54 protein-coding genes, 1 other RNA gene and 1 pseudogene (2 of these 56 cut by a window edge) are annotated in these 57671 nt (G+C 52.4%); 23 read left to right on the top strand and 33 right to left on the bottom strand.

What is annotated here, in order from left to right:
• The 3 genes from dnaX to AC6EMZ_RS00805 form a co-directional block, all read right to left on the bottom strand.
• Positions 1–584, bottom strand: partial view of a DNA polymerase III subunit gamma/tau gene (gene dnaX, locus AC6EMZ_RS00815; RefSeq protein WP_498400480.1) — the 5' end (the start) only. 1345 nt of this gene lie to the left of the window's left edge; the window shows 584 of its 1929 coding nt (coding positions 1–584); its start codon is at positions 582–584; its stop codon lies off the left edge, out of view.
• Positions 585–673: 89 nt separating this feature from the next.
• Positions 674–1225: an adenine phosphoribosyltransferase gene (apt, locus tag AC6EMZ_RS00810; protein ID WP_498400479.1), complete on the bottom strand. Its 552-nt coding sequence runs from the start codon at positions 1223–1225 to the stop codon at positions 674–676.
• A gap of 161 nt (positions 1226–1386) precedes the next feature.
• On the bottom strand, positions 1387–1755 hold the full coding sequence (locus AC6EMZ_RS00805; RefSeq protein WP_498400478.1) for a DUF454 family protein: 369 nt from the start codon (positions 1753–1755) through the stop codon (positions 1387–1389).
• 50 nt (positions 1756–1805) lie between these two features.
• Here AC6EMZ_RS00805 and priC point away from each other — a divergent pair, with 50 nt between their 5' ends.
• The gene (gene priC, locus AC6EMZ_RS00800; RefSeq protein WP_498400477.1) at positions 1806–2333 is read left to right on the top strand and encodes a primosomal replication protein N''; all 528 of its coding nucleotides are present in this window, start codon (positions 1806–1808) and stop codon (positions 2331–2333) included.
• 12 nt (positions 2334–2345) lie between these two features.
• Positions 2346–2540 (top strand): pleiotropic regulatory protein RsmS, encoded by a 195-nt coding sequence (gene rsmS / locus AC6EMZ_RS00795; protein WP_498400476.1) that lies wholly within the window; start codon positions 2346–2348, stop codon positions 2538–2540.
• A gap of 37 nt (positions 2541–2577) precedes the next feature.
• Here rsmS and mscK read toward each other — a convergent pair whose 3' ends face one another.
• A complete protein-coding gene (mscK, locus tag AC6EMZ_RS00790; protein ID WP_498400475.1) occupies positions 2578–5934 on the bottom strand; it encodes a mechanosensitive channel MscK in 3357 nt (1118 codons plus the stop codon).
• A gap of 109 nt (positions 5935–6043) precedes the next feature.
• Positions 6044–6691: a multidrug efflux transporter transcriptional repressor AcrR gene (gene acrR, locus AC6EMZ_RS00785; protein ID WP_498400474.1), complete on the bottom strand. Its 648-nt coding sequence runs from the start codon at positions 6689–6691 to the stop codon at positions 6044–6046.
• Positions 6692–6833: 142 nt separating this feature from the next.
• On the opposite strand from acrR, the gene acrA reads away from it, so the two are divergent.
• From acrA to AC6EMZ_RS00755, 6 genes are all read left to right on the top strand, one after another.
• Positions 6834–8027 carry a multidrug efflux RND transporter periplasmic adaptor subunit AcrA gene (gene acrA, locus AC6EMZ_RS00780; protein WP_498400473.1) on the top strand — a complete coding sequence of 398 codons (1194 nt, stop codon included), beginning with the start codon at positions 6834–6836 and terminating at the stop codon, positions 8025–8027.
• Positions 8028–8049: 22 nt separating this feature from the next.
• Positions 8050–11199, top strand: a complete 3150-nt coding sequence (gene acrB / locus AC6EMZ_RS00775) for a multidrug efflux RND transporter permease subunit AcrB (protein ID WP_498400472.1) — start codon at positions 8050–8052, stop codon at positions 11197–11199.
• 515 nt (positions 11200–11714) lie between these two features.
• Complete coding sequence (tomB, locus tag AC6EMZ_RS00770) at positions 11715–12089, top strand: Hha toxicity modulator TomB (RefSeq protein ID WP_498400471.1); 375 nt, start codon at positions 11715–11717, stop codon at positions 12087–12089.
• 27 nt (positions 12090–12116) lie between these two features.
• Positions 12117–12335, top strand: a complete 219-nt coding sequence (hha, locus tag AC6EMZ_RS00765; protein ID WP_154127670.1) for a hemolysin expression-modulating protein Hha — start codon at positions 12117–12119, stop codon at positions 12333–12335.
• A gap of 225 nt (positions 12336–12560) precedes the next feature.
• On the top strand, positions 12561–13112 hold the full coding sequence (maa, locus tag AC6EMZ_RS00760) for a maltose O-acetyltransferase (protein WP_498400470.1): 552 nt from the start codon (positions 12561–12563) through the stop codon (positions 13110–13112).
• Positions 13113–13230: 118 nt separating this feature from the next.
• Positions 13231–13698: a YlaC family protein gene (locus AC6EMZ_RS00755; RefSeq protein WP_498400469.1), complete on the top strand. Its 468-nt coding sequence runs from the start codon at positions 13231–13233 to the stop codon at positions 13696–13698.
• Here the strand turns inward: AC6EMZ_RS00755 and pdxR are convergent.
• Positions 13670–15130 (bottom strand): MocR-like pyridoxine biosynthesis transcription factor PdxR, encoded by a 1461-nt coding sequence (pdxR, locus tag AC6EMZ_RS00750; protein WP_498400468.1) that lies wholly within the window; start codon positions 15128–15130, stop codon positions 13670–13672. The genes AC6EMZ_RS00755 and pdxR overlap by 29 nt on opposite strands.
• Positions 15131–15230: 100 nt before the next feature.
• On the opposite strand from pdxR, the gene AC6EMZ_RS00745 reads away from it, so the two are divergent.
• On the top strand, positions 15231–15941 hold the full coding sequence (locus AC6EMZ_RS00745; RefSeq protein ID WP_498400467.1) for a GNAT family N-acetyltransferase: 711 nt from the start codon (positions 15231–15233) through the stop codon (positions 15939–15941).
• Here the strand turns inward: AC6EMZ_RS00745 and ykgO are convergent.
• From ykgO to AC6EMZ_RS00730, 3 genes are all read right to left on the bottom strand, one after another.
• Complete coding sequence (ykgO, locus tag AC6EMZ_RS00740) at positions 15938–16078, bottom strand: type B 50S ribosomal protein L36 (RefSeq protein WP_003859006.1); 141 nt, start codon at positions 16076–16078, stop codon at positions 15938–15940. The two genes, AC6EMZ_RS00745 and ykgO, sit on opposite strands and share 4 nt — an antisense overlap.
• Before the next feature lie 2 nt (positions 16079–16080).
• Positions 16081–16341, bottom strand: coding sequence for a type B 50S ribosomal protein L31 (locus AC6EMZ_RS00735; protein WP_498400466.1), 261 nt, complete (start codon positions 16339–16341; stop codon positions 16081–16083).
• 92 nt (positions 16342–16433) lie between these two features.
• Positions 16434–17810 carry a PTS transporter subunit EIIC gene (locus AC6EMZ_RS00730; protein WP_498400464.1) on the bottom strand — a complete coding sequence of 459 codons (1377 nt, stop codon included), beginning with the start codon at positions 17808–17810 and terminating at the stop codon, positions 16434–16436.
• A 279-nt stretch (positions 17811–18089) separates the two neighbouring features.
• Between AC6EMZ_RS00730 and AC6EMZ_RS00725 the strand changes: the two genes are divergently transcribed.
• Positions 18090–19289, top strand: a complete 1200-nt coding sequence (locus AC6EMZ_RS00725) for an enolase C-terminal domain-like protein (protein ID WP_498400462.1) — start codon at positions 18090–18092, stop codon at positions 19287–19289.
• On the opposite strand, the gene AC6EMZ_RS00720 is transcribed toward AC6EMZ_RS00725, so the two are convergent.
• Positions 19277–19996: a GntR family transcriptional regulator gene (locus AC6EMZ_RS00720; protein WP_498400460.1), complete on the bottom strand. Its 720-nt coding sequence runs from the start codon at positions 19994–19996 to the stop codon at positions 19277–19279. The genes AC6EMZ_RS00725 and AC6EMZ_RS00720 overlap by 13 nt on opposite strands.
• A gap of 94 nt (positions 19997–20090) precedes the next feature.
• Here AC6EMZ_RS00720 and pdeB point away from each other — a divergent pair, with 94 nt between their 5' ends.
• Positions 20091–21650, top strand: a complete 1560-nt coding sequence (pdeB, locus tag AC6EMZ_RS00715; protein WP_498400459.1) for a cyclic di-3',5'-guanosine monophosphate phosphodiesterase PdeB — start codon at positions 20091–20093, stop codon at positions 21648–21650.
• 33 nt (positions 21651–21683) lie between these two features.
• Here the strand turns inward: pdeB and AC6EMZ_RS00710 are convergent, their stop codons facing one another.
• From AC6EMZ_RS00710 to yczE, 4 genes are all read right to left on the bottom strand, one after another.
• On the bottom strand, positions 21684–22037 hold the full coding sequence (locus AC6EMZ_RS00710; protein ID WP_498400457.1) for a DUF1428 domain-containing protein: 354 nt from the start codon (positions 22035–22037) through the stop codon (positions 21684–21686).
• 60 nt (positions 22038–22097) lie between these two features.
• The gene (locus AC6EMZ_RS00705) at positions 22098–25184 is read right to left on the bottom strand and encodes a beta-galactosidase (RefSeq protein ID WP_498400456.1); all 3087 of its coding nucleotides are present in this window, start codon (positions 25182–25184) and stop codon (positions 22098–22100) included.
• Between the two features lie 103 nt (positions 25185–25287).
• Positions 25288–26355, bottom strand: a complete 1068-nt coding sequence (locus tag AC6EMZ_RS00700) for a LacI family DNA-binding transcriptional regulator (RefSeq protein ID WP_498400455.1) — start codon at positions 26353–26355, stop codon at positions 25288–25290.
• A 76-nt stretch (positions 26356–26431) separates the two neighbouring features.
• On the bottom strand, positions 26432–27043 hold the full coding sequence (gene yczE, locus AC6EMZ_RS00695) for a membrane protein YczE (RefSeq protein ID WP_498400454.1): 612 nt from the start codon (positions 27041–27043) through the stop codon (positions 26432–26434).
• Positions 27044–27127: 84 nt separating this feature from the next.
• Between yczE and yczR the strand changes: the two genes are divergently transcribed.
• Positions 27128–28549, top strand: a complete 1422-nt coding sequence (yczR, locus tag AC6EMZ_RS00690; RefSeq protein WP_498400453.1) for a MocR-like transcription factor YczR — start codon at positions 27128–27130, stop codon at positions 28547–28549.
• Positions 28550–28602: 53 nt separating this feature from the next.
• Here yczR and AC6EMZ_RS00685 read toward each other — a convergent pair whose 3' ends face one another.
• The 3 genes from AC6EMZ_RS00685 to ffs form a co-directional block, all read right to left on the bottom strand.
• A complete protein-coding gene (locus AC6EMZ_RS00685) occupies positions 28603–28818 on the bottom strand; it encodes a hypothetical protein (protein ID WP_498400451.1) in 216 nt (71 codons plus the stop codon).
• Positions 28815–29066, bottom strand: coding sequence for a hypothetical protein (locus AC6EMZ_RS00680; protein ID WP_498400450.1), 252 nt, complete (start codon positions 29064–29066; stop codon positions 28815–28817). The genes AC6EMZ_RS00685 and AC6EMZ_RS00680 overlap by 4 nt, the downstream gene beginning before the upstream one ends.
• 269 nt (positions 29067–29335) lie before the next feature.
• Positions 29336–29432: signal recognition particle sRNA small type (gene ffs, locus AC6EMZ_RS00675), an RNA gene on the bottom strand.
• A 398-nt stretch (positions 29433–29830) separates the two neighbouring features.
• On the opposite strand from ffs, the pseudogene AC6EMZ_RS00670 reads away from it, so the two are divergent.
• The 4 genes and pseudogenes from AC6EMZ_RS00670 to AC6EMZ_RS00655 all read left to right on the top strand — a co-directional run bounded on the left by AC6EMZ_RS00670 (position 29831) and on the right by AC6EMZ_RS00655 (position 31550).
• Positions 29831–30316, top strand: a pseudogene (locus AC6EMZ_RS00670) (Hcp family type VI secretion system effector).
• 6 nt (positions 30317–30322) lie between these two features.
• Positions 30323–30766 (top strand): STM2901 family protein, encoded by a 444-nt coding sequence (locus tag AC6EMZ_RS00665; RefSeq protein WP_498400449.1) that lies wholly within the window; start codon positions 30323–30325, stop codon positions 30764–30766.
• A 14-nt stretch (positions 30767–30780) separates the two neighbouring features.
• A complete protein-coding gene (locus AC6EMZ_RS00660) occupies positions 30781–31092 on the top strand; it encodes a DUF1493 family protein (RefSeq protein ID WP_498400448.1) in 312 nt (103 codons plus the stop codon).
• 146 nt (positions 31093–31238) lie between these two features.
• Entirely contained in the window at positions 31239–31550 is a 312-nt protein-coding gene (locus AC6EMZ_RS00655) for an MGMT family protein (RefSeq protein ID WP_498400447.1), read from the top strand.
• A 35-nt stretch (positions 31551–31585) separates the two neighbouring features.
• Here AC6EMZ_RS00655 and AC6EMZ_RS00650 read toward each other — a convergent pair whose 3' ends face one another.
• Complete coding sequence (locus AC6EMZ_RS00650) at positions 31586–32155, bottom strand: YbaY family lipoprotein (protein ID WP_498400446.1); 570 nt, start codon at positions 32153–32155, stop codon at positions 31586–31588.
• 206 nt (positions 32156–32361) lie between these two features.
• On the opposite strand from AC6EMZ_RS00650, the gene tesB reads away from it, so the two are divergent.
• Positions 32362–33222 (top strand): acyl-CoA thioesterase II, encoded by an 861-nt coding sequence (gene tesB, locus AC6EMZ_RS00645; RefSeq protein ID WP_498400445.1) that lies wholly within the window; start codon positions 32362–32364, stop codon positions 33220–33222.
• Between the two features lie 48 nt (positions 33223–33270).
• On the opposite strand, the gene amtB is transcribed toward tesB, so the two are convergent.
• From amtB to AC6EMZ_RS00620, 5 genes are all read right to left on the bottom strand, one after another.
• Positions 33271–34557, bottom strand: coding sequence for an ammonium transporter AmtB (gene amtB / locus AC6EMZ_RS00640; RefSeq protein WP_498400444.1), 1287 nt, complete (start codon positions 34555–34557; stop codon positions 33271–33273).
• 35 nt (positions 34558–34592) lie between these two features.
• Positions 34593–34931 (bottom strand): P-II family nitrogen regulator, encoded by a 339-nt coding sequence (glnK, locus tag AC6EMZ_RS00635; RefSeq protein ID WP_012016323.1) that lies wholly within the window; start codon positions 34929–34931, stop codon positions 34593–34595.
• Between the two features lie 222 nt (positions 34932–35153).
• Positions 35154–36935 carry a SmdB family multidrug efflux ABC transporter permease/ATP-binding protein gene (locus tag AC6EMZ_RS00630; RefSeq protein ID WP_498400443.1) on the bottom strand — a complete coding sequence of 594 codons (1782 nt, stop codon included), beginning with the start codon at positions 36933–36935 and terminating at the stop codon, positions 35154–35156.
• Entirely contained in the window at positions 36928–38700 is a 1773-nt protein-coding gene (locus AC6EMZ_RS00625; RefSeq protein ID WP_498400442.1) for a SmdA family multidrug ABC transporter permease/ATP-binding protein, read from the bottom strand. The genes AC6EMZ_RS00630 and AC6EMZ_RS00625 overlap by 8 nt, the downstream gene beginning before the upstream one ends.
• Before the next feature lie 42 nt (positions 38701–38742).
• Positions 38743–39201 (bottom strand): Lrp/AsnC family transcriptional regulator, encoded by a 459-nt coding sequence (locus AC6EMZ_RS00620; RefSeq protein ID WP_498400441.1) that lies wholly within the window; start codon positions 39199–39201, stop codon positions 38743–38745.
• Between the two features lie 116 nt (positions 39202–39317).
• Between AC6EMZ_RS00620 and AC6EMZ_RS00615 the strand changes: the two genes are divergently transcribed.
• A complete protein-coding gene (locus AC6EMZ_RS00615) occupies positions 39318–40364 on the top strand; it encodes a PLP-dependent cysteine synthase family protein (RefSeq protein ID WP_498400440.1) in 1047 nt (348 codons plus the stop codon).
• Between the two features lie 40 nt (positions 40365–40404).
• Here the strand turns inward: AC6EMZ_RS00615 and cof are convergent, their stop codons facing one another.
• Entirely contained in the window at positions 40405–41223 is an 819-nt protein-coding gene (gene cof, locus AC6EMZ_RS00610; protein ID WP_498400439.1) for an HMP-PP phosphatase, read from the bottom strand.
• Between the two features lie 101 nt (positions 41224–41324).
• Here cof and AC6EMZ_RS00605 point away from each other — a divergent pair, with 101 nt between their 5' ends.
• Together AC6EMZ_RS00605 and queC are read left to right on the top strand one after the other, a co-directional pair.
• Positions 41325–43025, top strand: coding sequence for an SgrR family transcriptional regulator (locus tag AC6EMZ_RS00605; protein WP_498400438.1), 1701 nt, complete (start codon positions 41325–41327; stop codon positions 43023–43025).
• A 66-nt stretch (positions 43026–43091) separates the two neighbouring features.
• Complete coding sequence (gene queC, locus AC6EMZ_RS00600; RefSeq protein WP_498400437.1) at positions 43092–43787, top strand: 7-cyano-7-deazaguanine synthase QueC; 696 nt, start codon at positions 43092–43094, stop codon at positions 43785–43787.
• A gap of 86 nt (positions 43788–43873) precedes the next feature.
• On the opposite strand, the gene AC6EMZ_RS00595 is transcribed toward queC, so the two are convergent.
• From AC6EMZ_RS00595 to bolA, 9 genes are all read right to left on the bottom strand, one after another.
• The gene (locus AC6EMZ_RS00595) at positions 43874–44272 is read right to left on the bottom strand and encodes a YbgC/FadM family acyl-CoA thioesterase (protein ID WP_498400436.1); all 399 of its coding nucleotides are present in this window, start codon (positions 44270–44272) and stop codon (positions 43874–43876) included.
• 97 nt (positions 44273–44369) lie between these two features.
• Complete coding sequence (locus tag AC6EMZ_RS00590; protein ID WP_498400435.1) at positions 44370–44750, bottom strand: helix-hairpin-helix domain-containing protein; 381 nt, start codon at positions 44748–44750, stop codon at positions 44370–44372.
• Between the two features lie 148 nt (positions 44751–44898).
• Positions 44899–46773 (bottom strand): peptidylprolyl isomerase, encoded by a 1875-nt coding sequence (gene ppiD / locus AC6EMZ_RS00585; RefSeq protein WP_498400434.1) that lies wholly within the window; start codon positions 46771–46773, stop codon positions 44899–44901.
• Positions 46774–46984: 211 nt separating this feature from the next.
• Positions 46985–47257: a nucleoid-associated protein HU-beta gene (gene hupB / locus AC6EMZ_RS00580; RefSeq protein ID WP_010428111.1), complete on the bottom strand. Its 273-nt coding sequence runs from the start codon at positions 47255–47257 to the stop codon at positions 46985–46987.
• 210 nt (positions 47258–47467) lie between these two features.
• Positions 47468–49822, bottom strand: a complete 2355-nt coding sequence (gene lon, locus AC6EMZ_RS00575) for an endopeptidase La (protein ID WP_498400433.1) — start codon at positions 49820–49822, stop codon at positions 47468–47470.
• Between the two features lie 183 nt (positions 49823–50005).
• Complete coding sequence (gene clpX / locus AC6EMZ_RS00570) at positions 50006–51280, bottom strand: ATP-dependent protease ATP-binding subunit ClpX (RefSeq protein WP_498400432.1); 1275 nt, start codon at positions 51278–51280, stop codon at positions 50006–50008.
• 127 nt (positions 51281–51407) lie between these two features.
• Positions 51408–52031, bottom strand: a complete 624-nt coding sequence (clpP, locus tag AC6EMZ_RS00565; protein WP_003021624.1) for an ATP-dependent Clp endopeptidase proteolytic subunit ClpP — start codon at positions 52029–52031, stop codon at positions 51408–51410.
• A gap of 258 nt (positions 52032–52289) precedes the next feature.
• Positions 52290–53588: a trigger factor gene (gene tig / locus AC6EMZ_RS00560; protein WP_498400431.1), complete on the bottom strand. Its 1299-nt coding sequence runs from the start codon at positions 53586–53588 to the stop codon at positions 52290–52292.
• A gap of 331 nt (positions 53589–53919) precedes the next feature.
• Positions 53920–54237: a transcriptional regulator BolA gene (gene bolA / locus AC6EMZ_RS00555; RefSeq protein ID WP_498400430.1), complete on the bottom strand. Its 318-nt coding sequence runs from the start codon at positions 54235–54237 to the stop codon at positions 53920–53922.
• Between the two features lie 306 nt (positions 54238–54543).
• Between bolA and AC6EMZ_RS00550 the strand changes: the two genes are divergently transcribed.
• From AC6EMZ_RS00550 to cyoA, 3 genes are all read left to right on the top strand, one after another.
• A complete protein-coding gene (locus AC6EMZ_RS00550) occupies positions 54544–55122 on the top strand; it encodes a lipoprotein (RefSeq protein WP_498400429.1) in 579 nt (192 codons plus the stop codon).
• Positions 55123–55167: 45 nt separating this feature from the next.
• A complete protein-coding gene (ampG, locus tag AC6EMZ_RS00545) occupies positions 55168–56643 on the top strand; it encodes a muropeptide MFS transporter AmpG (protein WP_498400428.1) in 1476 nt (491 codons plus the stop codon).
• Positions 56644–57120: 477 nt separating this feature from the next.
• Positions 57121–57671: the 5' portion of a cytochrome o ubiquinol oxidase subunit II gene (cyoA, locus tag AC6EMZ_RS00540; protein WP_498400426.1), read on the top strand. The gene runs 397 nt beyond the window's last position; the window shows 551 of its 948 coding nt (coding positions 1–551); it begins with the start codon at positions 57121–57123; the stop codon falls past the right edge of the window.

The raw sequence follows: 57671 nt of genomic DNA, 5'->3' as shown, positions 1-57671 counted from the left end.
TTTTCTTCATCAAGAATATGTTCGAGCTGCGCGCGGATCTGTTCGACGTCCAGCGCCTTAAGATGGAACTGCAAGCAGCGCGACAGAATCGTCACCGGCAGTTTTTGCGGATCGGTGGTCGCCAGCAGGAATTTCACATGCGAAGGCGGCTCTTCCAGCGTTTTGAGTAGCGCGTTAAAGCTGTGACGAGACAGCATGTGTACTTCATCGATCAGATAGACCTTGAAGCGGCCACGGGCTGGCGCGTACTGCACGTTATCCAGCAGATCGCGGGTATCTTCGACCTTGGTGCGCGACGCGGCATCGATCTCAATAAGATCGACAAAACGCCCCTGCTCGATTTCACGGCAGTTATCACACACGCCGCACGGCGTTGCGGTGATCCCAGCTTCGCAATTGAGGCCTTTAGCCAACAAACGGGCGATAGAGGTTTTACCGACGCCGCGTGTGCCGGAGAAAAGATACGCGTGATGGATGCGTCCTAGCGACAAACCGTTCGCCAGGGCGGTCAGCACATGTTCCTGGCCGACTACGTCAGCAAAGGTTTGGGGTCGCCACTTTCGGGCTAACACCTGATAACTCATGGGCAGGCTCTGCAACGCTGGAAGGTGGATATTCAGGGGGGTAATGCTAACACAACCTCACCTTTTGGGCGAGGTTGTGGGAAGAGGGATTAATGACCCGGGAAAGGCACCAGGCTGTAACTGGTGATGCCCTGTTTTTCCAGGCGCTGTTCGCCGCCGAGATCGAACAGATTGATAACGAAGGCCGCATCGGTGACTTCGCCACCCAGGCGACGGATCAGCTTCACGGTCGCTTCAATGGTGCCACCAGTTGCCAGAAGATCGTCTACGACCAGCACTTTGTCACCTGGCTTAATCGCATCCACGTGAATTTCCAGCTGATCGGTACCGTATTCCAGCTCATAGCTTTCGGCGATGGTTTCGCGCGGCAGTTTACGCGGTTTACGCACCGGCACAAAGCCAACGCCCATGGCCAGCGCGACCGGCGCGCCGAACAGGAAGCCACGTGCTTCCGTGCCTACGACTTTGGTGATTCCGGCGTTTTTATAACGCTCAACCAGCAGTTCAATGCTGAGGGCGTACGCTTTCGGATCTTCCAGCATGCTGGTGACATCACGAAAAAGAATGCCAGGCTTCGGATAATCCTGGATGCTTTTGATGCTGTTTTTCAGAAATTCAAGCTGCTGTGCAGTTGCGGTCATCGGTTTGTGCCTAAATAAAACAGTGTGACTCACAGCGCGCGAAAAGGATGGTTAAGGTAACAATTGATTAACCTTTAACCAGGCGCACCTGTGCTCGAAAACGGTCGAATTTACTGACTGTGGGAGTGAATTGCAACAGCCATCATGGTGCTTGAGTGCTTTTATTGCTTTTCATCAACGACAGGAATTCTCCACATAAAGAATAGCAGGCAACTCAGGATGACCAACAGCAGGATGCGTACCCACATCATTTTCACCAGCCATAATGAAATCGCGAAGGTAATCAGTATCATCGCAATCGCGCGCGGCTTTGCACCAGGCGGCATCGCCCGGTATTGTTGCCAGTGGCGCAGGTATCCGCCAAACCATGAGCGGTACAGCAACCACTGATGAAATCGTGGCGACGAGCGGGCAAAACACCAGGCCGCCAACAGGATAAAAGGCGTGGTCGGTAATAAAGGTAAAACCACGCCAAGCGTGCCAAGCACTACCGCAAGCCAGCCAATGATGATTAAAATAGTACGCTTCATAATGCGAATCGTTATCAAACAGAACAACTACTTTACCACCGGAGAGCGGATTGAAAACAGCCTTGCTTCTAGAGACCCTGCAAAATCAGCTGACGTTACTGCGTGCTACGGCCGCGCCGCTGATGCAGCATGCGACGCTGAAACCGCGCTTTAATAAACAACTGTTCCGCACTCGCAGCACGCTGATGAAAGATTATCTCGACGAAGCGCAGGTCAATCTTGAAGAGTTAAGGCAGGCCGTGAATAACGCCCAGCGCGAGCAGGTGGCGTGGCTGGCGGAACATCTGACGGAGCAAATGACCGCCCTGCACCGCGAGATTACCGCCTGGCCGCTACGAGCGTGGGACAGCGCATCGCCCGGCACCAGGAAATGGCAACGTAAACGACTGGAAAATCAGGAGTTTGAGCGCCGTTTGCTCGACATGAAGCAGGAGCGTGAGCGCAGACTGGAGGCTACCGAAACGCTGCAAGAGCAGCAGCTTTTAATGCGTGAAATCACCGCTCTCGAAGGGCGCATCATTCGCTGCCGTCAGGCGCTGGAAGAGATTGAACGCGTCATTGAACGCATGACTCGCTAAAAGGAATACAAGATGTCGCTGGAAAACGCCCCCGATGAGGTCAAGCTAGCCGTCGATTTGATCATGCTGCTGGAAAACCACGCCCTCCCGGCAGAAACCGTGCTGAAGGCGCTGGAAATGGTGCGAAAAGATTTCGAGGCGAAATTGCCCTCACCCCTCACCCCGGCCCTCCCCCCAAAGGGGCGAGGGGGAAAAACGGGTCAGTGACACTCATTCAGCCCGCACAAGACAGTACCTTCTCCCTTTAAGGGAGAGGGTTCGGATGAGGGTCATTGCCTTTCATCTCGCGCTTCACTTCCGTGTGCTCATCACCTTTTTCATTTCGCAGGTGAACTTCAAGCTGGTTGAAAGCGATATTGATGTCGTTTTCACGGCACAAACGATCGATGGTGCGGTTAAGTTCATCCACCGTGTAGCTACGATCGCGCAGTTCGCGTACGTACAGACGCAGTTCGTGGTCCAGGGTGCTCGGACCAAAGGTGGTGAAGAATACCGACGGCTCCGGATCGTGCATGACTTTCGGATGATCCATCGCGGCTTTCAGCAGGACCTTTTTCACTTTATCCAGATCGGAACCGTAGGCCACGCCGAGGCGGATCACCACGCGAGTGATAGTGTCCGAGAGCGACCAGTTGATCAGGCGCTCGGTCACAAACGCTTTGTTCGGGATGATCACTTCTTTACGATCGAAATCGGTAATCGTCGTCGCGCGGATACGGATCTTGCTAACCGTACCGGAGAAGGTCCCGATCGTCACCGTATCGCCGATGCGCACCGGGCGTTCGAACAGGATAATCAGGCCAGAGACGAAGTTCCCGAAAATCTCCTGCAAGCCAAAACCAAGACCGACCGACAGCGCGGCGGCGAGCCACTGCAATTTATCCCATGAAACCCCAAGGGACCCGAACACGGTCATGGCACCCGCCACCAGAATCACATAGTTCAGGATCGTCGTAATCGCATAGGACGCCCCCTGACGCATGTTCAGGCGAGAGAGCACCAGCACTTCCAGCAGACCTGGTAAGTTGCGGATGAGCGCCCAGGCGACCATCGCGCAAACCAGAGCAAACAGCAGACTCCCCATGGTCACGCTTTTCATCACTGCCGCACCCGCTTCGGTGCCGTTGTACTGCCACAGGGTAATACTGTCGAGATAAGCAAAAACGGTAATTAAATCGGACCAGATAGCCCAGAACATGACGCCGAACAGCGCCATCATCACCAGCATGGTGATACGCAACGTTTGCTGGTTGACCTGCTCCAGCGCCATCGTCGGCTCTTCCTGCGGTTCAGCGCCTTCCGCGCCCTCTTTCACCATGTTCTGTCGGCGTGCCAGCGCACGGCGATAGGCGATACGACGAGCCGCTACGCTCAGGCCGCGCAGCACCGTTTGATAGAGCAGGTTCCACAGGATCACCAGATAGACGGTTTCAATCCAGCGGCCAGACAAGCGCAGCGTGGTATAGAAATAGCCCGTTGCGGTCAGCACCATTAGCGCCAGTGGAATTATCGCCAGCACGGTGACGGTGATCAGCCGAATATTATGTGACCCTTTGTCGCGCCAGCTGTCGCGGCACATAGGCCACATCAGCACAGCAATCAGCAGCAGGTTCAGCATAATGACCAACTGACCCAGCACATCGTCCATCAGATGCAGCGGAGAAAGTTCTGCGACCACTGACCAGAAGTGCAGCGGCAACAGCGCCAGGCTCACGCGCACAATCTGGCGACGCCAGTGGCTGGTCAGCTGTTCAGGCATATTGAAATGACGAACCGCGACGCCGTCTTTTTCCAGCACCTTCCAGCACAGTCCGAATATCAGCCAGAAGAGCGCCAGTTTTTTACTGAACGCCCACAGCAGATCGCTAATATTTAACTGCATGGTCAGCAATATCAGACCCGTAGCCAGAATAAGCAGACAGACTGGCATGGCGCGGATGAGATCGATGAATATCGCTTTTGGCGTATGCAGTTGGCTATCGTTACGCAGTTGGCCCACTTCTGAAGCCAGCTTCGCCTGATATTTTTTCAGCCAGCGCAGACGCCAACGAATCAAACCGGCGATCAACAGCAACGGCAAGCCCGCCAGGAAAGCAATCATTACCGCGGGCCAGGCCTTTTCCCAGTTAACGGTAATTTTCATGCTCTTGATCTGCGATTTCAGCGTTTCCGGGAAGGACTTGATCCAGTCCCAGTCCATCGGTTTGTTGCTGTTCACCCAGAAGATTTGCTGCGTCAGGATCTCCTGTAAGCTTTTAGACACGCTCACCAGCTGCTGCTGGTTGATTTGCAGGTTAATCGCCATCATGAGCTGATTGCCGAGCTGCTTGTTGAGCTGATCGAGCAGTTCACGGCGCATATCAACGACCTGAGTCAGCGCGTCATGCACTTCTGCGTTAACTTCGCTGGCGTGTCCTTCTTCTATTTTTGCCACAACAGCATCGCTCTGGAAAAGGGCGTCGCGCTGCTGGTTAACGTCGAACTGTTCAAGACGCAAATCCGCAATGCGGTTGGTCATGTCTTCCAGTTCATCCGCTGAGGGCAGCGTTTGCTGTTGCTGGTAAAGAATACGCGAGAGCAGCAGACTGCCTTTTAACACCGCAATCTGCTCTTTGATGTTGCGTTCCGCCTGCAATGCACGGTCCAGCCAGTTTTTGACCCTGATGTTTTGTTGAACCAGCGTGCTGCCACTCTGCGTGGCCTGGATCAAGCGCTGGCTCAGCTGCTGGTTGATGTCCAGCTCCTGCTTCACCAGCGGATTAGACTGGATACGCGCGGTTTCGTCCGGCGATACCGCTTCCTGCGCCGTTTTCTCCGTGAGGATAAGACGCTTGCTGTTAACGGCTTCCTGCAACAGCTGAAGTTGATGTTCGAGGCGATTAATATTCGCCGTCACGTAATCGCGCTGCTTTTGCAGGGTATCTTGTAAAACCGTATTCCCTTCCAGGCTCTTACGTTGCTGTTCGATTTGCGCATTGAGCAACGTTTGCTGAGTCAGCAGCAGAGTTTGCTGAGTGGGACGCAGTGCCCCCTCTCCCGCCGCTGTTCCGTTCAGGTGATTACGAATTTGCTGTAGCTGCTGCGACGCGCTGTACATGGCGTTCTGCACACGCTCAGGCTGAGTTTGCAATGAAACCAGCTGGCTATTGTAGGTGGCGAGATCGTTTTGTGCGGTTTGTAAATCGTCAAGCAGTTGAGAGACGCGTAGCTCAAGCTGACGCAATGAGAGCGTCGACAGCGTTTTGCGCGTTTCTTCATCATTATCTACGTCGCTCAGCGCGCTCAGGGCATCAGTCGCCTTACGCATGTTTTCCGGTGCCTGAGCAACCTTCTGACGAAGCTGGGTCGTTTCTGCTTTGATGCGCTCAATTTTATCAATGGTTTCGAGCGTTTCCGTCAAATCCTGCTGAACGAGTTTGTCCTGAGGTGACAAGTCTTTCTGTTTATTCAGCGTATCCAGCTGCGCCTGAATATCAGCTCGGGTTGGCGTCTCATTGCTGTTGTCCGCGCGAGCAAAGGAGGCAGGGGCCGCGGCAAAAAAAAGCAGCATGGCAAAAATAATGGCGAAAACAGAGTTTTGCGAGCGAGAATAGTGCAACATAGTTATGAGTTTGCTGTGAGAAGATGACCGAAAATAGTCGGTGCAAAGAATATCACGCGAGTCACAAGCAGAATAGCGAGAACGCTAAGGTCCAGGAAGATTCCTGGTGTTATTCAGGTTGGGAGGTCGCGCGAAGCGTTGGACACAGCTGGCACATCTCAATGAGGATAGCGACATAGCTGCGCGCTTCTTGTTTCAGGTCGAACGACTGGGGCGCAAAAAGCCAGTTTTCCATGAGCCCGGAAACATAGCTGCGCATCAGGATCGCGGTTCGGCGCGTCAGCAAATCGGCAGGTAGCATGTTGGCCTGGATACAGAGATTGAGGGTATGCTCAATGCGGTCGTAGCTTTCAATACAAAGACTTCGCTGAGCCTGTTGCACAATCGCCATTTCGCCGACAAACTCACATTTATGGAAGATGATTTCCATCATTAAACGGCGGCGTTCCTCAATGACTGTCGCCTCAAGAACATATACCAAAATCTCTCTCAAAACTGAGAGTGGATCGTCTGGGAATTTTGCCCGATACTCAGTCTCAAGATCGCCAATGCTGGATTCTGATAGCTCCCAGATTTCACTGAACAATTCTGACTTATTTTTGAAATGCCAATAAATCGCTCCACGCGTAACACCAGCGGCCTGAGCAATTTGCGCCAGTGAGGTTGATGAAACCCCCTGCTGCGAAAATAAGCGCATCGCCACATCCAGGATGTGCTGACGTGTCTCAAGTGCTTGTTGTTTGGTTTTTCGTGCCATGTGTGGGTGAATTTACAGTAGTCAGATTTACATACATTTATGAATGTATGTAACATAGCACGACGATAATATAAACGCAGCAATGGGTTTGCGGACTTTTGATCCATTGATCAATTTGAAATCGGACACTCGAGGTTTACATATGAACAAAAACAGAGGGTTAACGCCTCTGGCGATCGTTCTGATGCTCTCAGGCGGCTTAGCGCTTACAGGATGTGATGATAAACAGGCTCAACAAGGAGCTCAGCAGGCGCCAGAAGTTGGTGTGGTGACGCTCAAGAGTGAACCTCTTCAAATCACGACAGAATTACCGGGACGTACAAGCGCTTATCGCATTGCAGAGGTTCGTCCTCAGGTGAGTGGCATTATCCTGAAACGTAACTTCACCGAGGGCGGTGATGTAAAAGCAGGTGAGTCTCTGTATCAAATTGATCCAGCAACCTATCAGGCTTCTTACGACAGTGCTAAGGGCGATCTGGCGAAAGCAGAAGCAGCAGCCAAAATTTCCCAATTGACGCTGAATCGCTATAAAAAACTGCTCGGCACGCAGTACATCAGCCAACAGGATTATGATACGGCGCTGGCAGATTCTCAGCAGACTAACGCAACAGTGATTGCCGCAAAAGCTGCAGTAGAAACCGCACGCATCAACCTGGCGTATACCAAAGTGACCTCCCCTATTAGTGGTCGTATTGGTAAATCTTCTGTGACCGAAGGCGCTCTGGTGCAAAGCGGCCAGGCAACCGCGCTGGCAACCGTGCAGCAACTTGATCCGATCTACGTTGACGTCACCCAGTCCAGCAACGACTTCCTGCGCCTGAAACAGGAGCTGGCTAACGGCTCGCTGAAACAGGAAAACGGCAAAGCGAAAGTTGAGCTGGTGACCAATGACGGTATCAAGTTCCCGCAGGCTGGCACACTGGAATTTTCCGATGTGACGGTCGATCAGACCACGGGTTCCATCACCTTACGTGCGATTTTCCCGAACCCTGACGAGAGCTTGTTGCCAGGGATGTTTGTTCGCGCCCGTCTGGAAGAAGGTATCAACCCAACCGCACTTCTGGTGCCACAGCAGGGCGTAACACGTACGCCTCGCGGTGATGCTAGTGCGCTGGTTGTCGGTGCTGATGACAAAGTCGAGACCCGTCAAATCACTGCTTCGCAGGCGATTGGCGATAAATGGCTGGTCACAAAAGGTTTGAAAGATGGCGATCGCGTAATTATTACTGGTTTGCAAAAAGTACGTCCTGGCGCGCAGGTGAAGGCACAGGAAGTCAAATCTGACGAGAAACAACAAGCCGCGGCCGGTGGCGAGTCAGAACAAACCAAGTCTTAACTTAAACAGGAGCCGTTAAGACATGCCTAATTTCTTTATCGATCGCCCCATATTCGCATGGGTGATCGCCATAATTATCATGCTCGCCGGGGGACTTGCGATCCTGAAGCTGCCAGTGGCGCAATATCCAACGATTGCGCCGCCAGCCGTTTCGATCACAGCCACCTACCCTGGGGCTGATGCGAAAACGGTGCAGGACACCGTGACGCAGGTTATCGAACAGAACATGAACGGTATCGATAACCTGATGTACATGTCCTCCAACAGTGACTCAACCGGTACGGTTCAGATCACGCTGACCTTTGAGTCTGGTACCGATGCGGATATCGCGCAGGTTCAGGTGCAGAACAAACTGCAGCTGGCCATGCCGTTGCTGCCGCAAGAAGTGCAGCAGCAGGGTGTGAGCGTTGAGAAGTCGTCCAGTAGCTTCCTGATGGTTGTCGGCGTTATCAACACCAATGGCACCATGCCGCAGGAGGATATTTCCGACTACGTGGGCGCCAACATGAAGGATGCGATCAGCCGTACTTCTGGTGTGGGTGACGTGCAGCTGTTTGGTTCACAGTACGCGATGCGTATCTGGATGGACCCGAACAAGCTGAACAACTTCCAGCTGACGCCGGTTGACGTTATTGCGGCGATTAAAGCGCAAAACGCCCAGGTAGCAGCAGGTCAGTTGGGCGGTACGCCGCCGGTGAAAGGCCAGCAGTTGAACGCCTCTATCATTGCGCAGACCCGTCTCACCTCTGCCGATGAGTTCAGCAAAATTCTGCTGAAAGTGAATCAGGACGGTTCACAGGTTCGCCTGCGCGACGTTGCGAAGGTCGAACTGGGCGGTGAAAACTACGACGTTATCGCGAAGTTTAACGGCCAGCCGGCATCCGGTCTTGGGATTAAACTGGCAACCGGTGCAAACGCCCTGGATACCGCGACGGCAATTCGTGCTGAACTGGCGAAGATGGAGCCGTTCTTCCCGTCAGGTCTGAAAATCGTTTACCCGTATGACACCACGCCGTTCGTGCAGATCTCTATTCACGAAGTGGTTAAAACGCTGGTAGAAGCGATTATTCTGGTCTTCCTGGTGATGTACCTGTTCCTGCAAAACTTCCGTGCGACGCTGATTCCTACTATCGCCGTACCGGTCGTGCTGCTGGGGACCTTTGCTATCCTCTCCATCTTCGGCTTCTCGATAAACACCCTAACGATGTTCGGTATGGTGCTTGCGATAGGCTTGCTCGTCGATGACGCCATCGTGGTGGTCGAAAACGTCGAGCGAGTCATGGCAGAAGAAGGGCTCCCGCCGAAGGAAGCGACGCGAAAATCGATGGGCCAGATTCAGGGCGCATTGGTCGGTATCGCGATGGTGCTGTCAGCGGTATTTATCCCGATGGCCTTCTTTGGAGGCTCCACCGGTGCGATTTACCGTCAGTTCTCCATCACCATTGTTTCGGCGATGGCACTGTCAGTACTCGTGGCATTGATCCTGACGCCAGCACTGTGCGCCACCATGCTGAAGCCGATCGCTAAAGGCGACCACGGCGAGAACAAGAAAGGGTTCTTCGGCTGGTTTAACCGCATGTTTGATAAGAGCACGCATCACTATACCGACAGCGTGGGCGGCATTTTGCGCAGCACCGGTCGTTACCTGTTGCTCTATATCATCATCGTGGTCGGCATGGCGTTCCTGTTTGTTCGTCTGCCAAGCTCGTTCCTGCCGGACGAAGACCAGGGCGTGTTCCTGACGATGGCACAGCTTCCAGCGGGTGCATCGCAAGAACGTACTCAGAAAGTGCTGGATGAAGTCACTGACTACTACCTCACCAAAGAAAAAGACAACGTTGAATCGGTGTTTGCGGTTAACGGCTTTGGCTTTGCAGGTCGTGGTCAGAACACCGGTATCGCCTTCGTTTCCCTGAAAGACTGGAGCCAACGTCCAGGTGAAGAGAATAAGGTTGAGGCGATTACGGGCCGTGCGATGGGTAAATTCTCGCAGATTAAAGATGCGATGGTCTTCGCCTTTAACCTGCCAGCGATTGTTGAACTGGGTACGGCTACCGGCTTCGACTTCCAGCTGATTGACCAGGGTGGTTTGGGTCACGAAAAACTGACGCAGGCACGTAATCAGCTGTTTGGCGAAGTGGCTAAACATCCTGACCTGCTGGTCGGCGTTCGTCCTAACGGCCTGGAAGATACCCCACAGTACAAGGTCGATATCGATCAGGAAAAAGCACAGGCACTGGGCGTTTCTATTAGCGACATCAATACCACACTGGGCGCGGCCTGGGGCGGTAGCTACGTCAACGACTTCATCGACCGTGGCCGTGTGAAGAAAGTGTACGTGATGTCCGAAGCCCAATACCGTATGTTGCCGAACGATATCAACAACTGGTTCGTGCGCGGTAGCGATGGTCAAATGGTACCGTTCTCTGCGTTCTCTACCTCGCATTGGGAATACGGTTCACCGCGTCTGGAACGCTACAACGGCTTGCCTTCGATGGAAATCCTGGGCCAGGCTGCGCCAGGCAGAAGTACCGGTGAAGCCATGAACCTAATGGAAGAGTTGGCGAGCAAGTTGCCTTCGGGTATTGGCTATGACTGGACGGGCATGTCCTACCAGGAACGTCTGTCCGGTAACCAGGCCCCTGCCCTGTATGCCATCTCGTTAATCGTGGTGTTCTTGTGTCTGGCAGCGTTGTACGAGAGCTGGTCGATTCCGTTCTCCGTTATGCTGGTGGTACCGTTGGGTGTTATCGGGGCGCTGGTTGCCGCGACATTCCGTGGACTCACAAACGACGTTTACTTCCAGGTGGGCCTGCTGACAACCATTGGCTTGTCGGCGAAGAACGCGATACTTATCGTGGAATTCGCCAAAGATCTGATGGATAAAGAAGGCAAAGGCCTGATTGAGGCAACGCTGGAAGCGGTACGTATGCGTCTGCGTCCAATCCTGATGACCTCCCTGGCATTTATCCTCGGTGTTATGCCGCTGGTCATCAGCTCTGGCGCAGGCTCCGGTGCTCAGAACGCCGTGGGTACAGGCGTAATGGGCGGGATGGTGACCGCGACCGTACTGGCTATCTTCTTCGTTCCGGTGTTCTTCGTGGTGGTTCGCCGCCGCTTTAGCCGCAAGAATGAAGATGTTGAGCACAGCCACTCGGTTGACCATCACTGATACCGGTTCCTACCGATAAAAAGGCCGCGCTAGCGGCCTTTTTTTCTGCCTGAAAATCATAATTTACACTTATTGTTATTTCATTTATTTTCTGCCATCGTAATTAGGCATACCATATTTAATGGCTTTCTTAATCGATGAACTTACGGTTTTTTTAATTTCATTTCGCCTCATTAATTATTAGGACTATTCCTGGTAGTTTACCTTAGCCATTAACACGTCGGTTTCTGGATTTCATTTGAAGCTAAAAGCTAAGATGATGAATCCTAAGGAAGCTCTGAAAAAACAAGTCTTGAAACAGATAAAAATGGACCCTGGAAGAATGGTCATTTGCGTAAAGCTTCGCAGATAAGTCTTTTAATTGTAATTTTTCGTAATAGCGCGATGAAATCTTGATCAGAGTGTCTTATAGTTAAAGACATCAGGAAAACAGCACCCGTTGCGGCTAAGTATGTTGTATCCATCCCGACATTTGATGTTCGGTGAGTAAGAAATCACTCAAAAGGGGATGCACTATGGACGAGTACTCGCCAAAAAGGCATGATATTGCACAGTTGAAATTTCTCTGCGAATCCCTGTACCATGACTGCCTTGCCAATCTTGATGAAAGCAATCATGGCTGGGTGAACGATCCGACCTCTTCAATCAACTTACAGTTAAATGAGCTGGTAGAGCATATAGCGACCTTCGCACTTAATTATAAAATTAAGTACAATGAAGATAATAAACTGATTGAGCAGATTGATGAATATCTGGACGACACCTTTATGTTGTTCAGCAGCTACGGCATTAACACGCAGGATTTGCAAAAATGGCGTAAATCTGGAAACCGGCTATTCCGTTGTTTCGTCAACGTCAGCAGAGCCAATCCAGTGAGTCATTCCTGTTAAAACTATTACAATTACTTAGGTGAATTTATGTCTGATAAACCATTAACAAAGACAGATTATTTGATGCGCTTGCGACGCTGTCAGTCGCTCGACACGTTAGAAAGAGTTATTGAAAAAAATAAATACGAGCTTCCGGATCACGAGTTGGCGGTATTTTATTCAGCGGCCGACCATCGCCTCGCCGAGTTAACCATGAATAAGTTGTATGACAAAATCCCAACATCTGTATGGAAGTTTGTTCGATAATTACGAGTGATTTGTTTTAGAGGTTGTCACGTCATCTTCCTATTATGCTGAATTCACCTTTTAATTTACGATCCTTGAGCAACAGGCAGACTCACCGTTTCATACGCGCGGGTAGGCAATAATGTTGTGAGCTTCATCACGCCAACTCACCGGGAACGTTCCCTTTTTGAATGGGCTTCTTTACGCTAACGTGTATCGAATGAACCCTCTCAATAAGGCAATCTCATGAGTGAAGAAAAACAAAAGATGATCGCAGGTGAGCTTTATCGCCCTTCGGACGAAACGTTACGGGCAGAACGCCTGCGCGCACGTCACCTCGTTCACCGTTATAACCACACTGGCCCCGATGCAAAAGCAGAACGTCAGAGCCTGCTGGCCGAATTGTTGGGGCAAAGCGAAGGGGCGTATATCGAGCCAAGCTTCCGCTGCGACTACGGTTATAATATTTTCCTCGGAAAAGAATTTTACGCAAACTTCGATTGTGTGATGCTGGATGTCTGCCCTATTCATATCGGCGATAATTGCATGCTCGCGCCGGGGGTTCATATTTACACGGCCACCCATCCGTTGGATGCAACCGAGCGTAATAGCGGAGCAGAACTGGGCAAGCCTGTGACTATCGGTAATAATGTGTGGATTGGTGGACGCGCGGTCATTAACCCCGGCGTCACGATTGGGGACAATGTGGTCGTTGCTTCTGGCGCGGTCGTGACAAAAGACGTTCCTGCCAATGTGGTTGTTGGTGGTAATCCCGCAAAGATCATCAAAACGCTCTAATCCGTGATTAAGTAACTGTTATGGTTTTTCCCCCTCTAACTGTTACTTTTTTCCACCCGATCGCTCCCCTAAAATAGTCAGATCCCCCTGTATTTTGCAGAATTCATGAAGGCAATAAATGACAGAGATACAGCGCCTGCTTACTCAAACCATCGACGATCTTAACTCCCGCGAAAAGCGTGACAATCGCCCGCGCTTTAGCATCAGCTTTATCCGTAAACACCCGGGCTTATTTTTAGCCATGTATGCCGCTTTACTGGCGACGCTGGCCGTGATGCTGCTGTCCGAAACCCTTGTTGATTCAGTATGGCTGCTGGTGGTTTTGTTTGTCGTCTTTAACGTGTTCTTCTTCTTTGACGTTAATCCTCGCTATCGCTACGAAGATATCGACGTGCTTGATTTTCGCGTCTGCTATAACGGCGAATGGTACAACACACGCTATGTACCAGAGGAATTACTGAAAAACATTCTGCACTCTCCGAATGTCGAAGAAGAACAAAAGGCAAAACTGCAGAAAATGATCGCCACTAAAGGCGAACTGTCGTTCTACGACGTCTTCACCCTTTCGCGCCCCGCAGCTGCATAATAATACTCTGCAAGCGCCTGATAGCAGGCGCAAATTGCGACGCAGAGGTATTACCGTAGCCCAGAACCAGCCCCGACTGCCCCTGCGATACGTCAAGGTAATAGCCACTTAACGCCGCAGGTGCCAGCTGAAAGAATTTGCTCTGCTGCACCACGGCTTTGTCATCTATACCGTCTATCGCCACCGTCAGGTGCATTCCGCCTTCCCCGGCCAAAACGCGGTGCGCAACGTGAAGCTCGGCGTTAAGAACTTCCCGCAACTGTTTGTAGCGCTTGCGATACAGACGGCGCATGGCCGCAAGATGTCGCGCGTAATGTCCCTCCTCAATAAACAGCGCCAGCGTACGCTGTTCAGCACGATGCCCACCGCGAAGCAGCGACCCTATCGCAGGTTTCACGACAGAGGCTAATGCCGGTGGCAGGACCATAAATCCGGTACGCAATGCTGGAAATAATGTTTTGCTGAAGGTGCCTACATAGACGACCGGCGCATTTTTCATCATCCCCAACATGGCGGGAATCGGTTCGCCGCTGTAGCGAAACTCACTGTCATAATCATCTTCGATTATCCACGCACCCTGCGTGCGGGCAAATTCCAGCAGCGCAAGTCGTCGGCTGGCGCTTAACACGCTTCCGTAAGGAAACTGGTGCGACGGAGAGGTAAATATCAGTGTCGGTGAGCACTCACCTTGCCCATCCCAGCGCATTCCCTCGCCGTCAATCGGCATGCCGACCATGGATAAGCCCGCTTTGGTGAATGCACTTTTCGCTCCGGCATAGCCGGGATCTTCTATCCAGGCGATATTCCCCGGCTCACTGAGTAAGAGCGTGCATAAACTCAACCCTTCCAGCGCGCCTTCGGTGATGATGATTTGGCTGGCATCGCAGTCAATTCCACGCGATAGCGCCAGATGACGGGCGATTGCCTCGCGCAGACTTATTTCTCCAGCCGGATCGCCATAGCCTAACAGCGCACTTCCTTCTTCGCGCAACACGCGATCGTACAGGCGTCGCCATAAGGGCAATGGGAAATAGTTAATCGCCGGGGTCCCCGGCGTGAAAGCAGGAACCGGTGTCCCTCTTGGTGTTGGCGCGGGAAGTTTTGCGACACGTTGCGCTAACGTTACCCCGGGTGCATACGATGACTGCGCAATATCACGATGGGCAAGCTGCGCGACACGCGTTCCCTGGCGGCTACGCAGTAGATAACCTTCGAGGGTGAGTTGCTCTAGCGCCGCGTTGACGGTATTACGCGACATCGTCAACTGTTGCGCTATGACGCGGGATCCCGGCAGACGACTATCTGCCTGTATTCTGCCGTTAAGCACCGCATCGCGCAGCGCGTGATAAAGCGTGCGCTGCAGCGTCTCTTCGCCGCGTTTTTGCAGCGCTTCATTCAGTAATGCATAAAACTCATCGCCTGGAATATTCATGCCTGCCTCCGTGGTACCACCACAACATCATACAGTGGCTCTTTTTAAGGAACCATAATTTCCTTAATCTGGAGTTCTCATCACAGCGACGGAAAACAAAATGAGTCAAATCAATCAGTTTGGACAACACATCGGCGATGCACTTGTAGACTGGCAACCGTGCCAGCATCCTGAGCGAGTGACGCTAAAAGGTCGCACCTGCTCGCTTGAACCCCTGCGGGTAGAGCACGCCAACGCGCTTTTTAGCGCCTACCAGCAGGCGGAAGATACCCGGAGCTGGACATGGTTACTGCGTGAACCAGATGCGAGCAGTGAAGAGTTTACCGCATGGGTCGCCAGCGTCAGCGCGCTTGCCGATCCTATTCACTTCGCGGTTATCGACAATAAAACTCACGCCCCGGTGGGCACGCTCGCGCTGATGCGAATTGATGCCAAAAATGGCGTGGTGGAAGTCGGTCATGTTCACTTTTCACCGCGACTCAGCCGCACGCCGATGTCTACAGAAGCACAGTACCTGCTGATGCGTTACGTGTTTGAGACGCTCGGATACCGTCGATACGAATGGAAATGCAACAGCCTGAATGAGCCTTCCCGCCGCGCGGCGCTGCGTTTAGGTTTTCAGTATGAAGGCCGCTTTCGTCAGGCGCTGGTCATCAAAGGGCATAACCGCGACACCGACTGGTTTTCGATTATTGACAGTGAATGGCAAGGGATAGCGCGCGCATTGCAGAACTGGCTCGCCGCCGACAATTTTACCGATGACGGCGAGCAGAAAAAATCCCTGGAAAGGTGGCGCAAAGCGATTGATTAACGTCTTTTCTTACGGCCCTGGACGGCCTTAAAACGGGGGTTGGATTTACAAATCACGTAAAGCCGCCCCTTGCGTTTGACAATCTGGCAGTCCGGATGACGTTGTTTGGCACTGCGCAGTGAGTTAAGTACCTGCATGGTTAACCTCGTTTCGCATTCAGGAAACCAGCAAACCGCTGGCGGAAGCGCGCAGTGCTGCCTTCATTAGAGAAGGTTTTCTGCTTGCCGGTGTAATACGGATGCGATTTCGACGAGACATCAAGGGTGATGTACGGATAAGACACGCCGTCGAGTTCAATCTCGCGGTCGGTTTTAATCGTCGAACCCACCTTGAAGAATTCATTAACGCTGGTGTCGTGAAAAACGACGGTACGGTAGTGCGGATGGATATCAGGTTTCATCTTAGGCTCGATATGTTTTGTTATAACATAACAAAAGTCTATCCGAGTCACTGAACAAAAACAACCCCCCATCCAGGTGGACGGGGGCGAGATTATTTTTCTGCCGCCTGCTCTTTGCCCACCAGCATGGTGGTTAAGACAAATGACAGCACCAGCGCCATCACCACGCCTGCCAGCGCAAAGATGAAATAAGGTCCGATATACGCAGGTAAACTAAAGATGCTTGAGAGAATGTAGCCGTACAGCCGGACACCAAAGAAGGCGATAAACGCCGACGCCAGCGAGCTCGCAACCGTGGCCGCAATAAACGCTTTTTTGTAGCGGGTCAGTACGCCAAACAGCGCCGGTTCCGTAATGCCCAGCAGCGCGGAAATAGCCGCCGAGAGCGTGACCGTTTTATCCTGGCGATCTTTACTTAAGCGCCAGATAGCAAAAGTTGCGCCGGCAATCGCCATATTTGCCATAAACATCATTGGCATCAGCATGTCGTATCCGCGATCGCTAAAGTTTTGCAACGCAATCGGCGTCATCGCATGATGCATCCCCGTTAGGATTGCCACCGGGCGAATCGCCCCCACCACCAGCCCGGCGAAACTTGCCGACACGCTGAACAGCCCTTCGATAAACAGCGCCAACCCTTTACCCAACCAGATACCGATAGGGCCGATCACCACCAGCGCAGCCAGTGCGCCGATAAACAGCGTGAGCGTTGGCGTAAATACCGTTTTCAACACGTCCGGCATAATGCTATCGACCCAGCGGTGGATGTAGCTCAACGCCAAAATAGAGAAGATCACCGGGATCACGCTGGCGGAGTAGTTAAACACCGATACCGGAATAGCATTCAGTAGCCACAGCGCGCTGACGGCTCCTTCCTGATGCGTCGCCAGCGCTTTAGCAGCGTCAATCAATGACGGGTACATCAGACAAGCGGCGACGGCTGCCGCCAGATATTCGTTGGTTTTAAAAATTTTCGCAGCCGACACGGCCAGGAAAAAGGGCAGGAAATAAAAAACGCCGCTGGCAATAAGGTCGATAACCATCACGGTATCGCTTTTCGCTGAAACGACTTTCAGAGCAATCAGTCCGGCCAGTAGGCCTTTGATCATCCCTGCTCCCGCAATCGCCGGGACTATCGGGCCAAAAACACCCGAAACGGTATCCATAAATAGTGATACCAGACTCTTACGCCCTTTGGCGGCGGCAGGCGCTGCGGATTCGTTATCACCCAGAACATTGAGCATTTGCTCGTACCAGCTGTTCACTTTTGGTCCAATAATAACCTGGAACTGATCGCTCTGTAGCTGCGCGCCCAACACGCCCGGCAGTTTTTTTATCTCGTTCTGATCGACTTTATCATCGTCGATAAGATCAAACCGTAGTCGCGTCATGCAGTGCCAGACTTTATTGATATTCCCCTGACCGCCAACCAGACGAATAATATTGTTGATGGCTTCTTGCGTCCCCATAAAAACTCCTGCCGGATGTTGTTGTCGTTTTAATGTAGCTATGAAGGATAATTAAACGCACATAACAAAACAAACCAATAAAACTTGATACCGCTCACACTTACCCACGATAAAGGACTAAAAATCTTTAATCAGGTCAAATTGGTCTGGTTTTTAATTGTTTTACCAGAGAATACCTGACCAAAATAAATATCATAAAAAACGGTTTACCCACCCACATTTTTAGAGCGATGATATTCGCCATAACGTATTCCCACAGCGCAGCAAAGGAGTTATTTCGTGACGCCTGTGATTATCAAAAATATCGCGTGTTTTATTACCCGTCCCGACCGGCACAACCTGGTCACCGTACGAGTGACCACCGAACAAGGCATCACTGGCCACGGCTGCGCGACCTTTCAGCAGCGCCCGCTGGCAGTCAAAACGCTGGTTGATGAGTATCTGAAGCCTCTGCTCATTGGGCGTGATGCCAGCAATATCGAAGATTTGTGGCAGATGATGAACGTTAACGCCTACTGGCGAAACGGTCCGGCGATGAATAACGCTATCTCCGGCGTGGACATGGCCCTGTGGGATATTAAAGGCCAGATGGCCAACATGCCGCTGTATCAACTGTTTGGCGGTAAATCCCGCGACGCGATCCCGGCATACAGCCACGCCAGCGGAGAAACGCTGAAAGATCTGTTTTCCTCCGTCGATGCGCTGCTGGCGCAAGGATATCGTCATATTCGCTGCCAGTTGGGGTTTTACGGCGGCACGCCTTCGGATCTTCACTCTCCTGAAAACCCTACGCCTGGTGCCTGGTTCGATCAGCACGAATACATGGCTAACACCGTCGAGATGTTCCGTGCCTTGCGCGAAAAATACGGCTGGAAGCTGCATTTGCTGCACGATGTCCATGAGCGACTGTTCCCGCAGCAGGCCGTACAACTGGCGAAGCAGCTCGAACCTTTCCAGCCCTACTTCATCGAAGATATCCTGCCGCCGCAGCAAAGCGCCTGGCTGGAGCAGGTACGCCAGCATAGCTGCGTTCCGCTGGCGATGGGCGAATTGTTCAATAACCCTGCCGAGTGGCACGACCTGATTGTGAATCGTCGTATCGATTTTATTCGCTGCCACGTTTCGCAAATTGGGGGCATCACTCCGGCGCTCAAGCTGGCACACCTTTGTCAGGCCTTTGGCGTGCGTCTTGCCTGGCATGGTCCTGGCGATATGACGCCGATTGGCGTGGCGGTGAATACCCATTTGAATATTCATCTGCATAACGCGGCGATTCAGGAGTTCATTCCCCGCTCGGCGACAACCGATAACGTCTTCCCTGGCGCACCTGAGGTAAAAGAGGGCTTTGTTTACCCGCCACAGGCAGCAGGAATTGGTGTGGGGTTTAACGAGCAGCTCGCGCTGGCGCATCCTGTTATTTATCGTCCACACGAGTGGACGCAAAGCCGCCTGCCGGATGGCGCGATTCACACGCCCTGATTTTGCCGCCAGGTTAAATTATCGCGGTTATAAGGGATAACGTAGGTGCAGGTGTAGTTGATGTCGATGATATCGCTCACCTCAAATACGCGCCCGCCATCAAGGATCCCGCGATTATTGATATGCATCGCTGGGCTGCCTTTTTTGCAGCCCAGCATCGTCGCCTGTTCACGACTGACGCTCATGGCGCGATAGGTAGTGAGCATGTGAGAGATAACCATTCCCTTGCTCAGGACATACTGCTGGATTGAGCGTTCTATCGCCTGTTGATTGAGATCGGGAAAATCAGCCACCGGCATACTGGAGATTTCGAGCTGAACTGGCACCTCGTCGACATAGCGCAGCCGACAAAAATGCCAGATAAAACTCTCTTCATCGATGCCAAATATTTGCTGCGCCGCACGATCGGGCCGCTTTTTATGCAGACTAATCATGCGGTAACGTATCTGATCGAAGCGCTTTTCCGTGATCGAGTTATAAACCAGAGGATTATTACGCGCTTGCTCGTTGATCCAGATCCCCGAACCTTGCACAATCCGCACCACGCCAATACTGACTAATTTTTCCAGCGCCTGACGGATCGTAAACCGTGACACGCCGTACTCTTCTGCCAGTTGCCTTTCCGGCGACAGTTTTCGCGGTCCTGGCGTCGTGTCCTGGTAAATTTTGCTGAGCAGATCTTGCGTCACAAATTCTTTTTTTTTCATTGCGCTTACCTGAATGAAATCAATCGCCACGGCATGTTGTAAGATTATCATTTCAGGGCGATGTGTTTCAGCACTTCAGCAAGGAATCCGTAGCATGACAACCCGACATTTAGTCAGCCTGGTGACTGGAATACTGATATTTTCCGTGCTGATCCCTATCTGCCTGAGCGTCTGGCTTGCGCATCGGCAGGCGGAAGAAAAGTTTGTCCAGGATCTGGACCGCTATTCTTCGCGCGTGCTGATTCGCACCAACAGAGTGGTCAGTCAGGCCAAAGAAGCCTTAACGCAATTACAGGCTTTTAAAGGCGAACCCTGTAGCCACGAACACCTGCTCGAAATGCGCAGAGTGGCCTTCTCCTGGCGCTACGTCCAGGAAGTGATGTACATCGATAATCTGAAGCCTGTTTGCTCGTCATTGGAGCAGGTCAGCAAAGCGCCCGCCTTCCCTCCGCCCATGAGAGTCACCCCAGATGGATACGACGCGTGGCTAACGCGACAGAACGATTTAGGCATTAATCGTTATATGGCGGTGCTAGGAACAAAACAGTACGTCGTGATGATCGACCCGTCGTCGCTGATCGACGTGATCCCCTTCGGTGCCTGGCCAATTGAAGCCGCTCTGGTCGGCAATGACAGTAATCTGATCTTTGCCAGCAGCAGCCCGCTGGAACAGCGCATCTGGGAGCAATTGCAGCATCAAAATCTTACTCCTTTGCAGTCCCGAGGGTCGATATATGTGGTGAAAGAAGTCCCCGATCTGCGCTTCTCTGTGGTGGCCTGGGCATCATTGAATCCACTTAAAGAAAGCTGGCATCAGCAGCTGTTGTTCTGGCTACCTTTCGGCAGCCTGGTGAGTCTGCTGGCAGCGATTTTCGTGCTGCGTATTTTGCGCCGCCTGCAATCGCCACGTAACCGCCTTATGGATGCCATTAATGCCCGCGAATTCGTCGTTCATTATCAGCCGATCGTGGCACTAGACAGCGGCAAAATCACCGGAGCCGAAGCCCTCACTCGCTGGCCGCAAACCGACGGCAGCCTTCTGTCGCCGGATATTTTCGTGCCGCTGGCCGAGCAAACGGGGCTGACGTCCCGATTAACCAAACTGGTCATTGAAAAAGTATTCGAAGATATGGGTGAATGGCTGCACCATCATCCAGACCAACATATCTCTGTTAATCTCGCGCCCGCCGATTTGGTGTCCGCCGAGCTGCCGCCTTTGCTGGGCCGCCTGCTAAATCTTTGGCAAATTCCCCCAAAGCAAATCGCTCTGGAGCTTACCGAACGAGGCTTTGCCGACCCGAAAATCAGCGTACCGGCCATCGCTCGATTCCGCCGTTCCGGCCATCCGGTCTATATCGACGATTTTGGAACGGGCTATTCAAGCCTCAGTTATCTTCAGGATTTGGATGTCGATACGCTGAAAATTGATAAGTCGTTTGTGGATGCGCTTGAGTATAAAAACGTGACCCCGCATATCATTGAAATGGCGAAATCGCTGAATCTGGACATGGTCGCAGAGGGCATTGAAACCGAAGGACAGCTGGAATGGTTGCGACGTCACGGCGTTCAGTATGGGCAAGGATGGTTGTACAGCAAGGCTCTGCCAAAAGCGGAGTTTATTCTCTGGGCTGAACATAATTTAGAGCAAGAGTGAGAAGTCGCCCGGCGCGCAGCCGGGCGCGAGCGATCACTCGTCCAGTAACGGCGCGAATCCGCCGTAAATCATTCTCTTGCCGTCAAACGGCATCGACTCGCCAAATTCTTTCATCCGTGGGTCAGACATCAACTTCTTGTTCGCTTCATCGCGCACCGCTTTCGACGGATATTCAATCCAGCTAAAGACAATCTCTTCACCGTCTTCCGCTTTTACCGCCATGCGAAAATCGGTGACGTTGCCGTCCGGAACATCATCGGCCCAGCACTCCACAACCCGCGTGGCGCCGAACTCCTTAAACAGCGGTGCCGCCTTTGCCGCCATCGCGCGATAGGCCTCCTTATTTTCCGCAGGAACGGCAACCACAAAACCATCGACATACTTCATGAGACAAACCTCCGAAGTGAGCGGGCGGCCACCAGGCGTGACCGCCACAGACGATTAAGTTTAGTCCTGTCGCCAGCTAAACGCGTAACGTAGCGAACTTTGTGGCAGGAGATATTCAGGTGAAACGCTGGGACTCCAGGAATCATCACCGCCCACGCCCATGTGGAACGCGTCGATGTTCAACCAACAGCCAGGCTCCTCTTTCAGCAGGTGATGATGCGAGACGTCACGCAACTGCTGCTGGCTGTAGCGGCTAAGCGAGAAGTGAAACGCCCCCTTCAACTGATGCCCGCCAAAGAGCAGTTCACGAGTATCACAGCGCAGTCCATTTTCCGTTGGGAAGATATACGGCGTGTGCAGATCGCAGAGCGGTAACGTCCAGCGTCCCTGCTGCGCTGCCAGCTTTCTGTCCGGATAGTTCTCATGTGGCCCGAGCCCCAACCAGCTTGCCGATTCCGGGGCTTGCTTGAGCTGAACGCTCAGCCCGATTCGCGCAGGTTCAGGGATATCGGATGCCGCCTGCACCTGTACGTCACCGTGCAATACGCCGTTGCCATCGACTCGCCAGACCTTTCGGCTCAGGAATAGCGGCTTACCCTCATACTCCCACGCGTGCAGAGTCGTGATAATCACGCTGCCCGCCAACGGTTCGCCTTCACAGTGCAGCAGACGCGGCACCAGACCGTACATGCCCGCCGCTTTCCAGCGTTCGACCCAGGCATTCGGGTCGATCCGGGTGGCTTCGCTCACGCCAATATCGTTGTCGAGCGGCGCGCGGGTAAAATTATCGACCAGCGGAGCCAGCAGCGTTTCAACCCCCGTATTCCACCACTGTTCCAGATTTCCGCTTTCACGGCTGAATACCCATCGTTGCTTCTGATGCACAACTTCCAGAGTCGTTTCCTGGAGGATCAATTCTGGTTTTTCGGTAGCGGAAACCGGTGAAGCGATAAACAGCGGAGTGGGAAGTTGCCACTGATCCCAGGCGCAACGATGATGCGCTGGCGACCACGGCGTGGCTTCTGTCTGGACGATATCCACATTCAGCCATACTTCGCCTTGTCCTGCGGTCATTTCTGGCAGTGCTACTTCCACTCGCTGCGTTCCCTGCGGCGCAATATTCAGCGCGACCTCGCCACTTGCCAGCACATCGCCATCGCGGGCAACACTCCAGAGTAGAGTCTCATTGTCGCTGTGGCGGAAGAGATAATCGCTTTGCACCTCAATCACCAGCGGCGATGCACTCACCTGCGTAAAGGTGAAAAATTGCTGCGCACGCTGCGCTTCAAACAGCGCCGGATGCGGCGTGCGATCCGGGAAAACCAACCCGTTCAGGCAAAACTGACGGTCGTTAGGCGTATCACCAAAATCACCGCCGTATGCCCAAAATAGCTTGCCGTCGTCATCTTTTTTGCTCAGCGCCTGATCGACCCAATCCCAGACAAAACCGCCCTGCAGGCGCGGATGTTTGCGGAATGCATCCCAGTATTTTGCAAAACCGCCGAAGCTATTTCCCATAGCATGAGCATACTCGCAGAGGATCAGCGGACGGGTTTCATCCGGCATGCCGATCCACTTTTTGATCGACCATTTTGGCACGGCCGGGAAAGGTTGATCCTGATCGACGCGAGCATACATCGGGCACACAATATCGGTCGCCGCCGTGTTTGCTCCCCCGCCTTCATATTGCACTGGACGCGTAGGATCGGTGGCTTTAATCCAGCGATACAGCGCGTCGTGATTTGCCCCATGACCAGACTCATTGCCCAGCGACCAGATGATAATGGACGGATGGTTGCGATCGCGTTGCACCATGCGCGTCACCCGTTCGCTCATGGCGGGCAGCCAGCGGGGATCGTCAGCCAGACGACTCATCGGCACCATGCCGTGAGTTTCAATATTGGCCTCATCGACCACATACAGGCCGTAGCGATCGCAGAGCGTGTACCACAGCGGATGGTTCGGATAGTGGGAACAGCGTACGGCGTTAAAGTTATGCTGCTTCATCAGTTCAATATCACGACGCATGGTGGCTTCATCCATCACCTGTCCATGCTCGGGATGATGCTCGTGACGGTTAACGCCGCGAATGAGTAAAGGCTTACCGTTTACTTTCAGCAGCCCGTTGCTGATTTCTACACGGCGAAAACCAACATCGCAGGCCTCCACCTCCTGTACCCTTCCCTGCCCGTCGCGCAGGGCGATGGTCAGGCGATACAGCACGGGCGTTTCAGCACTCCACAGCGCCGGGTTAGCCACGGGTAGAGAAACGTTGAGTCTTTCAGCCCAGCCTCCTCGCTCGTCAACTATCGCCGAGCCGGGTTTTGCTGTGGCCGTCGCCACGGATTCGCCGTCACGCCATAGCGTTAATGCCACTTCGCCATCGGCAAACTCTCGTCCAGCGAGAGCCACTTCAACCTGCAATTTGGCGCGATCGTAATCGGCGTTCAGTTCGGTGACGACGTGATAGTCGGCGATATGCGTTTCGGGTTTATGCAGCAGCGAGACGTCACGGAAAATACCGCTCATGCGCCACATATCCTGATCTTCAAGATAGCTTCCGTCGCACCAGCGTAGCACCAGCACTGCCAGACGGTTGCTACCGGGGCGCAGCACAGCGCTGAGATCAAATTCAGCGGGCAGACGACTATCTTGCGAATAGCCGATCCATTCGCCGTTGCACCACAGGTAAAATGCCGAGTTTACGCCGTCAAAGACCACGCGCGTTTGCCCATTCTCCAGCCAGTGCGCATCCACATCAAATGTGAGCGAGTAACAACCGGTGGGGTTTTCCTCAGGGACAAACGGTGGATTCACGGCAATGGGATAGGTCACGTTGGTATAAATGGGCGTATCGAAGCCCTGCATCTGCCAGTTTGATGGCACCGGCGTGACTACCGCATTAGCACAGTCTTCCGTTATCCAGCCGTCGGGAACCTGCTCGGGCGCAGCGAAATAGCTAAACGTCCAGTCGCCGTTCAGTGAACGCTTACGCAAGGATCCTGCGTCATCTTTTGCGGATGCTTCATCACGCCAGCTATGAAAAGGCGCATGGGCCGCCAGGCGATGCCACTGGGTGACGCCTGGGTTTTCCCAGTCACGACGGGCTAACAGTTGACGAAGAGAAGGTGTGGGTTTGGCGAACATATTGACCTCTTTGCGAAGCGCTCACAATTTTAGATACCATGCCCTGATTATAAAGGTCGGTAAAGGATCGAAAGGCGGCAAAGCGAGTCAGATCACAAAAGGTTTAGCGTCGCGCCAACTGCTCGGCAATAAGTGCCAGTGATTTTAGCTGCCGCGCGAGATCCTCTCGATCGGCCTGCTGCGGCGAATGCTGCGCGCTGGAGTGACGCTCCACCAGCGTAACGGGAAGCTGCACCTGCCAAAGCGAGTCCTCCGAAGGAGAAAGTAACCACTCGACGCTGCGCTCTCCGGCGTCACGAAAGGCCTGGCGGATCGTTGTTAACGGCGGAGAAAACCAGGCGCTGTCGGTGGTATCATCGAAACCGACCACCGAAATCTGTCCCGGAATCGACACGCCTTTCTCGGCACAGGCGCGCATCACGCCAAGCGCCATCTGGTCGTTAGCAACGAGAATGGCGTGTGGAAGCGTCGCCCCCGCCAGCAACTGATGTCCTTTTTCGTAGCCAGAAGCCGCGCTCCAGTCGCCATGAGCCATTGCGCAAGGCGACATATTGGCCTGCGCCAGACGCGCCTGCCAGCCCGCGAGACGAGCACGAGAAGAGACCGAGCTTTCTGGCCCGCTGAGTAAAGCAATGCGCTGATGCCCGAGCGCCAGAAGGTGTTCTACCCCCAACGCTGCGCCCTGCCCGGCGTTAAATGCCAGGCTGTGAACGTCTGCACAAGGAGAAACATCGAGGAACAGAACGGGAACCGGTGCGGCCAGCCGACGAATTCGTTCGGCATCAGCATCGTCAAGCGGGACGTTGACCAGCAAACCCTCGACGCGCTGCGCCAGCAACTCCTGAAGAGCCGCCTCGCAAAACGTCGGGTGTTCCACCATTGAGATAAGCACGCCAGCCCCGCGCTCACCAGCACGAGACTTGACCGCCGACGCAATTTGCGACGGTGCATGCAGCGCCAGATCGGTGGTTATCAATCCTAGCGTTCGGGTGCGTTTACCCGCCAGCTGCTGCGCCCCTCGGTTGGGCACATAATGCAGTTCGGCCATCGCCTGTTGCACCTTTTCTCGTGTGCGATCGGAGACATGCTCAGCATCGTTTATCACGCGTGAAACGGTTTGATAGGAAACGCCCGCCAGGCGGGCGACGTCATAGAGCGTTATCGCTTTCATACTTTAGACATCAGTTGGGCAGAGCCCGCCATTCTGGCACAGTGTCGCGGCTAAAGCATGTGAGCGCTTCGCAAAATCAAACAACGCTTTCGGGCTGTGGCGTTATGCTCATTTTCGGCTTCTGACGAAACCACGGCAGGCAAATCTGGATGAGTGGGCCGATGGCGAGCGCATACAGCACCGTTCCCACCCCAAACGTTCCACCCAGCGCGCAGCCAATCAGCAACACGGATATTTCGATGGCAGTACGAACGCTGCGAACGGACCAGCCTGTGCGGGCGTTGATACCGGTCATCAGCCCGTCACGCGGTCCGGATCCAAATCCTGCGCCAATGTACATCCCGGTCGCCAGCGCATTGACCACTACCGCAGCACCCAGCAGAACGCTGCGCGCTACCAGCGAACTCATCTCAGGGAGTACAGCGAGTGCGGCGTCGGCAGCTAGCCCAATAACGATAACGTTACTGATCGTCCCAAGCCCAGGCCGCTGGCGCAGTGGGATCCAGAACAACAATACCAGCGCACCGGTCAGGATCATCACCGTACCAATATCCATCGCCAGCAGCTTTGCTACGCCAAGATGGAACACGTTCCACGGATCGGCACCAAGATCGGCCCGGACGAACATCGCGGTGGATAATCCGTAAAATCCCAGTCCGATGTAAAGTTGCAGTAAGCGACGCAGCATGGTTTTTCTCCTGAAGTTTATGCTTTCATCTTCGCTCGAATTGGTCCTATGATTAATGTCCAGTTTTCAAATAGTGGACTACATATGTCATCTCGTCGCTTTGGTAGTCAGTCTCTGGTGCGTCTTATGGGGCACTGGCAGCAAGCCTCTTCCCGCACTCCGCTCTGGCGTCAGCTGGCGGATGCGCTGCGTCTGCTGATCCTTGATGGCAGGCTGGCGTTAGATACCCGCCTGCCCGGCGAACGAGAGCTGGCAACGGCTTTAGATGTCAGCCGCACCACCGTCGGTAGCGCGTTAGCTCATCTGCGTGAAGCGGGTTATCTGGAAAGTCGACACGGCAGCGGCTCGCGGGTGATATTGCCGGATAGCCGTACGATCCCGACCGGTGCGGTTGCCAGTGCCGCGCTGGATCTCTCTACCGCCGCCCTTAGCGCTGGGCCTGAAATTCACCAGGCCTACACTCACGCGCTGACCGCAATAACGCACCATTTGTCCCATACTGGCTATGATCAGTTAGGTTTGCTATCGCTGCGCGAGGCGATTGCCGCCCGCTACACCGAGCGCGGATTACCGACCCGCGCCGACGAGGTGATGGTCGTTAACGGTGCGGTCAGCGGTTTTGCTCTGGTTTTACGGATGTTAACGGGACCGGGCGATCGCGTGGTGGTTGATCATCCGACCTACCCGCTGGCCATCGCCGCTATTCAGGGCGCGTCCTGCCGACCCGTTGGCGTATCCCTCCCCGAATCAGGATGGGACACCGACGGCTTTGCGGCTACGCTGGCGCAAACTGCACCACGTCTGGCATACCTGATGCCCGATTTCCATAATCCCACCGGGCGCTGCATGGATACCGCCACCCGCCGTGCAATAACCGATATTGCGGCACAAACGCGCACCACGCTGGTCGTCGATGAGACGATGGTGGACCTGTGGTTTGATGCCCCACCACCTTTGCCATTAGCCGCATTTAACCCAAAAGCCACGGTAATTACCCTGGGTTCAGCGGGAAAGAGTTTTTGGGGAGGATTACGCCTGGGATGGATTCGTGCCTCTTCGCGCACCATTGCCACGCTTGCTCAGACGCGCGACACGCTTGATCTGGGTTCCCCGTTGTTAGAACAGCTGGCGACCCAGTGGTTGATTGAGCACTCTGCTACTTTCCTGCCCACGCGTCGGCAAATGCTTAAGGAACGCCGGGATCGCTGTAGTGCGCTGATGCGCGAGCATTTTCCAGAATGGCATTTTCATGAGCCAGAAGGCGGGCTGTCGTACTGGGTCGAACTCCCCGGCATGGTCGCTTCCCAGCTTGCCGCCAGGGCACAAACCCAGGGAATTCATCTGGGGACCGGCACACGCTTTGGTCTTTCTGGAGCCTTCGACCGTTATCTGCGTATGCCTTTCTCGCTGGATCCCATCGAACTTGAGCGTGCATTTTTGCAAATCAAACCGCTGTGGGGAACGTTAAATCAAACGGAAGGCGTATTGAAGCGAGGTTTTATTTAAAATAAAAACTGCTGGCTGCAACGAATGCAGTCAGCAGTTTTCACAGGTTTGCATCAGTGCTGAGGAGGAATGGGAAAACCTTTGATAGAAATAATAAAATCCTCACCCTCTTTCTTTATTTTTGCGCCCGTATCACACCAGTCAGACGCAATGCGAAAGAACTCATCACTTCCTACATTCCAGCCAAGACGCACGTGTTTAACGTAACCTGAACGAAGCATGTCACAGGCTTCGTTGTAGTCATTGGCGGTAGACAGTTGTTGTTTCATTTTCTCTTCTTCAGAATTTTGCGTAGTGCCTTGATTTCTTTAGGAGTAAATGGAGTTACATTCTCTTCTTCCGTATGCTGATTATCGATATCCTCTTCCGATACTCCCGCCTCAGCCGCTGCTTCGAAAGCCAACAACAGCAGTTTTTCTGTGGTCACGCTTAAATTCTCGTTATTAACTTCTGCGTAATGGCGAAGTCTTTCTTTTAGCGCTTCATCGATTTTTACGTTTAATACCGCAGTGGTCATGTTTGCGACTTCCCTCAGGAATAAGTTCTTTATTTAATACACGAAGTTAACAGCGTAATCCAGAGTTATATTTTTTGCTTATGACAGTAAAAAGAACAGCCAATATTAATTTGCCAGTCTATTATTACAGGTTTATGACAATAATATTTCAGTGTGATGAAGGATATATTTCAAAGCCATACAAAAGAAATGGATTTAAGAAAAATTATCGGCTGCAAGGGACAAGAAGCGGAATGCGGAAGTATGAGGAAGGCACAAATGGGTGGGGGCCCTGCCAGCTACATCCCGGCACACGCGTCATCTGCTTTGGCTGCTTCCTTCCGGATCTGACCTGGTAAACAGAGTAGCGTTGCGGGAGAACCAACAGAGCCCCCATTGAGAGCGTTGATAGTCGATAACCAACGCGCAGGCGCATTATCCCTGCTCAGTACCCTAATTGCAAGGCGGTGGCGTTTAGATGATGCTTTATTGCGCAAAGGACATGAGTGGGGTTTTGAGGTCGGTTTCTTCAATTAACTAACAGCGACTGCAACGACCAATATGGACACAGGCCAGTTAAGCCAAGGCCGCGCCAAAATGATGTCCCGCCAGAAGGTTTTAATAGACTATCCAGCGATGAGTTCGATCGATTACTTCTGATTCACAGCCTCACTGAATAAAAAATTATCCTTTATTAAACAATCACTTAAATAGAATCACTAATTTACCCATCAGGACTAAATGTTTAGACTCCTCCAAATTAACCACACAAAAAAGGAGAAAATATGGCAATTCCCTCTTATCTTTGGCTTAAGGATGATGGCGGAGCTCTCATCAAAGGTTCTGTAGATGTACAGGATCGCGAGCACTCCATAGAAATCACATCATTTAGCCATAACCTTTACATTCCAACAGATGGTAATACCGGCAAACTAACAGGGACACGTGTGCATGGCGCTCTTATGTTTGAGAAGGAGTTTGATAGTTCCTCCCCTTACCTAATGAAAGCTGTAGCCACGGGACAAATACTTCAAAGTGCGGAGTTTTAATGGTACCGGATTAATGATGCAGGTCAGGAAGTCGAGTACTACAACATGTTGCTGAAAGCGGTGAAAATTGTCTCAGTCACGCCCATGATGCATGACACAAAGACGGTGATAAATACCGGCCATCTTGAGCAAGTGCAATTACGCTACGCTAAAATTACATGGACGTTCAAGGACGGCAACATTCAATATGCCGACGCATGGGCGGAGCGTGTAACGGGATAACTCAACATGGATACAGTTGAAGAACTTAACGGAACATACTTCTACAGGGGATTTTACAACCTTTCCGCTGGTGAGTTGCTCTTCTGGATTTTCCTTGATGAGACTGCTGAACAGTTCGAAACAGGTGATCTGCTGACAGTCGGGTTAATTCTGCTTGGTCAACCTGAGATAGCAACGAGGGGTAAGCCAGGGGGAACAACACCGGGAACATCACCACTCAGTTCACAGCTACGTCATTGGCTAAACATTGAAACCAGACGCTTACCCACACTGACCAACTCCAGTATTAGAAGAATGAAATTTACTTACGTTACCAATCTTGGTGCATTTGTGGGGCGATGGATTCCTATCATTGGTATTGTCGTTATTGCTGCTGATGTCTCTACCATCGCTTACAAGGCAACAACGAAATTCAATACCATAGCCAGAGGAAACGATAAGTTATGGTGACTGATAAGGAGGTCATGACCTGGTATAGCGAAAGATTTAACAAACCAGCTCTTTTCACCAATAAGAAGTGGCCAGTCACAATTGATACAAGTCTCAGCACTGGCAACTACGTTTGGGCTAGTGAGACAGGGGCAGATATCATGAGTGAGTATTTCGAACGCTTTGATGTTAATCCTTCTGGCTTCAATTTTTACAGATATTGGCCTGAAGAGACATTTATCCTTTACTCACTTTTTACTAGCGGGAAGGATGACGATGAACCTGAACCGCTAACGCTTCGTATGCTAGCCGAGTCAGCAAAAGTGGGAAGATGGTTGTATGACTAAAAAAAGATATGGGACGATTGAACCTCTTTGATTGATAGCTTTTGATAGCAATAAAATCTTGAATTTTCGCGCTCTTGCAGGGAACAAACCAAAACTAGATCCTTGTTTAAATTGTCTTTTTTGGCCTATCACAAGGGAGAACAGCATTGGACCAACATGATTCTTTCCCGCAGCGAGTCTGGCAAATTGTGGCCTCTATTCCAGAAGGTTACGTCACGACTTACGGCGACGTTGCCCGGCTGGCGGGTTCACCGCGTGCTGCGCGGCAGGTTGGCGGCGTGCTGAAGCGTCTGCCGGAAGGCAGCACTCTGCCCTGGTATCGCGTCGTAAATCGACATGGCGAGATTTCACTGACCGGCCCGGATCTACAGCGGCAACGTCAGGCGCTGTTATCTGAAGGTGTGCAGGTGTCGGGAAAGGGGGAAATTGATATGCAGAAGTATCGCTGGGTGTATTAAAGCCCTCTCATAAATGAGAGGGCAAAGGGAACCGCTTAGTACTGGGTTGGCGCAGGCACCGCCGAAGACGGGTTCACCTGCGTTGGCGACGTTGACGGAACCGTCGTCGCTGCACCACCGCCTTGCTGCATTGGAACCGCAGTCTGCTGCACCGGTACCAGCGTCAGATCGGCTTTAGTGCCGCCCTGGTTGATCACCGGCTGTACCGTATCGGTGATGAAGACCAGCTTGTCATTCACGGTCACCGCCGCGCTCAGCAAGATTCGCGCATTTGGCTGGATGTCTGCCGGGTTAAACGGCAGCACAAAACTGAACGGCGACTGCTTACCTTCTGTGCGAACCGCTTTTTGCGACAAGACTTTCGATGGCGCGTCGGCCAGTGAAGCATCGGACAGCGTCACTGTCAGAACCGCATCAGGTGGTAAAGCCACTTTCTGACGGATCCAAACCGTACCTGAAACATTTGGCTGCTGCATAGTTGGCTGCGTAGTCGCACCCGCTGCATTTGGGTTTGGCGCTGGTGTCTGGATGTCCGCACTTTTATCCGCACAGGCAGACAGGGCAACCACTACCGCTAAACCACTTAACATGTGCACGAGTTTCATTGAGTTCTCCTTATCATCAATGCACCGACGGGATCGATACCGCCAGATAGTCGTTAACAGAAACATAACGTGACTAAGTGTGGCACATATCACTTATTTCCGCCTGGTTTTGCCTCGTTATTCAGATTATTGCACCCATCGGACCACTTCCGTTTCTGCGTTATAATCAGCTTATCTTTCGCTGTGGCGTATTATTGAGGACAACTATGAGTCAAGCACTGAACAATCTGCTGACATTACTGAATCTGGAAAAAATTGAGGAAGGACTCTTCCGCGGACAGAGCGAAGATCTCGGCTTGCGCCAGGTCTTTGGTGGTCAGGTCGTGGGACAGGCGCTTTATGCAGCCAAAGAGACCGTGCCCGCAGACCGTCTGGTGCATTCATTCCACAGCTATTTTTTACGTCCGGGCGATAGCGCAAAGCCTATCGTTTATGACGTCGAAGTGCTGCGCGATGGCAACAGTTTTAGCGCCCGTAGAGTTGCCGCTGTGCAGAATGGCAAACCGATTTTTTATATGACCGCTTCATTCCAGGCTCCTGAACCTGGCTATGAGCATCAAAAAACGATGCCGCCCGCTCCCGCCCCGGATGAACTGAAATCAGAAACCGATATCGCCCGCGCGCTGGCGCATCTCCTGCCCCCGCAGGTTAAGGAGAAATTCCTGTGCGATAAACCACTGGAGATTCGCCCGGTTGAATTTCATAACCCGATGAAGGGCCATGCCGCAGAGCCGAAACGCCAGGTATGGATGCGCGCCAACGGAACGGTGCCTGCGGATCTTCGCGTACATCAGTATCTGCTGGGCTATGCGTCGGACTTTAACTTCCTGCCGGTCGCTTTGCAGCCCCACGGCGTCGGATTCCTGGAAAAAGGAATGCAGGTGGCGACTATCGATCATTCCATGTGGTTCCACCGTCCGTTCGATATGAACAACTGGCTGCTGTATAGTGTAGAAAGTACCTCGGCATCCAGTGCACGCGGGTTTGTGCGCGGTGAGTTTTATACTCAGGACGGCGTGCTGGTCGCCTCTACGGTGCAGGAAGGGGTGATGCGAAATCGAGGCTGAGGGAACAAACACTAAAAACGGCAACTTGCGTTGCCGTTTTGCTTTTACCTAGGCGTTATACGCATTCTCGCCGTGGCTGTTGACGTCCAGACCTTCGCGTTCCTGCTCTTCCGGTACGCGCAACCCAACCGTCATATCCGCAAGTTTGTAGGCGATAAAGGCAACCACACCTGACCAGACAATGGTGATGCCGATGCTTTCCAGCTGTACCAGAAGCTGATGGACCATAGTCACACCTTCTGCATAACCCACACCGCCCAGAGACGTTGATGCAAAGATACCGGTCATGATGCAGCCGACGATGCCGCACACACCGTGTACGCCAAACACGTCGCAAGGGTCGTCAACGCGCAGAATACGTTTCAGCGCCGTCACACCCCACATACCCGCAAGACCCGCGACCAGACCCACAATCAGCGCCCCGCCGACACCCACAAATCCGCAGGCTGGAGTGATACCGACCAGACCCGCAATGGCACCAGAACACGCACCCAGCAGAGACGGTTTACCGCGTACGACCCACTCACCAAAGACCCATGACAGGATAGCGCCCGCCGTGGCGACAACGGTGTTCACGAAGGCCAGGGCTGCAATTTCGTTAGCCGCACTTGCAGAACCTGCGTTGAAGCCGAACCAGCCGAAGTACAGAATCGCAGTACCCGTAAAGACCATCGGCAGATTGTGCGGTTTAAACGCTTCTTTGCCAAAGCCCACGCGTTTGCCAACCAGATACGCTCCGACCAGACCGGCAACCGCCGCGTTAATATGGACGACAGTACCGCCTGCGAAGTCCAACGCGCCGTGCGCCGCCAGCAAGCCACCACCCCAAACCATGTGCGCAATCGGCACATAGGAGAGCGTCAGCCACACCACGACGAAGATCAACACCGCTGAGAAGCGAATACGTTCAGCCAGCGCACCAACAATCAGGCCAACGGTAATCGCCGCGAACGAGCCCTGGAAAGCAACGTGGATATACTGATAGAAGCTGCCCATTAATGCGGTCAGTTCGATATTTTTTAGCATCACCCAGTTGAAGTTGCCAAAGAAGGCGTTACCTTCGCCAAACGCCAGCGAGTAGCCGTAAACCACCCACAGCACGCAGACCAGCGCAAAAGTCACCGCAACCTGAGTGAGCATAGATAAAACGTTTTTCCCGCGGATCAAGCCGCCGTAAAACAGGGCAATGCCCGGAATCGTCATGAACAGCACCAACGCGGTGCAGATCATCATAAAGGCGTTATCGGCTTTGTCTGCCACCGCAGGAGCAGCCATCGCCAGGCCCGGCAGCAGTGCCAGAGTCCCCAGAGCTGTTTTGATTGTTGCTATCTTCATTTTCTCGATCCCTATCACTGTGTGCCAGGAGTTACTTACAGTGCGGCTTCGTCAGCTTCGCCCGTACGGATGCGAATGACGCGCTGCAATTCGGCAACGAAAATTTTGCCGTCGCCAATTTTGCCGGTGTAGGCCGCTTTGCTCACGACATCGATCACTTCATCGAGCTGATCGTCAGCAATCGCCACATCAATCTTCACCTTAGGCAGGAAGTTGACGCTATATTCTGCTCCGCGATAAAGCTCCGCATGTCCCTTCTGACGACCAAAGCCTTTCACTTCGGTGACCGTCAGCCCCTGAATACCCATTGAAGACAACGCTTCACGAACGTCTTCGAGTTTGAATGGTTTGATGACAACCGTAACCAGCTTCATAGATCCTCTCCAGTCAGAATTCGATAATGGCGGCAGCTAATACACATGAGATATTGCAAGCGCTGTGCCAGAGTTGAAAAAACGGAAGAAAGGCGGCGTAACTGGCGAAGAGAGAAGAGAAAGGGGATGACAGAAAAGAAAAACGCACCACGATAGTGCAGGGTGCGTTTCTTTTTTGCACCAACAAAAAATCCTGTTAGTGACGTGCTTAATTTTGGTGCATCAGGCGCTGAGTGATTCTTCCTCTCGAGCACTGGCCGCAAGCTCTTCGCCTGCCAGCTGCAGCTGATACATTTGCCAGTAACGTCCTTTCGCTTCCAGCAACTCGCGATGATTGCCACGCTCTACCGCTTGTCCACGATGCAAAACCAGAATGGTATCCGCATCAACAATCGTAGAAAGGCGATGTGCAATCACCACCAGCGTCGTATGCTCACGCACCACCGCCAGCGCCTGCTGGATGGCTTGCTCAGTACCCGAATCGATGCTGGCAGTCGCTTCATCAAGAATCAGGATTTGCGGGGTATCGATTAGCACGCGCGCCAGTGCCAGCAGCTGTTTTTGCCCAACGGACAGGTTATTGCCCTGCTCGCCCAGCGTAGTAAAAATGCCGTCATTCAAGCCACGCGCCAGCTCCGCCAACTGAACCTTTTCCAGCACATCCCACACCTGCTGTTCCGTAAACGGGCGGCCCAGCGTGACGTTAGCGAAGAAAGAGTCTGCCATGACGACCGGGTCCTGCTGCACCATCGCAATCCCTTTGCGCAGTACCCCGTGGCTCAGAGAGGACAACGGGCGACCATCAAGGCGAATTTCGCCCTGAGTCAGCGGGTAGTAGCCCATAAGCAGGCTGGCGAGCGTACTCTTACCGCTGCCTGTGTGCCCGACGAGCGCGACAAAGCTACGCGACGGAATATCCAGGTTGATATCCTGTAAAACCAGTCGGTCATCGCGATAAGCAAAGGAGACGTTCTCGACCGCAATAGAACCGCTTTGCAGTTCACGCTCGTCATCACCATAGGTTTGACGCGGTCTGTCCATGAGTTCAAATACGCGTTCACCCGCTACCACGGCCTGTTGCAGTATCGATTGCTGCGTCGTCAATTCGATCAACGGCTCGTTTAAGCGCCCAAGATAGCTAATAAAAGCATACAGCACGCCAACTTCAATGGTGCCGCCAGAACCAAACCCGAACAGCATCAGCAGGCCACATAGCACCAGGGCCGAAAACAGGCTTAGCAACGGACGCAGCAAGAAGCCATCGAGACGCAACGTCTGCATACGCGCCATATAGTGCGAACGGCTGGCCTCACCCATTCGTTCGCCAAAGCGCCCCTGCTGACGGAACTGCTGGATAACGCTCATGCCGTTAATGACTTCATTGAAGCCGTCATTGATATCGGCAAGGTACGCACGTAGCCGACGCACAATCGGCGTGCTGTAGCGCTGATAAATGACCATCACGATCATCACGGCAGGGAAAATGGTGATCGCCACCAGCGCCATGCGCCAGTCAAGGCTGAACATTGCTACCAGCATCGCCCCGACGAGCGCAGCACTGCGCAGCACCGTCGCCACCACCGTGACGTACAGATCGCGGATCACTTCGGTGTCGTTGGTCACGCGTGAAATCACCTGCCCGACGGGCTGAGTGTCAAACTCGCTCAACGGCTGGCGCAGCGCCGCGTCCATGACATCGGTGCGTAACTGTTGCACGACGCCGACCGCCGCCTGATTAAAGAGCAGCGATTGCGCATAATGTAATGAGGCCGCCAGCAGTTGAAGGCCAATGTATGCAACGCCTAGCCCTACCACCAGCCCTAGCGGCATATTACTTTTGGCGACCATATTATCGATGAAATAGCTAATAAGCAGCGGGCCGCTCACCTCCGCAATCGCCGCGACCCACAGCATCACCACGGCGATAGAAAGCGGTTTGCGCCATGGCGAACCGTAAGCCAGCAGGCGTTTTAGCGTGGGCCACAGCTGTCCAAACTTATGCATCCGCGGCCTCCTCGCGCTGTTCAGGTGCGTCATTCAACGCGGCTTCCAGCTGCTGATAGCGATACATATCGCGATACCATCCTGGCTGCTCAGCCAGCCGCTCGTGCTCCCCGCGCTGGGCGATATGCCCGTGCTGCATGACCAGAATTTCATTCGCCTCGGTCAATGCCGATAAGCGGTGAGCGCTAATGATCACCGTGCGGCCTTCGCCCCACTGCCGCAAATTATGCAGAATCTGGTGCTCCGTACGCCCATCGACAGCCGAAAGCGCATCGTCGAGGATCAGGATTTCCGCATTCAGCAGCAGCGCGCGAGCAATCGAAATACGCTGTTTTTGCCCCCCTGAGAGCATCACGCCACGCTCGCCGACTTCGGTTTCGTATCCCTGCGGCAGACGCAGAATATCGTCATGGACGCTGGCGAGCTTCGCCACCTGTTCAATTTCTTCCTGCGTGGCATTGGGATGGCCCAGCGCAATATTATTGGCTACCGTATCGGAGAACAAAAACGGTGTCTGGCTGACGACCGCCAGACGACTGCGCCAGTCATCCAGTTGCAGGCGGGTAAGCGGAATATCGTGAAAACGAATCTCCCCCTGCGTGACATCAAAGTGACGCTGAATCAGTGACAGCACGGTGCTTTTACCTGCCCCCGTCGGCCCACAAATCCCCAGCATCTGCCCGGGACGGAGGGCGAAATGCACGTTATCCAGAACCCGATGGTCTGTTTGCGGATAAATAAAAGTATCAATGGCGACATCCAGCGCCCCGCGCCCTTTTGGCACGGCTTCGCTGCCATCGTTAACGACCGGTGCTTCGGCAAGCATCGCGCGAATACGGCTATACGCCGCGCTACCGCGCTCAACGATGTTAAACATCCACGCAAGTGCCAGCATTGGCCAAATCATCAACCCGAGATACATGACAAAGCTGGTCAATTGACCCAGCGTCATTGAGCCGTTCACGACCATCCAGCTCCCGCCGCCAATGGCCAGCAGGTTTGCCGTACCGATCGCGATATAAATCGTCGGATCGAACCGGGCATCAATGCGCGCCACGCGCAGGTTTTTTGCGCCGGTATCGGCGGCATCGGCGGCAAAGAGAGCAGACTGACGATCTTCCAGACCAAAAGCTTTGATCATGCGGATGCTGGTCATGCTCTCCTGCGTTCTGTCGTTCAGCGACGAGAACGCCGCCTGCGCCAGCTTAAAACGCTCGTGCAATTGATCGCCGTAACGCTTGATCGCCAGCGCCATAATTGGCATCGGCAGCAGGGCAAGCAGCGTGAGCTGCCAGCTGATTTGCGTCGACATCACAATCAATACCGCGCACCCCATCACCAGCGAATCCACCAGCGTAAGCACCCCTTCCCCGGCGGCAAATACCACACGGTCCACGTCGTTGGTGGCACGCGCGATCAAATCACCAGTGCGATGACGCAGATAAAACTCGGGATGTTGACGACTCAACTGGCGATAAAAATCTTCACGCAGTTCAACGGCAAGCTGGTAAGACGCACCAAACAACAGCACACGCCAGACGTAACGCAGCAAATAAACGATCGTCGCCGTAAGCACAAGCGTGCCGACCCACATCATCACCCGTGCGGTGGTGTAATGTTGTTCCGTAACGCCGTCCACCACATATCCCACCACTTTTGGCGGGATCAGTTGCAAGATAGCAATGATGATAAGCAAAGCCACTGCGCCGAGATAGCGTCGCCACTCCCGACGAAAGTACCAGCATAATTGAGCAAATAATCGCACGCGGTAAATTCCTGAAGGTATTGTTCCGGCCTGGCCGGGAAGTTATTCAATGGGTAGTGCTGTGGTGTATTTTATCTGTTCCATGGCGAAGCTTGAGGTGACATCTGACAGGCCCGGCACGCTGTTCACCAGGCGTTTGTAGAAGTCGTCATAGCGTTTCATGTCAGCCACCTGAACGCGCATCAGATAATCGTATTCACCCGCCATGCGCCAAAAACCGAGCACCTCCGGCATGTCTGACACCTCGGTCACGAAGCGGCAATACCAGTCGCTGCTGTGATGCTGTGTTTTTATCAGAACAAACGCGGTCAATCCAAGCCCCAGTTTTTCAGGATCCAGCAGCGCAACGCGCCCCAGCAGGATGCCATCATCTTCGAGTCTTTTGAGACGCTTCCAGCATGGCGTAGTCGTCAGATTAACGGCATCAGCGAGTGCCTGCAAAGAGAGGGTGCAGTCCTTTTGCAGTAAGGAGAGCAGCTTACGGTCAATTTTATCTAACATACCCCACCTCACAGAGAAAATTTTTCTCCTGATATTCTATTTCAAAGGTCAGATAGCAACAATTTTTTCCGTGCTTTTCGCTATGCTGGGCACAAAATGACAAACGGATACAGACGATGAATAGCACTTGGGTCAAACATGCCATCAGCGAGATAAATGCCGACTATCAACGTTCGGCGGATACACACCTGATTCGCCTTGCGTTGCCGGGTTTTACGGGTATCCAGCTGTACCTGAAAGATGAGAGCACGCACCCGACAGGGAGCCTGAAGCATCGTCTGGCGCGTTCGCTGTTTCTGTACGGTTTATGCAACGGTTGGATCAAAGAAGGCACGACGATTATTGAATCATCGTCTGGCTCGACCGCCGTGTCAGAAGCCTATTTTGCTCGTCTGCTGGGCTTGCCATTTATCGCCGTCATGCCTTCCTGCACCGCAAAACGCAAAATCGAACAAATCGAGTTTTACGGCGGCCGCTGCCACTTTGTGGAAAGCGCCTGTGAGATCTACGACGCCTCAGAAATGCTCGCCCGCGAGCTAAACGGCCACTATATGGATCAGTTTACCTACGCCGAACGCGCTACTGACTGGCGCGGCAATAACAATATTGCCGATAGCATTTTCCGCCAGATGAACAACGAGCCGCATCCTGAGCCATCCTATATCGTGATGAGCGCCGGTACGGGCGGGACGTCCGCGACTATCGGCCGCTATATCCGCTGCCAGGGCTACGACACCAGACTGATGGTGGTCGACCCGCAGAACTCCGTGTTCATGGATTACTGGCAGAGTCGCGATGCAAGCTTACGCAGCCCGGTGGGGAGTAAAATTGAAGGGATCGGTCGCCCGCGCGTCGAGCCGTCGTTTATTCCCGATGTGGTTGATGAAATGCTGCGCGTGCCTGATGCAGCAAGCGTGGCGACCGCGCACTGGCTGGAAACGCAGCTCGGTCGTAAAGTAGGAGCATCTACGGGGACCAACATGTGGGGAGTTTTGCAGTTAGCTTCACGGATGCGCGACGAAGGCCGAACCGGTTCTATCGTCACCCTGCTGTGCGACAGCGGTGAGCGTTATCTCGACACTTATTACAATGCCGACTGGGTGAGAATCAACGTAGGCGATCTTGAGCCGTGGAAAGCGCAAATTGCGCAGATGGTGAAATAAAAAAAGCCAGACCGAAGTCTGGCTTGCTGGAAGAGTCTCACTATTCGGGGGAATATGGGAGGTTTGGTTTGTCCAGCCAATGCGTCAAAAAGTGGGACACTGCTTCGTTACGGCAATGCCCGATAACCGGTAGATGAGCAAGCTCTGCAATTAACTGCGGCATCGCATTCCCCATTATCAGACCGCGACCGACGCTACCCAGCATCTCGCGGTCGTTCATGGCGTCGCCAAACGCCATGCAATCCTGCATCGTAAAGCCCAGGCGGTCGCTCAGTACTGCCAGCGCGGAACCTTTGTTACATCCCACTGGTAACACTTCCAGACAATCCACCGCCGAGAAGGTGAGATGCGCACGAGTGCCTAGCACCTCGTTAAGCTGAACACGCAGGCGGCAGAGATCGTCATGATCGCCACAAAAACAGATCTTGGTGACCAAATGAGCCGGTATACGCCGAAGATCGGTTAACTGATATTTGAATCCGCTGTAGACGTGGGCTTGCAACAGTTCCGGGATCTCCTGGCCTGTAAGCCACCCCGAGTCGTTAAATACGTGGACGCTGGCCTGCGTATCCCAGGTGCTGTGCAGAACCAAATCCGCGATTTCTGGATCCAAATCCTGACGATACAGGACCTCACCTTCGACAGAATGAATCCGGGTACCGTTGCCGGTAATCAGAAAAGCATCAAGAGAAAATGCGCTCAGCAGATGACGCATTTCCAGCACATGACGTCCGGTGGCGAAAGTCAGGGTGACGTCACGCTCATGCAGCCGCCTCAGCGTGCTCAGGGTTTTCTCCCCCAGGCGGTGATCCGGCATTAAAAGCGTGCCGTCCATATCAAATGCTGCAAGCCGCGCCATGATGACTCCCGAAATGTGATGAGGTTAACTTGTGTATCAGTATCCAGTGAGATATACGGAAGTAATAGTGAATAGATAAAAATTATTGTTCCGGGTTTAACATGCGCCAGCTTAATCGTCTTAATCAGTATCAACGTCTGTGGCAGCCCTCGATGGGTGAAATGCAGCAGATCACCGTTTCCGAACTTGCCAGCCGCTGTTTTTGTAGCGAACGGCATGTGCGCACCCTCCTGCGTCAGGCTCAGGAGGCCGGTTGGTTAACCTGGCGCTCGCAATCTGGTCGCGGCAAGCGCGGTGAGCTGACTTTTCACGTTTCGCCAGAATCGCTGCGCAACACGATGATGGAAGAGGCATTGCAAAGCGGGCAGCAACACAATGCCCTTGAACTGGCTCAGATTGCCCCGCAGGACTTACGCGCGCTGTTGCATCCTTTTCTGGGAGGACAATGGCAAAATGATACGCCTACGCTGCGCATCCCTTACTATCGCTCCCTCGATCCTCTTCACCCTGGTTTTCTCCCTGGCCGGGCGGAGCAGCATCTGGTAGGGCAAGTGTTCTGCGGCCTTACGCGGTTTAACGGTAATAGCAGTGAACCTGAGGGCGATCTTGCCCATCACTGGGAAGTGTCACCCGATGGATTGCGCTGGCATTTTTATATCCGTTCTACGCTGCACTGGCATAATGGCGATAAAGTCGAAACCGCGCAGTTACAGGCCAGTCTGTCAGCGCTTTTTGCCCTGCCGGCTTTGCGGAAATTATTGCATAGCGTGATGCACATCGAAGTCACGCATCCGCAGTGTCTGACCCTTATTTTACATCAGCCGGATTACTGGCTGGCACATCGCCTGGCGAGCTATTGCAGCCGACTTGCGCACCCTGAATATCCCCAGACGGGCAGCGGTCCATTTCGCCTGAGCGTCTACGAGCGGGATTTGGTTCGCCTGGAGTCTCATGAGCAATATCACCTGAGTCACCCGCTTCTCAAGGCGATTGAGTACTGGATAACGCCACAACTGTTCGAGCAGGATTTAGGCACGAGCTGTCGCCATCCCGTCCAGATTGCCATTGGGGAGCCTGACGAACTGGCCAGCCTGCGTTTAGTGAGCAACAGCATCAGTCTGGGATTCTGCTATCTGACGCTCAAACAAAGCGCGCGGCTAAGCAAAATGCAGGCACAACGGCTGATGAATATCATCCATCACACCACCCTGCTGCACACGCTACCGCTTGATGAAAATCTTATCACGCCGTCACAGGAGCTACTTCCGGACTGGACCATTCCTGAATGGCCGGACATGAAGGATGTTTCGCTCCCTGAGAGACTAACCCTGATTTACCATCTGCCCGTTGAGCTTCACACGATGGCAGAACAACTCAAACGCTATCTTGCACTTCAAAACTGTCAGCTTTGCGTTATTTTTCATAATGCTAAAACCTGGGACGGCTGCAACGCCCTTGCCGATGCAGATTTGATCATGGGCGACAGGCTGATAGGCGAGGCGCCAGAGTATACGCTGGAGCAATGGTTACGCTGCGATGCCCTGTGGCCGCACCTGCTGAGCGCGCCGCAATATGCGCATTTACAGGCGACGCTGGACGCCGTGCAGACTCAGGTGAGTGAAGATGCCCGAAGCGCGGGACTAAAAGATATTTTTACCCGCTTAATGGAAAACGCCGTTCTGACGCCACTGTTTAATTATCAGTATCAAATCAGCGCCCCTCCTGGGGTGAATGGTATTCGTCTTAACGCGCGTGGCTGGTTCGATTTCACCCAAGCCTGGCTTCCGGCCCCAAAAACGTGAAGAAGCTGGTCGCCGCACTGACCAGACGTTACCATGACGTTTTAATCAATATTGTTGAGACTATTTATGAAACGTGCCGTCGTCGTGTTCAGCGGAGGACAAGATTCCACTACCTGTCTGGTTCAGGCCCTGCATCAGTATGATGAAGTGCATTGTGTGACGTTTGATTATGGGCAGCGACATCGTGCCGAAATCGACGTGGCTCGCGAACTGGCGTTGAAACTGGGCGCTCGTGCGCATAAGGTGCTGGACGTCACGCTGTTAAACGAACTGGCCGTGAGTAGCCTCACCCGCGACAGTATTCCTGTCCCTGATTACGAGCCTGATGCCGACGGCATTCCTAATACCTTTGTTCCAGGCCGCAATATTCTTTTTCTGACGCTCACCGCCATTTACGCATACCAGGTAAAAGCCGAAGCGATTATTACCGGCGTTTGCGAAACCGATTTCTCTGGCTATCCTGACTGCCGTGATGAGTTCGTGAAAGCCCTGAACCACGCGGTCGATCTGGGCATGGCAAAAGAGACACGCTTTGAAACGCCGCTAATGTGGCTTGATAAAGCTGAGACCTGGGCATTGGCTGATTATTGGGGCAAGCTTGACCTGGTGCGCAGCGAAACGCTGACCTGCTATAACGGGATTAAAGGCGACGGCTGCGGACAATGTGCCGCCTGTAACCTGCGCGCGAACGGCCTTCATCACTATCTGGCGGATAAACCAGCGGTGATGGCCGCGATGAAGAAGAAAACCGGGTTGAAGTAAGCTTCACGTCCTGATTCTTTCAAGAGCCGCCTGAGCCTACCATTCAGAGCGGCTTTTATATTTGGGATGCCTCCCTAAAAAAGTCACTACTCGATAATCAGCTCCAGCTTTTCCCTCAGTTCGCCTTCAAGCGGCAAGGCTTTTTGCGTTTTGAGATCGATACAGACAAAAGTAATCAGCGCATCGGCCACTATCTGTCCTTCGGGATCAAGCGTGACCGTTTGACTCAGCACCCCGCTTTTACCATTGAGTTGCTGCACCTGACTGGTAATGGTGAGCACATCACCAAGCACCGCCGGACGGCGATAATTGATATTAATATTGGCCACAATGAAGGCGATGTTGTGTGCCGTCAGCCATTTAAAACTGTCACTGTTTTCCAGCCCATCCCATCGGGCTTCTTCTAGAAATTCAAGATAGCGAGCGTTATTCACGTGCTGGTAAATATCAATGTGATAACCGCGTACTTTGATCTGTGTCTGCATAGCGCAATAGCCTTTGCTGTTGTTATAGGATGTGAGGTCACAACTGGTATGACCTCTTTATCCTGGCAAATTTTTGCCACTGTGCAAGTTATTAGGGTTACAACGTCAGGTGTGCAAGATTGCGTTCAACCAGCGAACTCCCCATACCGGGAACCTGTTTGAGATCGTCGAGAGTTTTGAAAGGGCCGTACTCGTCGCGATAGCTGACGATAGCCTCCGCCTTTTTCAACCCGACGCCATTCATCGCGCGTGCTAAATCTTCTGCTGAAGCTGAATTAATGCTTACCCGCGTACCATCATCCTCGGTGCTTTTACCGGCTTCGACAGCTTTCGTCTTTGCCGGAGCCTGTGCGTTGGTGTCGGCTTTCGCTTCAACGGCCTGCGCTTTCCCCGCAGGTGTTGCCGCAAGCGCGCTACCACTCATTCCAGCGGTGACGATTGCCAGGCTAATAAAAAGTGCTTTGATTTCACGTTTCATGCTGTTTTCTCCTTGTTTGTTGACAGCCAGGTCACGATAGCCGCGCGGTTAAACAAGAACAAATAGCAGATTTCAGAAATGGAAAAGGCCGCGAAAGCGGCCTTTTAATATTGCAGAGCGTTACGAAAATCTGCGAGGGGGTACGTAATTACTGCTGTTGAGTAATGATATCGCCCATCTTGATTTTGGCTTCTTTGCGCAGATTGCTCATCAGCGCTTCGAAGGCGATCTGTGCATTGTTCTGAGTGATACCCTGCACCATCGCTTTTTTCTGCTCATCTGGCATTGTACCGGCCTTCACTTCATCCAGTGCCAGCAGAACGATGTTACCCTGCATGTCGGAGGCCGTACCGAAGCTCGGCTTATCTTTAGCAGGAAGAGGCAGACCAAACGCAGCCTGACTAATCGGATCCTGACCCGTACGGCTCAGCGTTTTAGCTTCACCGAAGCTCAGACCGGCTGCTTTAAGCGCAACATCACCCTTGCCTGCTTTCAGCTCAGCCAGCAGTTTTTCTGCATCAAGCTTCGCCTGCTGTTCGGCTTTGGTATGTTTCACCAGCGCTGTGATCTGATCTTTCACTGCTTCCAGCGGTTTAATGGATTCCGCTTTGTGTTCAGTAACGCGCAGGACAAACGCACGGTCGCCGTCAACAGTGATGATGTCGGAGTTATTTCCCGGAGCACCATTGTCACCCACCAAACCGCCATTGAAGATAGCGTCTGATACCGGTTTAAAGTTCAGCTCTTCCGGCAGATTCTGGTGACCAAACCAGCCAGTGACGACCGCTTTAGTGCCCGCTGCCTGCTCGGCACCAGCCAGAGATTCGTTGTCGTTACTCGCCGCGTCGCTGACTTTCTGTTGCAATGCATAGAATGCGTCCAGCGCTTTCTCCTGCTTCACCTTCGCCGCTATTTCATCACGAACGTCAGCCAGCGGTTTGGTTTTCGCGGGCTGAACATCGTCCAGACGCGCAACCAGGAAGCCCACGGAAGATTTGATCACACCAGAAAGCTGACCTTTGTCCTTGAGACCCGCGTTTTTCAATTCTTCCGGAGTGGTGGCATCTTCTAACCAGCCCATATCGCCGCCGTTTTTGGCAGAGATGATGTCAGTCGATTTTGCTTTTGCCACGGCCGCGAAATCTGCGCCTTTCGTCAGTTCTTCAACAACAGCCTTAGCATCAGCTTCTGTTTTAGTCTGAATCACGCTGTAGCGGTTACGCTGCGCCTGAGTGAACTGGTCCTGATGCTGATCGTAGTAAGACTGGATATCGCTGTCAGACGCGGTTTCCTGCATCGCAGCAGCGTCCAGCTTGATATAACTCACGCGGAACTGCTCAGGTGCGGTGAAATTGCTTTTGTTTTGCTCGTAGTAAGCGTTAATTTCTTCGTCGCTGACCTGCTGTTTAGCGGCCAATGCGTTAACGTCGATAGTCGCTTCACGGACCACACGCTGCTGCGCAACCAGCGCTGCCAGCTCGTCGGTTTCGCCTTTAAGCATGAAGTCAGTACCCACAACAGCGTTAATCAGTTGCTGAGTGGTCAGTTGGTTACGCAGCGCCTGTGCGTACTGATCGGCCGTCATACCCATCTGATTAACGATTGAGTTATAACGAGTGTTGTCGAATTTGCCGTTTGACTGGAAAGCCGGAGTAGAAATAATCGCTTTTTTGATCTGATCGTCGCTGATACCCAGACCCAAATGTTTGGCGTACTGATCCAGCAGCGCCTCGTCGATAAGACGGTTCACGGTCTGCTGACGCAATGTTTTCATGTAGCCTTCATTTGCCGCCAGCTCAGAGAACTGATCGCCTAATTGTTGCTGCATACGATTACGCTCACCCGCGAAGGCATTTTCAAATTGCCCACGGCTGATTTCCTGGCCATTCACTTTTGCGGCGTAGTTGCTGCTACCGCCGATCAGATATCCGCTCACGCCGGTCAAAATGAACGACAGGATAATGATACCGAAAATAATCTTGAGCACGAGACTGTTAGCAGCCGTGCGTAAGCTGTCCATCATGGTGTAACCACACTCCGCTGTAGGTGACTGGTGACCTCACGCTGACGGAAATCCTTACCGCAGCGCGCAAAGCCGTATTGTGACAAGAAACCGGGGCAATTGTCAGCCCACAACTCGTATAAACTCACATAAAGTAGCGCTAGACAAACAAAAAAGGCACATCAGATGATGCGCCCTTGTACTTTTCGGCTTCCCTTTAACGAGAAAGCGATCAGTTTACTGCGTCTTTCAGTGCTTTACCTGCACGGAAACCCGGCACTTTAGCTGCAGCGATGGTGATCTCTTTACCGGTCTGAGGGTTGCGGCCAGTACGGGCAGCACGCTCTTTAACAGCAAAAGTACCAAAACCTACCAGCGCAACGTCGTCCCCAGACTGCAGAGATTCAGTAACAGAAGCAATTAATGCATCTAACGCACGTCCAGCCGCAGCTTTAGAGATATCAGCACCCGCAGCAATTTTGTCAATCAGTTGAGATTTATTCACTGTTCTCTTCCTCTCTTTATAATTTATATCGCGCGTGAATCCCTCACGACGCGACCGCGCAGCAGTTATATCAGGCCTGCCATGACCTTACAACACCCGTTGTTGATGGCTAACCCAATCAGCAATCTAAATTAGCTATACAAAAAAAGGCTGGCAAGTGCGAATTCACTTACCAGCCCTGTTTTTATTGACGCTCTTTGCGCGAGGTCACTATTTTGCGGTTACAACCTGCATTCCTGAGGGTTCATTCTGCAGTGCAAGTGTCAGAACTTCCTCAATGCGTTTCACCGGATGAATATCCAAATCGGCAAGAACATTATCAGGAATCTCTTCCAGATCACGTTTGTTCTCATGCGGAATCAATACGGTTTTGATCCCACCGCGATGCGCAGCCAGCAGTTTTTCTTTCAATCCACCGATCGGCAGCACCAAACCACGCAGCGTAATTTCGCCGGTCATTGCCACATTTGCACGCACTGGGTTCCCCGTCAGACAAGAAACCAACGCGGTACACATCGCGATACCCGCACTTGGACCATCTTTAGGCGTAGCACCTTCCGGTACGTGAACGTGAATGTCGCGTTTCTCGTAAAAGTCTGGATTGATACCCAGTTTTTCCGCACGCGCACGAACCACGGTCAGCGCAGCCTGAATCGACTCCTGCATGACTTCGCCCAGAGAGCCCGTATAGGTCAGCTTGCCTTTGCCTGGAACACAGGCGGTTTCGATGGTCAGCAGATCGCCGCCCACTTCCGTCCATGCCAGACCAGTCACCTGGCCTACGCGGTTTTCGTTGTCAGCACGACCATAGTCGAAGCGCTGCACACCCAGATATTCATGTAGATTGTCGCCGTTGATCTCAATGTGCTTAAGCGTTTTATCCAGCAGAAGCTGTTTAACCGCCTTACGGCACAATTTGGAGATTTCACGTTCCAGGCTACGAACACCCGCTTCACGCGTGTAGTAACGGATAATGCTAACAATCGCACTGTCATCGACCGTTATTTCGCTATTTTTCAGCGCATTACGTTCAATTTGTTTCGACAACAGATGGCGTTTAGCAATGTTCAGTTTTTCGTCTTCGGTATAACCGGACAGACGGATCACTTCCATACGATCCAGCAGCGGAGCGGGAATATTCATGGAGTTGGAGGTGGCAACGAACATTACATCGCTGAGATCGTAGTCCACTTCCAGATAGTGATCGCTAAATGCCACGTTCTGCTCTGGATCTAACACTTCGAGCAGCGCAGATGCGGGATCGCCACGCATGTCCGAAGACATTTTGTCGATCTCATCCAGCAAGAACAGCGGGTTTTTAACACCCACTTTGGCCATTTTTTGGATCAGTTTGCCCGGCATAGAGCCGATGTAGGTCCGGCGGTGACCGCGGATTTCCGCTTCATCGCGAACGCCACCCAGCGCCATACGGATATACTTGCGACCGGTCGCTTTCGCAATGGACTGGCCCAGAGAGGTTTTACCCACCCCCGGTGGTCCTACCAGGCACAGAATCGGGCCTTTGAGCTTATTCACACGGCTCTGCACCGCGAGATACTCAAGAATACGGTCTTTGACGCGCTCCAGTCCGTAATGGTCGGTATCAAGGACTTCCAGAGCCTGGCGCAGGTCTTTCTTAACCTTGCTACGCGTATTCCATGGAACCTGAACCATCCATTCGATGTAGCCACGAACAACGGTGGCTTCCGCCGACATCGGAGACATCATTTTCAGCTTCTGCAGTTCTGCTTCCGCTTTTTCTTTTGCCTCTTTCGGCATTTTTGCCGCGTCGATCCGACGTTTCAGCGCTTCGTTTTCGTCAGGCGCATCATCCATTTCGCCGAGTTCTTTCTGAATGGCTTTCATTTGCTCGTTCAGATAGTACTCGCGCTGGGATTTCTCCATCTGCTTTTTCACGCGGTTGCGAATGCGTTTCTCAACCTGTAGCAGATCGATTTCAGACTCCATCATCGCCATCAGATATTCCAGACGTTCATTCACGTCGGACATCTCCAGCACGGACTGTTTATCAGCCAGCTTCAGCGGCATATGGGCCGCGATGGTGTCCGCCAGACGTGTAGGATCGTCGATGCTATTCAGCGACGTCAGCACTTCTGGTGGGATTTTCTTGTTCAGCTTGATATAGCCTTCAAACTGGCTAATCGCTGTGCGCACCAACACTTCCTGCTCGCGCTCGTCGAGCTGTGGCGATTCAAGGTACTCCGCTTTAGCAGAGAAATGTTCGCCATCATCAGAAAGCGTGGTAATGCGCGCACGCTGCAAGCCTTCTACCAGCACCTTTACGGTGCCATCAGGCAGCTTCAGCATTTGTAAAATTGAGGCCACGGTCCCGACGGTGAAAAGATCGTTTACACCCGGCTCATCCGTTGATGCTTCTTTCTGCGCAACCAGCATGATTTTTTTATCATGATCCATGGCGGCTTCAAGGCAACGGATAGATTTTTCCCGCCCTACGAATAAGGGTATGACCATGTGCGGATAAACCACCACATCGCGCAACGGCAATACGGGGATTTCAATGCGTTCAGAACGCTCAGGATTCATAGAGCTCTCTCTTAGTTTAGTGTCCGCCAGGTAATCAGGCTATGTGACTGTGCTGCACACAACCATAAACATGTAACCAGTATATGGGGATGTTTCCCACACATTCAACGCTATGAATACGGAAAAATAAAAGGGGAGATAAAATCCCCCCTTTTTGATTAACTGCTTGTATGATTTGGTGAATTATTCGCCAGATGCCTGCTGCGCTTCCGGCTTGCCGTAAATCAGCAACGGCTTCGATTGCCCGCCGATCACAGACTCGTCAATCACCACTTTCTCGACATCTTCCATGGACGGTAAATCGTACATAGTATCGAGCAGAGCGGCTTCAACGATGGAACGCAGACCACGCGCACCTGTTTTACGGATCATCGCTTTCTTCGCGATGGCAACCAGCGCTTCGTCACGGAATTCCAGATCAACGCCTTCCAGATTGAACAACGCCTGATACTGCTTAGTCAGCGCGTTTTTCGGCTCTTTCAGGATCTGAATCAGCGCATCTTCACTCAGTTCATTCAGCGTTGCCACTACAGGCAGACGACCGATGAACTCAGGAATCAGGCCAAATTTGATCAGATCTTCTGGCTCAACCTGAGACAGTAATTCACCTTCATTTGCTTTTTCAGACTTGGCTTTCACCGTCGCGCCAAAACCAATGCCGGAGCCGGTTTCAACACGGTTAGCGATCACTTTATCCAGGCCTGCAAACGCACCGCCACAAATGAACAGGATTTTAGAGGTATCGACCTGCAAGAACTCCTGCTGCGGATGCTTACGTCCACCCTGCGGCGGAACGGCAGCGACGGTACCTTCGATCAGTTTTAACAGAGCCTGCTGTACGCCTTCACCGGACACGTCACGGGTGATAGACGGGTTATCGGATTTACGCGAGATCTTGTCAATCTCATCGATATACACGATACCGCGCTGCGCTTTCTGTACGTCGTAATCGCACTTCTGCAGCAGTTTCTGAATAATGTTTTCAACGTCCTCACCCACATAACCCGCTTCGGTCAACGTGGTGGCGTCCGCCATGGTAAAGGGGACGTCCAGCAGACGTGCAAGCGTTTCCGCTAACAGCGTTTTACCGGAACCCGTTGGGCCGATCAGCAGGATGTTACTCTTGCCAAGCTCAACGCCATTACTGGTATCGCCATTACGCAGGCGTTTGTAGTGGTTGTAAACCGCAACGGCCAGCACTTTTTTCGCTGGTTCCTGACCAATGACATAATCATCAAGGTGATGACGGATCTCATGCGGTGTCGGTAATGCACTGCGCTCACGGTGCGGTGCAACTTCTTTAATCTCTTCGCGAATGATGTCGTTACACAGATCAACACATTCATCGCAGATATACACGGACGGCCCGGCAATCAGTTTACGCACTTCATGCTGGCTTTTGCCGCAAAAAGAGCAGTACAGCAGTTTGCCCGAACCATCTTTGCGTTTATCTGTCATGAGTCCAAACCTCTTTTTAAGTTCTTTGTGCCGCACATGACGACGCAAATGCCATTTTCAGACGCAAGTCGCTATGAAGCAAAATGCCGCCCTACCTTAGTATAGCGGCACACTCGCGCCGTGGGCATCAATTACGATGGGTCAAAATGGAGTCGACTAAGCCGTACTCAACTGCCTCTGATGCGGAGAGGAAGCGATCGCGCTCGGTATCGCGCTCGATCTGCTCAAGTGATTGACCCGTATGGTGCGCCATAAGTTCATTCATGCGTCCTTTAACCTTCAGGATTTCACGGGCATGAATCTCAATATCTGTCGCCTGACCCTGATAACCGCCAAGAGGCTGGTGAATCATTACGCGGGAATTAGGCAGACAGAAACGCTTGCCTTTTGCTCCTGCCGTTAGCAGGAATGCACCCATCGAAGCTGCCTGCCCCATACAAATGGTGCTGACGTCAGGCTTGATGAACTGCATGGTGTCATAAATGGACATCCCGGCGGTGATAACGCCACCCGGAGAGTTAATATACAGGTAAATGTCTTTTTCCGGGTTTTCTGCTTCCAGAAATAACATTTGCGCCACGATCAGGTTTGCCATGTGGTCTTCGACCTGGCCAGTCAGAAAGATAACGCGCTCTTTAAGCAGACGGGAATAGATATCAAAAGAACGTTCACCTCGAGAGGTCTGTTCAATAACCATTGGCACCAGAGCCATATGGGGTGCAAAGTTATCTCGTTCGCCACTGTATGACATTTCCGTCTCCTGGATAAATATAGAAAATACCTGCTGTACTGATTGTAACCTTGTGGACGGATTATCAGCCAGTCTCTTTCATCGTGCTTTCACACTTATGGGGTCAGTATCGCCATATTTCAAGCATAACAATCTTTTGTCGTAACGCTAACACCGAAAGGGCGTTTTAGCACTCTTCCTGGGCTATTACTGCGATAAAAAAAACCCGTCACCAGAAGGCAACGGGTTTTTGTTCAAACTTTAAACGGTTAGGCGAAATTACGCCTGCTGGTTCATCAGTTCGTTGAAAGAGGTCGCTTTTTCAGACACTTTCGCTTTAGCCAGAACAGCTTCAACAGCCTGCTCTTCCAAAGCCACGTTGCGCATGTTGTCCATCAGCTCTTTGTTGCTGCCGTAGAACTCCACTACTTCGTTTGGATCTTCGTAAGCAGAAGCCATCTCAGCGATCAGACCTTTCACACGCTCTTCGTCAGCTTTCAGCTCGTGGGTACGAATCACTTCGCCCAGCAGCAGACCAACAACGACGCGGCGTTTAGCCTGCTCTTCGAACAGTTCGCGAGGCAGTTCCAGCGCTTGCTGCTGGTTGCCACCGAAACGCTGTGCAGCCTGACGACGCAGAACGTCGATTTCGCTGTCGATCAGGGCAGCAGGAACGTCGATTTCGTTCGCTTGCACCAGACCTTCGATTGCCTGAGTTTTCACGCGGTTACGCACAGCGCCGTTCAGCTCGCGCTCCATGTTTTTACGCACTTCAGCACGCAGGCCGGCAACAGAACCATCTTCAACGCCGAAACGTTTGATGAATTCTCCAGTCAGCTCTGGCAGCTCGCGCTCTTCAACTTTTTTCAGGTTGATAACGAACTTAGCCGCTTTACCTTTCAGGTTTTCAGCGTGGTATTCTTCTGGGAAGGTCACGTCGATAGTGAACTCTTCGCCGGCTTTGTGGCCTTTGATACCGTCTTCGAAGCCTGGGATCATACGACCCTGACCCATCGCCAGTACGAAGTCAGACGCTTTACCGCCTTCGAATTCTTCACCATCTACAGAGCCGGAGAAATCGATGGTTACGCGGTCTTCATCTTCAACTGCGCCGTCTTTGTCTTTCCAGTTTGCCTGCTGCTTACGCAGAGTATCCAGCATGCCATCAACGTCGGTATCGGTGACTTCTACAACCGGTTTTTCAACTTCGATAGTTTCCAGACCTTTCAGCTCGACTTCTGGGTACACTTCAAACTCTACAGAGTAGGTGAAGTCTTCGCCCATTTTGTATTCGCCCGGAACGTAGTTCGGCGCGCCAGCTGGATTGATTTTTTCTTTAATGATCGCATCAACGAAGTTGCGGCTCATCAGGTCACCCAGCACGTCCTGGCGTACAGAGGCGCCATAACGCTGAGCAACAACATTCATTGGTACTTTTCCCTTGCGGAAGCCGTCAATACGTACTTTTTTTGATACGTTGACCAGCTCGCTTTTCACAGCAGTTTCGATGCTGTCAGCAGCGATAGTAATCGTTACACGGCGGCCAAGGCCTTGAGTGGTTTCAACTGAAACTTGCATCTTATTACCTCAAAAAAATCACGGTGCTCGGTCAACTCTGAATTTGTCTCGCAATACCGGGATGCTCACTTTTAGCAGATTCACATTCCCTGTCGCCAGAATCATCCCGAAGACATTCATTAAGACGCGGCATTATAGCGGCATCACTTGGGTGAGTCGAGAACGGTTGGGGCATCTTACTGCGGCTTTTTGCACAAAATATGGCTATTTTTCGCCTCAAAAACGCCCCAGACGCTCAAAACACGGATAAAACAAAACGGCCCGCAGGCCGTCTTGACAAAATCTCTATGCAACATACTGGAAAAGCTCCAGCGGTTGCAACCAGGATTGACTACGCGATACTTCCTGCGCCGCGACAAGGTGGAGAGGCTAATACAGTATCCTGCAACCCTTCCCACTCCTTAACGGTGTAGGTATGCAGCGCCAGCGCGTGAACGGTCGAGGACAGCTCTTCTGTCAGAGTACCGTAAATCATACGGTGACGATTGAGAAATCGTTCCCCAGTAAAGCGATCGCTTACCAGTACCACTTTGAAATGGCTTTCAGAACCTGCCGGTACGTTATGACGGTAGCTCTCGTCAACAACTTCGAGGAACACGGGGTTAAACGCTGTCCTTAATTTTTCTTCTATATGTTCACGTATCATCATGACATTACTCCTTCGACAACGCTGATAGGTCACCCATCCCTTTAAATATTAGCCGCTTTTACCGCTTCCATTACAACATGGCAACAAATATTTAGCTTTCATCTGATTTTCTCATTCAAAGGAATGAGGTCCACTCTCTACGTCATACGTTTTGACTCCAACGATATGACTTAAGGAACTCGCCGCGGTCAGAATTCGGACAAGACGATGAATTTACATGCGTTGACCACTTCCCCTCGCCGTTGGCGATGTTATGATGGCGGCAATTTTTCTCTCTATATGCATACGATCCGTTGAGACCCTGAAATGTTAAAAAAACTCATTTTACCGTTGGTAGCTCTCTTTATGCTGGCAGGTTGTGCCACTCCGCCAACCACCATTGATGTATCCCCTAAAATCACGCTGCCTCAGCAAGATCCGAGCCTGATGGGCGTGACCGTGAGTATTAACGGTGCCGATCAGCGTCAGGATCAAGCGCTGGCCAAAGTCACTCGTGACAACCAGCAGGTAACGTTAACCGCTTCTCGCGATCTGCGTTTCTTGCTGCAAGAAGTGCTCGAAAAACAAATGACGGCTCGTGGCTATATGATTGGCCCAAGCGGCGCAGTTGATCTGCAAATCATTGTCAGCAACCTGTACGCCGACGTCTCTCAGGGCAACGTGCGTTACAATATCTCCACTAAAGCTGACATCGCCATCATCGCAACCGCGAAGAGTGGCAACAAGATGACCAAAAACTACCGTGCCAGCTATTCTGTTGAAGGTGCTTTCCAGGCTTCAAACCAAAATATCGCCAATGCGGTTAATAATGTGCTGACCGATACCATTTCCGATATGGCACAGGACACCAGCATTCACGACTTTATCAAGCAAAACGCGCGTTAAGTCAGCAACTGACCCGGCGCTTTGCCGGGTCAACTTCATAAACTCATGTCCAATAATTACTTACGCATTTTCCAGCAACCGAAATCAGCGATTCTGCTGATCCTCGGCTTTGCGTCTGGTTTACCCCTCGCGCTCACCTCCGGCACGCTTCAGGCGTGGATGACCGTTGAGAATATCGATCTCAAAACGATCGGTTTCTTCTCTCTTGTCGGCCAGGCCTACGTCTTCAAGTTTTTATGGTCACCAGTGATGGACCGCTACACGCCGCCCTTCCTTGGACGCCGCCGTGGCTGGTTAGTGATGACGCAAGTTCTGCTGCTAGTGGCAATTGCCGCAATGGGATTCCTCGAGCCTTCAACGCAACTACGCTGGATGGCCGCCCTCGCCGTAGTAATTGCCTTTTGTTCCGCATCGCAGGATATCGTTTTTGATGCCTGGAAAACCGACGTGCTATCGGCAGAAGAGCGCGGAACCGGTGCGGCAATTAGCGTACTGGGCTATCGTCTTGGGATGCTCGTCTCAGGTGGGCTGGCACTATGGCTGGCCGACCGCTATCTCGGATGGCAGGGCATGTACTGGCTGATGGCAGTACTGCTGATACCCTGCATTATCGCTACCTTTTTTGCGCCGGAACCCAGTGACGTTATTCCCGTTCCTCGCTCGCTGGAGCAGGCGGTTGCCGAACCATTGAAGGATTTCTTTGGCCGCAATAATGCCTGGCTGATTCTGCTGTTAATCGTCCTTTATAAGCTCGGTGATGCATTTGCCATGAGTCTGACGACCACATTTTTAATCCGTGGTGTTGGCTTTGATGCAGGCGAAGTGGGCGTCGTGAACAAAACGCTGGGATTGTTTGCCACTATCCTGGGAGCACTTTACGGTGGTGTTTTGATGCAGCGCCTGTCGTTATTCCGCGCACTACTGATTTTCGGTATTTTGCAGGGGATTTCCAACGCAGGCTATTGGCTACTCTCTATTACCGACAAGCATATGATAAGCATGGCGACCGCTGTCTTCTTTGAGAATTTATGCGGTGGTATGGGAACAGCGGCGTTCGTCGCATTGCTCATGACGCTTTGCAACAAGTCATTTTCCGCGACGCAATTTGCTTTGCTGTCTGCTCTTTCGGCGGTGGGTCGCGTTTATGTAGGCCCCATTGCGGGCTGGTTTGTAGAAGCCCACGGCTGGCCAACGTTTTATCTGTTCTCGGTCTTTGCAGCCGTCCCAGGGATTTTGCTGCTGCTGGTTTGCCGACGCACCCTGGAATACACCCAGAAGACAGAACACTTTATGCCGCGAACGGAATTTCAGCGTTCCTATCGAATCGCCTTGCAGTTGCTGATGGTCGGTAGTCTGATGCTGGTAATGTGGCTGATTGTATTGATCGTCAATGCGACAACGTCTCTCGACCTCCCCTTTGAAACGTTGTTACTGGACGTAGGGGGGCTTCTTGCCATCATCGGGATCGCAACCGGCGGTATCCTCGATTTCCTGGCCTTACGAAAAACACACATGGCTTAAAACACAGTCAATGCGGTTATTTCCCGTGGTAATCACGGATGTAAATTATAACGGGAAAATAACGGACGCCTGGAAAAAAAATATTTGTTGTTTTGTGCGGGATAGGATTCGGAAATTATTGGAAGACATGTCAGAACGTTATTTTCGTAAAACGATTCAGCCTCTGAAACATTGAATTTTCGTTTTTTAATTGTCTATAAATTGATAGCCAATTGTTAATTAATTGTACAATATTGACATTGGTTATACCAATTGCCCCTTTTAGGGTATCGTTAGGGGTACTTTCGTTATAAAGCCCATTGCATGGCAGTTTTGTCTTAAAAATAGACATAATTTGCAACACATGTGACATGAGCGGCAGAACCCGGTAACACCTTCCTGACACAGGGCTAATGATGTTTACAGTAATGTAACCTTCCCGTAAAATGCCCCCACACTTTAAACGCCACCAGGTCCCCGTGGAATTGAGGTCGTTAAATGACACTTAGGAAATACAATAAAAGTTTGGGATGGTTGTCGTTATTTGCAGGCACTGTTTTACTCAGTGGCTGTGATTCTGCGCTTCTTGACCCCAAAGGGCAGATTGGACTGGAGCAACGCTCACTGATTCTGACGGCTTTTGGCCTGATGATGATTGTCGTTATTCCCGCCATTTTGATGGCAGTTGGTTTTGCCTGGAAGTACCGTGCGAGCAATAAAGATGCGAAGTATAGCCCTAACTGGTCACACTCCAACAAAGTTGAAGCTGTGGTCTGGACGGTTCCTATTCTGATCATCCTGTTCCTTGCCGTGCTGACCTGGAAAACTACTCACGCACTTGAGCCTAGCAAACCGCTGGTTCACGATGAAAAACCGATTACCATTGAAGTGGTCTCCATGGACTGGAAATGGTTCTTCATCTATCCGGAGCAGGGCATTGCTACCGTGAATGAAATCGCCTTCCCGGCGAACACTCCGGTTCAGTTCAAAGTGACCTCCAACTCCGTGATGAACTCCTTCTTTATTCCGCGTCTGGGCAGCCAGATTTA

This window comes from Enterobacter sp. SCRI0065, assembly GCF_059766475.1.
This window is presented reverse-complemented; position numbering and strand designations above follow the sequence as displayed.

What these genes read in the sequence shown, in the direction of transcription:
- AC6EMZ_RS00710 (WP_498400457.1), bottom strand. Translation starts at nt 22,037, where the DNA reads ATGAAGTATGTCGATGGTTTTGTGGTTGCCGTTCCTGCGGAAAATAAG.
- queC (WP_498400437.1), top strand. Translation starts at nt 43,092, where the DNA reads ATGAAACGTGCCGTCGTCGTGTTCAGCGGAGGACAAGATTCCACTACC.
- AC6EMZ_RS00620 (WP_498400441.1), bottom strand. Translation starts at nt 39,201, where the DNA reads ATGTTAGATAAAATTGACCGTAAGCTGCTCTCCTTACTGCAAAAGGAC.
- AC6EMZ_RS00630 (WP_498400443.1), bottom strand. Translation starts at nt 36,935, where the DNA reads ATGCATAAGTTTGGACAGCTGTGGCCCACGCTAAAACGCCTGCTGGCT.
- AC6EMZ_RS00745 (WP_498400467.1), top strand. Translation starts at nt 15,231, where the DNA reads ATGAGTCAAATCAATCAGTTTGGACAACACATCGGCGATGCACTTGTA.
- apt (WP_498400479.1), bottom strand. Translation starts at nt 1,225, where the DNA reads ATGACCGCAACTGCACAGCAGCTTGAATTTCTGAAAAACAGCATCAAA.
- tesB (WP_498400445.1), top strand. Translation starts at nt 32,362, where the DNA reads ATGAGTCAAGCACTGAACAATCTGCTGACATTACTGAATCTGGAAAAA.
- clpP (WP_003021624.1), bottom strand. Translation starts at nt 52,031, where the DNA reads ATGTCATACAGTGGCGAACGAGATAACTTTGCACCCCATATGGCTCTG.
- acrA (WP_498400473.1), top strand. Translation starts at nt 6,834, where the DNA reads ATGAACAAAAACAGAGGGTTAACGCCTCTGGCGATCGTTCTGATGCTC.
- clpX (WP_498400432.1), bottom strand. Translation starts at nt 51,280, where the DNA reads ATGACAGATAAACGCAAAGATGGTTCGGGCAAACTGCTGTACTGCTCT.
- AC6EMZ_RS00755 (WP_498400469.1), top strand. Translation starts at nt 13,231, where the DNA reads ATGACAGAGATACAGCGCCTGCTTACTCAAACCATCGACGATCTTAAC.
- AC6EMZ_RS00700 (WP_498400455.1), bottom strand. Translation starts at nt 26,355, where the DNA reads ATGAAAGCGATAACGCTCTATGACGTCGCCCGCCTGGCGGGCGTTTCC.
- rsmS (WP_498400476.1), top strand. Translation starts at nt 2,346, where the DNA reads ATGTCGCTGGAAAACGCCCCCGATGAGGTCAAGCTAGCCGTCGATTTG.
- tomB (WP_498400471.1), top strand. Translation starts at nt 11,715, where the DNA reads ATGGACGAGTACTCGCCAAAAAGGCATGATATTGCACAGTTGAAATTT.
- AC6EMZ_RS00735 (WP_498400466.1), bottom strand. Translation starts at nt 16,341, where the DNA reads ATGAAACCTGATATCCATCCGCACTACCGTACCGTCGTTTTTCACGAC.
- AC6EMZ_RS00680 (WP_498400450.1), bottom strand. Translation starts at nt 29,066, where the DNA reads ATGACCACTGCGGTATTAAACGTAAAAATCGATGAAGCGCTAAAAGAA.
- cof (WP_498400439.1), bottom strand. Translation starts at nt 41,223, where the DNA reads ATGGCGCGGCTTGCAGCATTTGATATGGACGGCACGCTTTTAATGCCG.
- amtB (WP_498400444.1), bottom strand. Translation starts at nt 34,557, where the DNA reads ATGAAGATAGCAACAATCAAAACAGCTCTGGGGACTCTGGCACTGCTG.
- bolA (WP_498400430.1), bottom strand. Translation starts at nt 54,237, where the DNA reads ATGATGATACGTGAACATATAGAAGAAAAATTAAGGACAGCGTTTAAC.
- AC6EMZ_RS00730 (WP_498400464.1), bottom strand. Translation starts at nt 17,810, where the DNA reads ATGGGGACGCAAGAAGCCATCAACAATATTATTCGTCTGGTTGGCGGT.
- ykgO (WP_003859006.1), bottom strand. Translation starts at nt 16,078, where the DNA reads ATGCAGGTACTTAACTCACTGCGCAGTGCCAAACAACGTCATCCGGAC.
- tig (WP_498400431.1), bottom strand. Translation starts at nt 53,588, where the DNA reads ATGCAAGTTTCAGTTGAAACCACTCAAGGCCTTGGCCGCCGTGTAACG.
- lon (WP_498400433.1), bottom strand. Translation starts at nt 49,822, where the DNA reads ATGAATCCTGAGCGTTCTGAACGCATTGAAATCCCCGTATTGCCGTTG.
- AC6EMZ_RS00650 (WP_498400446.1), bottom strand. Translation starts at nt 32,155, where the DNA reads ATGAAACTCGTGCACATGTTAAGTGGTTTAGCGGTAGTGGTTGCCCTG.
- AC6EMZ_RS00590 (WP_498400435.1), bottom strand. Translation starts at nt 44,750, where the DNA reads ATGAAACGTGAAATCAAAGCACTTTTTATTAGCCTGGCAATCGTCACC.
- yczR (WP_498400453.1), top strand. Translation starts at nt 27,128, where the DNA reads ATGTCATCTCGTCGCTTTGGTAGTCAGTCTCTGGTGCGTCTTATGGGG.
- mscK (WP_498400475.1), bottom strand. Translation starts at nt 5,934, where the DNA reads ATGTTGCACTATTCTCGCTCGCAAAACTCTGTTTTCGCCATTATTTTT.
- maa (WP_498400470.1), top strand. Translation starts at nt 12,561, where the DNA reads ATGAGTGAAGAAAAACAAAAGATGATCGCAGGTGAGCTTTATCGCCCT.
- pdxR (WP_498400468.1), bottom strand. Translation starts at nt 15,130, where the DNA reads ATGAATATTCCAGGCGATGAGTTTTATGCATTACTGAATGAAGCGCTG.
- AC6EMZ_RS00720 (WP_498400460.1), bottom strand. Translation starts at nt 19,996, where the DNA reads ATGAAAAAAAAAGAATTTGTGACGCAAGATCTGCTCAGCAAAATTTAC.
- AC6EMZ_RS00705 (WP_498400456.1), bottom strand. Translation starts at nt 25,184, where the DNA reads ATGTTCGCCAAACCCACACCTTCTCTTCGTCAACTGTTAGCCCGTCGT.
- AC6EMZ_RS00665 (WP_498400449.1), top strand. Translation starts at nt 30,323, where the DNA reads ATGGATACAGTTGAAGAACTTAACGGAACATACTTCTACAGGGGATTT.
- acrR (WP_498400474.1), bottom strand. Translation starts at nt 6,691, where the DNA reads ATGGCACGAAAAACCAAACAACAAGCACTTGAGACACGTCAGCACATC.
- AC6EMZ_RS00605 (WP_498400438.1), top strand. Translation starts at nt 41,325, where the DNA reads ATGCGCCAGCTTAATCGTCTTAATCAGTATCAACGTCTGTGGCAGCCC.
- hha (WP_154127670.1), top strand. Translation starts at nt 12,117, where the DNA reads ATGTCTGATAAACCATTAACAAAGACAGATTATTTGATGCGCTTGCGA.
- AC6EMZ_RS00550 (WP_498400429.1), top strand. Translation starts at nt 54,544, where the DNA reads ATGTTAAAAAAACTCATTTTACCGTTGGTAGCTCTCTTTATGCTGGCA.
- pdeB (WP_498400459.1), top strand. Translation starts at nt 20,091, where the DNA reads ATGACAACCCGACATTTAGTCAGCCTGGTGACTGGAATACTGATATTT.
- AC6EMZ_RS00615 (WP_498400440.1), top strand. Translation starts at nt 39,318, where the DNA reads ATGAATAGCACTTGGGTCAAACATGCCATCAGCGAGATAAATGCCGAC.
- acrB (WP_498400472.1), top strand. Translation starts at nt 8,050, where the DNA reads ATGCCTAATTTCTTTATCGATCGCCCCATATTCGCATGGGTGATCGCC.
- ampG (WP_498400428.1), top strand. Translation starts at nt 55,168, where the DNA reads ATGTCCAATAATTACTTACGCATTTTCCAGCAACCGAAATCAGCGATT.
- ppiD (WP_498400434.1), bottom strand. Translation starts at nt 46,773, where the DNA reads ATGATGGACAGCTTACGCACGGCTGCTAACAGTCTCGTGCTCAAGATT.
- AC6EMZ_RS00685 (WP_498400451.1), bottom strand. Translation starts at nt 28,818, where the DNA reads ATGAAACAACAACTGTCTACCGCCAATGACTACAACGAAGCCTGTGAC.
- glnK (WP_012016323.1), bottom strand. Translation starts at nt 34,931, where the DNA reads ATGAAGCTGGTTACGGTTGTCATCAAACCATTCAAACTCGAAGACGTT.
- AC6EMZ_RS00595 (WP_498400436.1), bottom strand. Translation starts at nt 44,272, where the DNA reads ATGCAGACACAGATCAAAGTACGCGGTTATCACATTGATATTTACCAG.
- AC6EMZ_RS00660 (WP_498400448.1), top strand. Translation starts at nt 30,781, where the DNA reads ATGACCTGGTATAGCGAAAGATTTAACAAACCAGCTCTTTTCACCAAT.
- yczE (WP_498400454.1), bottom strand. Translation starts at nt 27,043, where the DNA reads ATGCTGCGTCGCTTACTGCAACTTTACATCGGACTGGGATTTTACGGA.
- AC6EMZ_RS00805 (WP_498400478.1), bottom strand. Translation starts at nt 1,755, where the DNA reads ATGAAGCGTACTATTTTAATCATCATTGGCTGGCTTGCGGTAGTGCTT.